The following is a 57,115-nucleotide window of genomic DNA, read 5'->3' on the forward strand; positions in this document are numbered from 1 at the left end:
GGTCGCCGAGGTGAACCGGGCGGTGGAGCTTGTCTTCGAACACGCACGGCTCCGGCCGCGGACGTCCCTGGCCGTGGTGACCGGGAGCCTCCGGCACGCAGCCCGGATCGGCGAGTCCATCCGGCTGCAGCTGCCCAACTATCCGCTGCTGGCGAGCTTCTTCACCGCCGGGGACGAATCCTTCCGGGTGGTGGACCTGGAACGAGCCCAGGGTTTGGTCCGCGATCATGTGATCTTCTCACCGGGCTACGGACGCACCCCGCACGGCCGTGCGCTGCACAATCTGGGTCCGCTGTCCGCCGATGGCGGACGGGCCAAGTTTGCCCTTGCCATGACGAGGGCGCGCCGGTCGCTGCACGTGCTGAGCTGCTTCCGTCCCGAGGACCTCGACGTGACCCGGCTGAGCCACGGCGCGGTGGACTTCTACGAGCTGCTGGACCGGGAAATCGCGGGCAACTCCGATCTCGGCAGCCCGGCTTCGCGGGCGGCCGCCAGCGAACAGGCGCTGGGAGCCGACCCGCTCGTCGCGGACCTCGGCGACCGGCTGCGGGCAAGGGGCGCCCGGGTCTGGCACCAGTACGACGGCGCCCTGAACATGGTGGCCGCGGCCGACCCGCTGAGCACCCTCGGGCAGGACGACGCCGAGATTCCCCGGCCGGTGGCGATTGAGTCCGACGGCACCGAGCAGTACCGCAGGCTGACCGTCCGTGAACGCAGCAGGCTCCGCCCGCAACTCCTGGAGCGACTGGGCTGGCGCTACATGCCACTATGGACCATAGAGGTCTTCACCGATCCTTCGGCCTGCGCCGACCGCATCGGGGGTTACCTTGGGCTGGAAAAGCCGGCCGTGACGCACCGGCAGCCGGTGTCGCCGGGATTCTTCGACGACGACGTTGAAAACCTGGCCGTCAACGAAGCGCAGGCCTTTGAGGGGCGGACCGTTTCCGGACAGCCGGACAGCGCGCAACAGGACAGAACAGATCAGGGCAGTAAGGAGGCCGGCGGCATGAATGCTGACGGTGATACCCGGAACGACGACGACGTGCAGAACGGCGCCGGAATCCAGAACAGCGGCGGGGTCCAGAACGACGGCTCCCGGGAGGACGCCAGGGGCGGCGCACCGGCGGTACCCGCCCCGGACCCGGCCGGAGTGCTGCCGAACAAGGCAGCTGAAGACGATCCGCGGCGCTGGGGCGATGAGCCGGGCGGCTACGACCATGACTCCTGGCTTGAGGAGCAGAAGCCCCCGCACTGGGGCTAAAGTCGGCCTGCCGCGGGCCAGGGTGATACGGCGCCGCTTCGGAGCGGGTTCCGGCGGTCACGCCGGGCAGCAGCCTAGCCAGGGGCGGCCCCCACCAGAACGAAGAACAGCTTTCCCTGGGTGGAAGCACCGGCGAGACGGTGCGCCTGCTCGGCATCGGCAGCCACGACCAGGAGGCCCTCGGTTTCCCCGGAGGCCAGCCATGGGCCGGCCCCGCCGCCGTGCCCGGACGTCCACAGCACCGGCACCGCGGCGGCGAGCACCTGGGATGCCGCCGGTTGGTCAAAACCGTTGCCGTTGGTCATCACCACGTTCACGAGCTGTCCGGGGGATAGCAGCTGGATTGAGGCGGGATCTGCCATCCGCAGCGGCACGGCGGCTGATCCCGGTGGGCTTCCCGCCAGCAGCCCGGGCCCCAGGAGCTGGGAGTCCGAAAGCAGCTGGCCCTTGCGGAGTGCCACGGCCAACTGCTGGCCCTGCAGGGAAACGGTGCCGCCATAGCTGCCCGCTGGTGCCAGGTCGCGGGGCACGCTCAGAACCGTCAGGTCATCCGGGACGAGTGTTTTCCCGGCTGGAAGGTCCCGGGCCGCAGCGTAGGCCGCCACCGTGTCGGCCGGGGCCGGGGTCAGCTGCTGCACCGTGAGACCGGCAGCGATGCACAGCAGCAGTGCCACCGCCAGCCGCCGGTGCCGGTTCAGCCACCGGACCAGTTGACGGGACGGCCGGCCAGCGGGTCCTGCTCCGTATGGAGGGCTTCCGGAGGCCGGCCCTCGTCGCGCGCGGCGCCTGGCGGAACGGCCGATTCTGAGGACCGTTGAAGGGCGCAAAGGGCCGCGAAAAAAGACAGGCCGGGATGCCGCGGGGATGGTGCCGACGGGCGGGGCGAACGGTGCGAGAGTGGCCATAGCCCGACGCTACGCACCGGCGCGGATACCGGGCAGGTGCGATTGCGGCTATGTGGAAAAATCTGCCCGGAGAGGCAGCAGCTTGCACAGGCAGCGGCAGGCGGCAGGGAGCAGGGCACGGGTCGGGGCGCGGACCCGCACGCAGTGGCACGCAGTTGATAGCGGCGCCGGGCGCGGACCCGCAGGCGGTTCCTAGCTTGCGGAAGCGGCGGCGGGAGCCGGAGTTGCTGCCGGCGCGGGAGCCGGGGCCGGGGAGACAGTGCTGCCCTTGGCGTCGCGGGAGTCAGTCCGGTAGAAGCCGGAACCCTTGAAGACAACACCGACGCTGTTGAACTTCTTGCGCAGGGTCCCCTGGCACTCCGGGCAGGACGTGAGGGAGCTGTCGGTGAACGACTGCACGATCTCGAAGGCGTGGCTGCAGTCCTTGCAGGCGTATGCATACGTGGGCACTGGAAATCCTCCTCTGGGACAAACGAGCAGGTCCCGTGCTGTGCGGTCAGGATCTCCGCCGATCTGGTGATCAGCGGAATCCGTCCCTTAGCAGTCGCAGGGCCTGAGTGCTAATTCTATCACCCCGGCCGGGCACCCCTTTAGCCCTATCGCTGCAGTGGGAGCAGACCGGCCGGTGTCAATGCGGCCGCCACCTTCCGGTCGAAGGACTCTGCCGGGATGCTCCCGGCCGGCAGCACCTCGGTGTCGTACACGACGGCGGCGCTCGGCAGTGACGGCAACGGCCCGCCGTCGGACGCTGGCGTCCCGGCCGGGACGACGGCGGCCAGGGCGGCCAGGAACTTGTCGTAGTAGCCGCCGCCCTGGCCGATCCGGTTGCCGGAAAAGTCGACGGCGGTGGCCGGCAGGATGATGCCGTCGGCGTGCCGCATGACGGCCGTGTCGTGGCGTTCCCCGGCGGGCTCCAGGATCGGCGCGTAGCGGCTCCGGACGAATTCGGAGTCCGGCGTCCAGTACACCCAGCTCAGCGCCAGCCCGGGTTCGCAGACCGGCAGCAGGAGCCGGTGCCCGGCCCCGCGCAGCGCCGCCAGCAGGTCCAGGGTGGGCGGCTCGGAACCCACGCCAAGATAGGCGGCGAACGTGCCGGGGGTGCCGCGGGTCAGCTCCGTTGCCCACGCGAGTCCGTGCCGTGCGATGCCCGCCCCGGCGATTCGCAGCGCGGCCGGCGTCAATGCGGCACGCCGCGCCCGATGGCTGGCCCGGATCTCTTCCTTCGATGCCATGATGCCCCGTCCCTCCGTATCATGCGGGCCCGGGAAGCAGCGGTTCCTGGCAGCCCGAATGATTACCCAATGCTTGGTCCCTCCGTTAGATTAGTCGAGTGACTACACCCAACGCTCCCGTCCGCAAGGCCGTCATTCCCGCAGCCGGCCTCGGAACCAGGTTCCTTCCCGCCACGAAGGCCATGCCCAAGGAAATGCTGCCCGTCGTTGACAAACCGGCCATCCAGTATGTCGTGGAGGAAGCCGTCAAAGTCGGACTGAACGACATCCTGATGATCACCGGACGCAGCAAGCGCGCGCTCGAGGACCACTTCGACCGCGTCCCCACCCTGGAAGCCACCCTTGCGGCCAAAGGCGACACTGCCAAACTCAAGTCCATCCAGGACGCCAGCAATCTGGGTGACATCCACTACGTGCGCCAGGGCGATCCGATGGGCCTGGGCCACGCCGTCCTCCGCGCCAAGCAGCACGTCGGCTACGAGCCGTTTGCAGTCCTGCTCGGCGATGACCTGATCGACGCACGCGATGAACTGCTCAGCACCATGATCGAGGTCCAGGCAAAGACCGGCGGATCGGTGATTGCCCTGATTGAGGTCGAACCCTCCGAGATCAGTGCCTACGGCTGCGCCGACATCGAAGCGATCGGCGGCGAAGAGTACGTCCGCATCAAGCACCTGGTCGAGAAGCCGGACGTCAAAGATGCCCCGTCCAACCTCGCCATTATTGGCCGTTACGTGCTGCACCCGGCGGTCTTCGAGGTGCTGGAACACACCGAGCCCGGCCGGGGCGGCGAAATCCAGCTCACTGACGCGCTGCAGGAACTCGCCTCCGGTGACGCTGAAGGCTACGGCGTGTACGGCGTGGTCTTCCGCGGCCGCCGCTACGATACCGGCGACAAGCTCAGCTATCTCAAGGCCTGTGTTCAGCTCGCCTGCGACAGTGACGACCTTGGCCCCGGCCTGCGGGAATGGCTGCCGGGCTTCGCCTCGAAACTCGCACCGAGCCTGACCAAGTAGTTCCGGTGGGGGGCAGCTTCACCTGGCCGGTCACGCTTGAAAGCGGCGACGTCGTGCTGCGCCCGATCCGGTACCGGGACCGCAAGGAATGGACCGAGGTCCGCTCCCGCAACCGGGAGTGGCTTGCCCCTTGGGAAGCGTCCAACCCCATCCCCGGCGGCGGCCTTCCCGACTACCGCCAGATGGTGCGTTCCCTCAAATCGCAGGCCGCACTGGCCACGGCACTCCCGTTCGTGATCACCGAGCGGACGCCGGGCTCCCGGGAACCTGTGATTGTGGGGCAACTGACGGTGTCCTCGATCGTGTGGGGATCAGCGATGATGGCCACTCTGGGCTACTGGGTGGACAAGGACCGGGCGGGCCGGGGAATTGTCCCGACTGCCGTGGCATTGGCGACGGACTATTGCTTCGACGTCCTCGGACTGCACCGGATGGAGATCAACATCCGTCCCGAGAACGCTCCCAGCCTCCGGGTGGTCGAGAAACTGGGCTTCCGCGACGAGGGCTACCGGCCGCGGTTCCTGCATATCAACGGTGAATGGGCCGATCACCGGAGCTTCGCCCTGACCTCGGAGGAAGTGCCGGAAGGGCTGCTGGCACGCTGGCAACAGAGCCGCCCCGCGTAGCCGGCCAACGCCTTCCTGACCAGCCCCTTCGTCGTAAATCCAGTCAATTGCCAGTTCCCCCGCGACACACCGGGGACAATGCGGCCCCGTACCGCTGATTGCTCATACGGTTTTGATGTGGACATCCCTCTAAGCAGCTCTGTGATCCTTGTCATTGCTGTTGCGCTCTGGATTGTGTGGGTTGCCCCCTACATCCTCCGGAACGGACACCACCACCTGCAGCCCGCGGGCGAGCTCGTGGCGGACGTCATCGATCGAGAAACAGCAGCCCCGCAAGCCGGGACCGTCATGAAGATGGCGGCCCAGCAGGAGAAACCCATGACCAGTACCCAGCGCACCGAGTCCTTCCCGGGAACCAGCGTGCCCGACGGCGGCCCCAAGCCTGGGGGCCCCGGCCCGGCTTTCAGGATCCGTTATGGCCGGTTGGCGCTCGCCCTGGCGGGCGCGCTCTCGCTGCTCACGGGTGTTGTATCGGCAGCCTTGCGGCTCTTCGGCCTCGGGTCAGTCTGGTTGCCCGTTGTCGCGTTGCTCGGCGCTGTGGCTGCCGTCTTTATGCTTCGCTGGCTCGCGGTCCGGGACCGACGCCGCAAAATGAACGCCGTGTTCCGCGAGGCCATGGGCGCACCCACACGTCCGGTCCGTCCCGCCCCGGAGCGCGCCCCGCAGCGTTATCCGGCGGAAGAGCCGCGCGAACGGCCCGAGAGCCCGCTCTTTGACGCCCAGGCCCACACCGCCGAACGCACGCCCGCACCCAAGCCGCTGACCGCCCAGGAACTCCGCCAGGCGGCCCTGGCGGAAGCCGTTGCCTCCGGCGACACCTCGTTCCGCGGCCCCCAGGCCTTCCGGGGAGCTGAAGAATCCAGCTGGGAGCCGGTGGACGTACCCAAGCCCACCTATGTGGAGGCAGCGAAGGCCGAGCGGGCCGCCCCGGAACCGCTTGACCTGCCGGAAGCCCCGAAGGCCGTCGGCAAGCCGTCGCTCAAGCAGGGCCTTCCGCAGGCGCCGGCCGGCAGCTCCGGCCTGGACTCCGAATCGAAGCCCCTGGGCAAGGCGCAGAGTGCCCTGAGCAACCTGGACGATGTCCTGCAGCGGCGCCGGGCCTGATAAACCAAGCATTTCAGAGCCCCGGGCAGCCAGGCATGGCAGCCCGGGGCTTTTTTGCGCCCTTCCTGACCCAATATCCGGCGGGTCCAAACGGCGCGGAATCAGGCGCGGGCCGGTAGCCTCAGGACATGACACGGATTTGCGTTGCCGGAGGAACCGGCCAGGTGGGCCGGGAAGTCGTGCGGCGGGCCATCGCGGCCGGGCACGGTGTCGCCGTGATCAGCCGGAACCCGCCTCCCGCCGGCTCCCCGGTCCGGACCGACGGCGCGGAGTACTTCGCCGCGGACGTCAGCACCGGCGAGGGGCTGGCAGCGGCACTCGTCGGGGCCGACGTCCTGATTGACTGCCTGGAGGGGAGGTCCGGAAAGGCCCTGAAAGATTTCGCCGACGGCGGCGCCCGGCTGCTTGCCGCCGCCCAGGATGCCGGCGTGGAGAGGGCCGCAGTCCTCTCCATCGTCAACTGCGACCGCAGCAGCTTCGGCTATTACGCCTCGAAGGCGGCCAAGGAACAGATCTACGCGCGGTCCGGACTGGAGACCGTCGCGCTGCGGGCAACGCAGTTCCACTCCCTCCTCGCGGCGATCTTCGCTGCCGGCTCGAAGCTGCGGATCATCCCCGTGATCAAGGGTGCCCGGTTCCAGCCGATCGCACCCGCCGAGGTCGCGGCGGCCCTGCTGGAGGCGGCGCTTGAACCGGCCGGCCCGCGGCACAGCGTCCGGACCATCGGCGGCCCGGAGATCGAGGACATGGGGGAGTTCGCCCGGCAATGGAAGGCCGCCACCGGCTCCCGCGGACGAATCGTCCGGTTTCCGCTGCCCGGCGCGATGGGCAAATACCTGCGCGCGGGGCTGAATCTGGTGCCGGAGGGACGCCACGCCGGTGATACTTTTCGCGGCTGGCTGGCAATGCACGCGGATAGTTTGTAGCCTAGGGACACCGGCAACGCCGTTCCTTCGGGACCGGCGTTGCTTCGGGGCTATAGCTCAGTTGGTAGAGCGCTTCGTTCGCATCGAAGAGGTCAGGAGTTCGAATCTCCTTAGCTCCACAATTTGCAGGGGTTTTTGAACCGCTGGCTGCATGGATAGGCACGTTGATAATGCAGATCTACCCGTTCCCGGACGGCCAACATCTCCTTTTCTACTCGGCCGGCTGAAGCGTCAAGACCAGGCCGGACCCGGCATTTAATCCGGAGGCGCAGAAGAACTCCTTCGACGCAGTCATTACGGATCAGTCCGGCCAGGAAGTGGCCCGCGTCCTCAGTGGCATGTACGGTGATGGCGCTGCCGGGCCGGCGAAGCGGACGGTCCCGGATAGCGCACCGGTGCCGCCAATCAACGACAAGCGGGGCAGGCCACGGAATTCGGCTTTGCCTATGACGAGCACCCCGGGCCCCGGGGCCCCACCCACAGCTAGGGAATGGGGTTTTGCTGGGGTCCGTGACGGCGACCGGCAGTCGGGATGTATCGTTGACTATCGTTGTATATCGTTCGCGGTCCACAGAGGAGAGCATGATGCGTAATTCACACCCGGCAGGCGGCTTTCGCGGCAACAATGTCGACGGCATGTGGCAGGCCGTTGAGGAGCTGCGTTCAAGGTTTGAGAAGCGTTCGGGCACCCGGGCCGGTCGAGGCGAGGTGCGGTCGGCGGTGCTGGCCCTGCTCGCGGAGCGGCCGATGCACGGCTATCAGATCATCCGTGAAATCGAGGAGCGCAGCGGTGGCAGCTGGAAGCCGAGCGCCGGTTCTGTCTACCCAACGCTGCAGCTCCTGGCCGATGAGGGGTTCATCAGCGCCGAAGAATCCAACGGCCGCAAGATCTACTCACTGACGGAAGCGGGCCGGGAGGATGTAGCCGGTGCCGGTGCCGGTGCGTCTGCGCCATGGGAGGCAACGGGCCCGGCGTCGGGCACCGGGTTCGCGGCGCTGCCCAAGGCGGGCGTCGAGCTCGCGCAGGCCGCATCGCAGGTGGGTCGCACCGGCTCGCGGGAGCAGGTGCAGGAGGCCGTGACGGTGCTCAACGACGCACGTCGTCGGCTGTACTCGATCCTCGCCCAGGACTGACGGGAGTGGCGTCGGTTCGTCGGGACCGGGCACTCCCGGTACCCGGCGCCGGGAACACCCGTGCCCGTTACCGCCGCATCCTGCGCTTCGCCGCCTGGCATCTCGCAGTGACCTGGTGGTTTGAGCTGTTCCTGCCCCGGATCGGGCTGGTCAGGGTCGCGGAGCGCACCCGGGCGAAGAGGATGCTTCGCTTCGCGCAGCGCTTTCATGCGCTCGCAGTGGACCTTGGCGGCCTGATGATCAAAGTCGGTCAGTTCCTGTCCTCCAGGCTCGACGTGCTTCCGCCCGAGATCACCAAGGAACTTGAGGGACTGCAGGACGAGGTGCCCCCGGTGGCGTTTTCCGCGATCCGCAGCCTTGCCGAGGCGGAGCTGGGTGCGCCGCTGGAGAAGTTGTTCGCCTCGGTCGAGGAGACGCCGATCGCAGCAGCGTCCCTCGGGCAGGCGCACCGGGCGAGGCTTCTCCCGGGCGATGCCGCCGACACCGGCCTCGACAACGTGGTGCTGAAGGTCCAGCGACCGGGCATCGACGCCATCGTCGACGTCGACCTGGCGGCCCTGCGCAAAGTGGGCGGCTGGCTCAGCCACGTGCGCCTGGTCTCCGACCGCGCCGACATGCCCGCACTGGTCGAGGAGTTTGCGCAGACCAGTCTTGAGGAGATCGACTACCTGCACGAGGCGGCGAACTCGGTGCGGTTCGCTGATGATTTCGCCAACGACGACCGGGTGGGTGTGCCCGACGTCGTCTGGGAGCGGACCACCCGGCGCGTGCTTACCCTCGAAGACGTCACGGCGATCAAGATCACGGACGCGGAGGCGCTTCGCGCGGCGGGCATCGATCCGGCCCAGGTTGCCCCGGTTTTCGCGTCTGTCATGTTCGACCAGATGTTCACGAACGGCTTTTTTCACGCCGACCCGCACCCGGGCAATATCTTTGTCACTCCGGCTTCTGGCGCGTCCACAGAGCGCCCCTGGAAGCTGACGTTCATCGACTTCGGCATGATGGGCGAAGTCCCGGCGAGCACGCGCAGCGGCCTGCGGAAACTGCTCATTGCGGCCGCCGCGCGGGACGGCAAGGGGCTGATGACCGCGATCAGCGACGTGGGTGTGCTGGTGCCCTCGGCCGACACGGTCGAGCTTGAGCGGGCAATGACGCACCTCTTCGCCCGGTTCGGCGGGATGGGCTTCGCCGATCTTCGCGAAGTGGACCCGCGGGAGTTCCGTGATTTTGCGGTGGAATTCGGTGACGTGGTCCGCTCGTTGCCGTTCCAGTTGCCGGAGAACTTCCTGCTCATCATCCGGGCGATGTCACTGACGTCGGGTGTCAGCAGCTCGCTGGACGCCCGGTTCAATCTGTGGGACTCGGTCGAACCCTATGCGGCGCAGCTGCTGCGCGACGAGCGTGGCAACATCGTGCAGGACCTCGCTCAGCAGGCGTTCGATGCCGCAGGGCTGGCCCTGGGCCTGCCGAAACGTCTGGAAGGGCTCCTCACCCGGATCGAGGACGGTTCATTGTCGGTTGCCAGTCCGCGCCTCGAGCGGCAGGTGGCACGGCTCGACCGCACGGCACAGCGATCGGCATCGGCGCTGGTTTTCGGCGCCCTGCTCATCGCAGGTTCCGTGGTCCGGGCCGACGACTTGGTGCTCGGCAGTGTGCTGATGATCGCGTCGCTGGTTCCCCTGCTGCACGGGCTGTGGGCGGGCCGCAGCGGCCTCTGAGTGGGCCGGTGCTGTCCCGGTGACGGTGCCGGCGAGGAGTGACGGGGCCCAGCCGATCAAACTGGCTGAGCCCCTGCGCGTTTAGCCCTGGGAGATGGGAAGCGCACCATTCCGGCTCCAGACGCTTCGTTCGTGCCCGCCCGGCCCGTCGCCGAGCCCTCGTTAGCGTTGCGGCGGATTCAGCGGGAGCGGAACTATGGGCTGGTCATTGGCGGCAAGGTCAATGCCGAGATCCTTGGCGAATACCAGCCGGGTGTCCTTGTAGATTCCGGGGTAATTCTCGTCCAGTTCGAAGACACGCGCACCGCGCAGACGGTTACGTTCAGGGCCGGGCAGTCCGTAGGCACCGAATCCGGTTCCCGGGGCGTAGCCGAGCTGAACACCGTAGTAGTTGCCTACATAAGTGTTGACGTGATCGTGCCCCACGAAGTAACCGGCCACATCCCCTCGTTCCAGGAAGGCATTGAACAGGCCCGAGTTGACGGGTCCAGGGCACTCGTCCTCGTTCCGCTCGCCCACTATGCTGTGTCTCTTGACCGCACGCGCGTGATCCGCATCTGTTCGCGAGTCGAGGCCGCCGAACCACATATTGCGGTGCTCATGAAGCGCGATATGGCCCCACATGAGGGAAGGGATCTTCTTTCCGTACTTTTTCTCTGCTGCGATTGACTGATTCCGGTACCACGAGACCTGGTCCATGCGCACCCAATCCCAGCCCGGGTAACCCTCGAAGTCCTGCCCGTCGATGCTGTCGGGGGCATACCGGCCGGTGTCGATGAGCCAAAGCGCAAAGGCCGGAGCTTTTGACCTGGAGGACTGGATGAGCAGTTGCGAGTTAGAGGTACCAGTGAGTCCCGGTACGGAGTCGGCGTTCAAATTGGAATCGTAAGTCTGCAGGAATTCCAGCATCTTGGCCTCGGTCATTCCAGTTCGCTGCACCGAGTCTTCGTCGTGATTTCCGAAGGTTACGGCCCATGGGATGTGCCGGCGTTCCATGGGCTGGACCACATGGTTAAGCGCTTGTTTGACCTCCAGTTCGGAGTCGCATCCTCCATTGATGACATCTCCGTTGATGATCACAAAGTCCGGCTTTTCCGTATCAAGGGTCCGGTCCATGAGTTCGATTGTGCGGCGGTCTGTCTGCTCGTCGTCTTGGGTGTCGTTGAACTGAACAATTCTGAATGCGCCTTCTGGGCGAAAGGCTAGCGTCGGCTTTGGTGCCTTGGCGCCTGGTGTTGCCATGCTCGCCGCTCCGGTAGACGCTGTAATTCCCAATGCCCCAAGCACTCCGGCAGCAGCCAAAGCCGCTCGCCTGCTGAGTTTGGGCTGGTGGATACCTGTCGTCATTGCGACCTCTCTTGATCATTGATACGGCCCCAACGCCGGCCGCTGGCCTCTCGAGACGGTACGAGACAAAGGCGTCCAGCGCTGAAACAGGCAGTGAACGCACAGCAATTGGGACCGCAACCCTGGCCGCCCGGCCGCTGGGGGACACCTTGGACGGCGGGAGCCGGGGCTTTCTTGGCGGACGAGGAGGCATAGGCGTTGCCATGGGATCCGACGTCCACCGCCGACGGAAGCAGACTGGCGTAGGATCCGGGTACGGACACATACAGCTACGGGAATCGGACGAGGCCGTGGCGGGACGTCACCCTGACGCCCCCCATGGCACTGACCGCCACGTTCCAGTTCACCAAAAAGACGCAGGAGCCTCATGAAAGGATCGTCCCTCGTGGCCCGGACGGCGTGGGCCGGCGCCGCAGCCGCGGGAATCGTCCTTATCTGCCTGGGGCTGGGCCAAACGCTCTACATCGGCACAGTCACCAACGCCTTTGAACGGGACCGGCTGGGCAGCACGCTCATCCTGGCCGGAGCCATTGTGGGCCTGAGCGCCGCCGGCTGGTCGCGGTACCGGGGCGATCCGTTGTGGGTCACCGGTATGGTCGCGGCTCCGGGCGCAGTCACCGGCGGGCTCAATCTCGTAGCCGGCGGAAGCCTGCTGCCGCACTTCGGGGCGCTGGCCGCCGTCCCGCTGGGACTGGCCGGGACCATCGCCGCCGTTACGGTCCGGGTGCGCCGCATCCGTTCCTGAGCACGCGCGAGATCGCACCCGGGCCGCATCCTTCTGTGGGCGAGTTCCCCTCGCCGCCATGCAACCTGGCGCAGCCCGATATCCTGTCCAGTGAGACGAGGAGAATCATGACCACCCTGAAAGAACGCCTGCACGCCGACGTCGTCGGCCACATGAAGGACCGCAACAAGGTTGCACTCACTACGGTTCGCAACGTCCTGGGCGAAATCGAGACCCGCGAGAAGTCCGGCAAGACCCCGATCGTGCTGGACGACGCCCAAGTGACGTCGCTGCTGCAGAAGGAAGCCGCCAAACGCCGCGACACCGCCCGCATCTACACCGAGGCGGGGGAGTCCGAGCGGGCCGCGGCGGAAATCGCCGAAGCCGAAATCATCGAGGCGTACCTGCCGAAGGCACTCACCGCAGCCGAGGTGGAGGCGATCGTCGATGAGGTGATCGGTGGCCTCACGGCCGATGGCACCGAGCTGACCATGCGCCAGCTGGGCGCGGTGATGAAGCCGGTGACCGCGAAGGTCGCCGGACGCTTCGACGGCAAGGCCGTCAGCGAGATCGTGCGCAGCCGCATCCCGCAGTGACACAGTCCGTCCCGCCCGGGAATCCGCAGCCCGGGCCGGACGGCTGATTCCTGCCGGCAGTCGCCTGTATCCTGAGAAGGTGCGTCGAATGGCAGTATCCGCCATTATCAAGCGCGGTTCGTGACCGGACGACTGTCCGAAACCCGGACCGTTTCCCCGGCGTCGCGGAATCCCGCCGCAAACGTCAGTCTCCGATCCGCCCCTCGGACTCTGGGATTGGAACCCTTATCGCAACCGCAGTTCCGGACAGCCCCCCGGCAGGCCCGACGGCCGCCCCCGCGTCCCCGCAGGCCCCCGCAACGGATGAGCCTGCCGTCGTGACATGGGCCGAGGCCGGCCACAGCCGGACGGCCCAATGGCGGTCCGCGAACGGAAGGCCCGCACCCGCCCGCGTTGAAGTGGTCACCGACTCCCTCACCGCTGATGAGGCGAACCGGATGGCGTCCCAGGGCATCGCAATGCTCTGGCAGGGCGACTTCCACAACGCCCGGCAGATCCTCAATGCCCTGGACCGGCGGGTGGGCACCGGGAAGAAAAAAGCCGCCGACACCCCGGCCGACGAGTTCTACCGGCACCGCCAGTCCCGCTCGCACCGCGCACGCGTTCTCGGCCTGCTGCTGATCCCGCTTGATCCGGGCCCGGTGGTGCCGCTGCGGCGCTCCCCGGATATCCGGGCGGCCGCCATGGAAGCGTACGGCGACATCAGCGAGCCTTCCGTGGTGTCCCTCCACGAACTGGTCGGGGCAATCGGCGCACACGAGTGGCGGCGCAATGGCGTCTACGTCGATGCCCTGCAGGACCGCATCCGTCCGCACTACGGCACGTTCTTCCCGACCCGCAGCGAGTATGTCGATCTGCTGGCCGCCGCTCCGCTGCCCTCTGACATGCTGGCGTTCGACGTCGGCACCGGCACCGGGGTGCTCGCCGCCGTCCTCGCCCGCCGCGGCGTGCACCGCGTGGTGGCGACGGACAATGAACCCCGCGCGGTTGCCTGCGCCGCCGAGAACTTCCTTAATCTAGGTATCCAGGACCGTGCGGAGGCAGTCCTGACCGACATGTTCCCGGCCGGCCGTGCACCGCTCATCGTGTGCAACCCGCCGTGGATCCCGGCCACGCCGCATTCCTCCCTGGACAATGCCGTCTACGACCCCGGCAGCCGGATGCTGTTCCGTTTCCTGAACGAGCTTTCCGACCATCTGGCGCCTGGCGGTGAGGGCTGGCTCATCCTCTCGGACCTGGCCGAACACCTGGGCCTGCGCTCCCGTGACCAGCTGGTGGGCGCCATCGAGGCGGCCGGGCTGAAGGTGCTGGACCGGTTGGACACCAGGCCAACCCACCCCAAGGCATCCGACCGCAACGATCCTCTGTTCGCGGCCCGGGCGGCCGAGGTCACCTCGCTGTGGCGGCTCGCGACCCGTTAGTCCCACGCCCCGCCACCCATGCCGTTCTGACCCTTAATCGAAAGTGAAATACCCATGAGCTTGATCCGGCTGCAAGACGTCAGCGTGCGCTTCGACAACACCCAGATTCTCCGGGAGGCATTCTTCCGCCTCGAGACCGGCGACCGGGTGGGCCTGATCGGCAAGAACGGCTCGGGCAAGACGACCATCCTCAAACTGGTCCTCGACCAGGTGACCCCCGACACCGGCACCGTCACGCTGGAACTGGGCACCAAGGTGGGCTACTTCTCCCAGTTCTCTGAACTCAACGGGGAAGCCACAATTCTTGAAGTGCTCGACGCCCTGTTCACCGAGATCAAGGCGATTGAAGCCGAACTGGCCGACATTGACGGCGCCATCGCCGCAGACCCCGCGGCAGCCGAACTCGACCGACTCATCGGCCGCCAGGCCGAATTGTTCGAGGACATGGACCGGCTCGACGGCTGGGACTACCCCCGGCGCATCGACACCGTCCTCACCACGCTCGGCTTCGACGAGGCCCACCGCAACTGCGCCATCGACGAGCTGTCCGGCGGCTGGCGCAACCGTGCGGCCCTGGCCAAGATCCTGCTCGAAGGCCCCGACGTGCTGCTGCTGGACGAGCCCACGAACTTCCTGGACGTGGCCGGCGTCGAATGGCTCGAAAGCTGGTTCCGGGACTTCAAGGGCGCCGCGATCATTGTCTCGCACGACCGGAAATTCCTCGACGCCGTCGTCACCCGGATCATCGAGGTGGAAAACTTCCACCTGCACGAATACCCGGGCAACTTCGGCGAATACGTCGTGCAGAAACAGTTCCGCCTCAAGAACCTCGAGCAGCAGTTCGTGCACGAATCCGAGCTCCTGGCCTTTGAAGCCGAAGGGATAGCCGACCGCCGCGAGGCTGCCAAGGCGGCCGGCCGCGGGCTGGGGAACCAGCTGGCCAAGATCAAGAAGTCGCGCACACCGCGGCCCGTGGACCAGATCGTCACCGAGATCTATGGCGGCCTGCATGTCAAGGATGTCCTCTGCCGGGTGGAGGGACTGGGCAAGTCCTACGGCGAGAAGCTGCTCTTCGACGACCTGTCCTTCGAGATCCGCCGGGGCAACCGGATTGTGGTCCTCGGCTCCAACGGCAGCGGCAAGTCCACTCTCCTGAAAGTGCTGACCGGCGAAGAGCGGGCCGACTCCGGTGAGGTGGCCTGGGCCAAGGGGCCCGGCTTCGTCTCCTACAACCAGATGCTGGAGGACCTCGACGACGCCGACACGGTGTCCCACGCGGTCAACGCGCTGCCGGACAGCCTGGCGTTCAGCGCCACGAAGAAGTCCGTCAACCGGTTCCTCGCGATGTTCCAGTTCTCCGAGGCGGACCTCAAACAGAAAATCGGGAACCTCTCCGGCGGGCAAAAGGCCCGGGTGGCCATGGCGCAGTGCCTGCTGTCCGGCGCCTCGGTGCTGCTGCTGGACGAACCGACCAACCATCTGGACATGTCCAGCACCCAGGTCATGGAACGGGCACTGGTGCATTTCCCCGGGGCCGTCGTGGTGGTCAGCCACGACCGGTTCTTCAGCGAGAAAATCGCCAACCGCCATCTGGTGTTCGGCGCTGACGGTGCGGCACCGGGCGAGATCGACGTCCGCGCGGCCTAATGTCCGCAGCCGCAGGATAATGGAAGCATGACCAAAAAGGATCAGGACCGCGACCCCTGGGACGAGTTCGACAGCCTCAAGCCGGCCGGGCCCGACCGCGTGGGCGGATACCCCGGGGGTGAACCCGTAGGCTTCGGCTTCCGCACGGGCGTCCGCAGCGCGAAGGTGGCCATCGGCTTCGCCGTCTACGCCCTGACCCTGGGAACCATCCTGGTGGTGATCGGTGCGGTGGTCTTCATCGGCCAAAGCCAGTGGCTGCTGTTCGGGCTCATGGTGCTGATCGAGGCCGTCTTCGTCCTGGCGTTCAGCCGGCTGCTCGCGCAGGCACGGCAGCGCCGCTGACAATCCCTGTGCAGAGAGTCCCGGCGCGGCCGGCGGCTACTTCCGGTTCCGGGAGGTCAGGGCCAGGTAGGCCCCGAGGGCGCCGACCCCGCCGATGCCCGCGGCGAAAAGAGTCTTCGGCCAGTTCCGCCAGCGGTCGGGCTGGACCGACACCAGGTCCCCGACGGCATTGATCAGGGCGGCGGTGATGAGTCCGGCGACGATCCGGTTCCCGGTCTTGTCCGCCTTGTCCATCAGCCGGTCCAGCTCATCGACCCGGAAATGGATGTCGATGCCACCGCGCTCCAGGACATCCACCATCCGGCGGATGATCTCCGGCGCGTCCGTCCCGAGGCGCAGGGCTTCCCGGCCGAGCTTCTTGAGCCGGTCCGCGAGGGCCTCGGGGGAGAGCGAGCCGAGCAGGATCTTCTGCGTGAAGGGGCCCAGCTGGGTGGTCAGCTCGAATCCGGGATCCAGCTGTTTGCCCAGGCCGTCCGCCATCACCAGCATCTTCAGCATGAGGGCTATGTCCCGCGGCAGCCGCAGCCTGTGGGCGCGCAGCAGGGCCGCCAGTTCGGTCAGCACCGCCACAATCGGAACCTCCGCGAGCGGCCGGCCGGCGTAGCGGTCCACGAGCCGGCCCAGGGCCGTTTGCAGCTCGCCGAATCCGCCGTCCGGCTGTGCCCCGCACAGGCGGACCAGTGCCGTGGTCAGCCGTGCGGAGTCCTGCTCCACCACAGCCAGGAGCATCCGGACGAGCTGGTCGCGGGTGGAGTCGCTGACGTGGCCGACCATGCCGAAGTCGATAATGCCGAGGCGCCCGTCGTCCTCCACGAAGAAGTTTCCCGGATGCGGGTCGGCGTGGAAGAAGCCGTCCTCGAACACCATCTTGAGCAGGACGCTGCAGGCCGTCCGGGCCAGCTCCCGGGCATCGATCCCGGCTTCCCGCAGCGCGGCGGCGTCGTTGACTTTGATGCCACGGATGCGTTCCAGCGTGAGGACCCGTGAGGTGGTCGTGGCCCAGAAGACCCGGGGGATGTGGACGCGGAGGTCGCCCGCGAAGTTCGCGGCGAACTGCTCCGCGTTCCGGGCTTCCTGCACGTAGTCCAGCTCGGCGCGCAGGGTCTGGGAGAACTCGTCCACGAGGGCTGCCAGGTGCAGGCCGGCGGCCCGGGTGGAGGCCCGTTCCGCCCGTTTCGCCAGTTCGGCCATGATCTCCAGATCCTCATTGATCTGGGACACGACGCCGGGCCGGCGGACTTTGACCACGACGTCGACGGGCTGGCCGCCGCCGGCGGCGCCACCGGAGTAGCCCGGTTCAGCGTCCTGCGCTTCCACGCTGATCCGGCCGCAGTGGACCTGGCCGATGGATCCGGTGGCCAGGGGCGAGTCCTCCAGTGACTCGAGCAGCTGTTCCGCCGCGGTGCCGAGCTCCTCGGCGATCACAGCGCGGACTGCTGCGGCAGCAATGGGAGGGGAATCGTCCTGGAGCTTTGCGAGCTCGGTGGCGTATTCCGGCGGCAGCACGTCGGTGCGGGTGGACACGATCTGGCCGAACTTGATGTACACCGCGCCAAGGTCCTCCAGCGCGAGCCGGACGCGTACCGGCATGCTGACGCCCCGGGGCGGAAGGCGGTGCTGCCGCAGGGTCCCGTCGGCAGGGCGGAGCCGGTCCAGCCCGAGGTTTCCCAGTGCGAAGCCCAGTCCATGCCTCGTCAGGGTCTCCACGATGTCCCGGAACCGGTCCCGCCGCGCGCTCATGACGCCAGACTACACGGCGGTGTTGCGGCCCGGCCTGCCGCCGGGCCGGGGGCCGGAGCCGCCCGCTAGAGCCAGCCCTTCTTCTTGAAGATGGTGTACATCAGCGTGGCGGTGGCGGCCATCAGCCCGATTGCCATCGGATAGCCGTAGGTCCACTGCAGTTCGGGCATCCGCTCAAAGTTCATCCCGTAAATGCCGGCGACGAAGGACGGTGCGAAGAAAATGGCCGCCCAGGACGAGATTTTCTTGACCTGCTCGTTCTGCTCGGCACTGGCCTCGTTCTGGCGGTTGGCCGTCAGCGTCCCGTCGAGGGTCAGGGCGTTCTGCAGGAGGTCCCGGAAGGAATCAGCGCGGGAGATCAGCCGCTCCACATGGTCCTCGACGTCGCGGAGGCTGTGCTGCAGTTCGGTGTCCACGTGGTACTTTTCGAAGCCGCGCCGGAGCTGTTGCATCATCGCCGGGAGCGGATGAATGGCGCGCTGGAAATGGATGACCTCGCGGGCGAGTTCGTAGATGCGCCGGGACACGAGGGGGTCGCCGCTGAAGAGCTGGTCCTCGATCTCGTCGATATCATTTTCCAGCCCGGCCACCACGGGACCATAGTCATCCACCACCTGGTCCATGAGCGCGTACAGGACGGCTTCGGGGCCGTGGCACAGCAGGTCCGGGCGCCGTTCCAGCCGGTGCCGGACCTGGCGCACCACTCCCGTCTCGGCGTGCCGGACGGTGACTACGAAGTTCCGGCCGGTGAAGACGTGCAGTTCGCCGAACTCCACCGTCTCGGTTTCATCCAGGTACCGGGCGGGCCGGAGCACGGTGAACAGGTTGTCGTCGTAGCGTTCGAGTTTGGGGCGCTGGTGCGCGGAAATCGCATCCTCCACCGCCAGCCCGTGCAGGTTGAATTCGGCTGCGACGGCAGCCATCTCGTCCGACGTCGGCCGGTACAGGCCAATCCAGGCCATGCCCCCGTGCTCGGTGAGGGTCTCAAAGGTCTGCTCGAGGTTCCGCGGCTCGACGCTGCGGATGCCGTCAACGTAGACGGCGTTGTCGATGATAGTCACCGGGACATTATCCAGTGTTTACCTTGGGTTCGTCGGAACCGCTCCGGCGCGACGCGGCCCGGCCGGGAACGAGGGAGCTGCCTTGGGCCAGCCGGCTGATCAGCGGTTCGGTGCGGTACGGGATGTGCGTGTGCAGGGCGAGGACCGTCTCGGTCCGGATGACACCCTTGATCCGGAGGATCGAGCGCAAGGCGGCCTGCAGGTTGTGCGTGTCGGTGGCCACCACGCGGCACCACACATCGCCGCGTCCGGAGATCTCGTGGACTTCCAGGACCTGTGCAAGCAGGCGCAGGGCGCCCACCACGCCGTCGAGTTCCCGGTGGTTGACCTCGATCGTGACGAAGGCGACGACGTCGTAACCCACCGCTTCCAGATCGATTTCGCGGCCGCCGTCGTGCAGCAGGCCCGAACGCTGCATGCGGCGCACGCGGGACTGCGCGGTGTTGCGGGCGATGCCGAGTGTTTCGCTGAGTTCGCCGATCTGGATCCGTGGATCCCGGATCAGTTCCAGCAGGATCTTCAGGTCGGTGGGGTCCAGGCTGTTCAAATCATCACTCCGGTTCATTCAGTCAACAGCTGATTGACTGTTTTGATCAATTTTCGCATGGAATTGAGCTCTTGGAGTCAGTAATGCCGCATTCTTTAGGTATCCAATCTTTCGCGGGCTGGCGGTTCCCCCACCACAGGGAACACGCGGCCCGCTTCCACGCAAGGGCACGGACATGACTGTCTTCAGCGAACTCCGCATGCGCCCGGCCACGGCTGACCGCTGGGGCTGGGATGCTTCGACCACCGCACGGCTGGTGATGGCCGGCGTCGTGATCTTCACGCTGCTGGTCGGCGCGAATCTCGCCACGCCGCTCTACCCGCTGCTGCAGGCCAAGCTGGGCATTACCGCCCTTGACGTGACCGTGGCCTTTTCCGCCTACGTCCTGGCGCTGGTGGCCACCCTGATCCTGGCCGGCCACTGGTCGGACCACATCGGCCGCCGGGCCGCCCTGGTCCTCGCGGTGCTCGTGGGCCTGGCCGGCGGCTCCGTCTTTGCCATGGCGGACAGCCTGTTCGCGCTGTGTGCCGGCCGGGCCCTGCAGGGCATTGCGGTGGCCCTGGCCACGGGCGCCAGTTCAGCGGCCCTGCGGGAGCTGCTGCCGAGCCGCCCCGAATGGGCCTCGCGGTTTACCCTGCTGGCATCCGCCGGCGGAGTGGCGGCCGGTCCGGCGATCGGGGGAGTGCTCTCGCTGCTGCCGGGGCCCACGTCCACGCCGTACTACCTGCACTCCCTGGTCCTCGCCGCGCTGCTGGTCCCGCTGTACCTGCTCAAGGCCCGGCCGGCCATCACGTCGATTTCGGGTCCGCAGCCGCTCAGTGTGCTGGCTCCCCGCCGGCCATCAGTTTCCCGTGAGGCACGCGGCGCCTTCTGGCTGGCGTCCTCGGTGGGGTTCCTCAGCTTCACCGTGTTCGGCTTCTGCCTGTCCCTGGCCCCCGGCTATTTCGCCCAGATCGTCCACGCCGATTCACGGCCGCTGATCGGCCTGCTGGCGGGACTGACACTCGGGGCCTCCGCGCTCAGCCAACTGACCGCCGTCCGGGGGCGCTTCGTCGTGCCGATCGGGCTTGGCATGCTGGCCGTGTCAGTGCTGCTGATCGCGGCGGCTGCCGCCTGGAGCAGCCCCTGGCTGCTGATCCTTGCGAGCATCACCGCTGGATTCGGACAGGGGGTGTCCTTCCGGACGGTCTTCAACGATGTGGCCGGAAAGGTCGAGGCATCGCGCCACGCCCAGATCATCAGCACCGTCTACGTCATCACGTATCTCGGCAGCGCCTTGCCCGTCATCGGGCTGGGGCTCGCGGCCGGTGTTGTTGGCCTGCAGACTGCGGTTGCCGGCTTCGTCGTGCTGTGTTCCATCGCGGCGGTCACCCTCGCCACCATTACGCTGCGCGGGGCGTTGCGCCGCGCCTGACGGCCCTGGCCCCCGGTCCCCGGCCCCGCGCCGGGAGGGGCCGCAATCACCCTGTGCCTACGCGGCGACCCAGTGCCTAATCGGGCAGCGGGCCCTGGTTGCCCTGGATGTGGTCGAAAACGAGCGTTGTCTCGGTATGGCCCACGACCGGATCAGTCGCCAGGTTGTCCAGCACCCAGTCGCGAAGGTCCTCGGTGGTGGCCACCGCGATGTGCAGCAGGTAGTCCACTGAGCCTGAGGTATGGAACGTCGAAAGCACCGCGGGGAGCTTGGGGACCCGCGCCGTGAAGCGGTCGATCTGCTCGCGGTCGTGGGCGCGGAGCCTGACGGCGATGAGGGCCTGCACGGACCGGCCGATCGCGGACAGGCTCAGCTTCGCCTCGAAGCCCTGGATGATCCCGCGTTCCGAAAGCGCCCGGGTGCGCATCAGTGCGGTGGACGGCGCGATGCCGACCAGCTCGGCCAACTGTTTGTTGGAGATCCGGGCATCGGCGACGAGTGCGGCGAGCAGGCGCTCGTCGATGGCGTCCAGCGGCTCGCCGGCACCGGCTCCCGGCCGAAGATTCTTCGCACTGCTGCTCACGGGTCCTCCTAGAAGTGTTGTCCATTCATCATAAACAGCGCATTCCGGCATTTCCATTCGCAGGCCCTACAAAACCCCGAATTATTGCCAGATACTTGCGGAATTCAACGGTGAATATTCATAAGGAGCAACGTGCTTTCTCAAGACTCGCTGGCTGTCCACGCCGGCCGGAACGGCCTCACGGAACTGGGTGTGCACGCAGTACCGATCGATCTCTCCACCACCGCACCGCTTCCTTCCGTGCACGACGGCGGCCTGGCCTACGAGCACATGGCCACCGGCGGTACCCACGTGGAGGGCCAGAGCACCGTGTACCAGCGGCTCTGGAATCCCACCGTGGCGCGGTTCGAGGAGGGCGTCGCCGTCCTCGAGGACACCCCGGAGGCCGTGGCGTTCGCCACCGGCATGGCGGCGCTCAGTGCGGTGCTGCTCGCCGTCGTCGCCACCGGCAAAAAGCACGTGGTCGCCGTGCGGCCGTTGTACGGCGGAAGTGACTACCTGCTTGCCTCGGGGGTGCTCGGCAACGACGTCACGTTCACCACCCCGGAGGGTGTGCACGCCGCGCTCCGGCCCGAGACCGGCCTGGTGATCCTCGAGACGCCGGCCAATCCGAGCCTGGAGCTCGTCGATATCGCCCGCGTGGCTGCAGCAGCCGACGGTGTCCCGCTTCTGGTCGACAACACCTTCGCCACCCCGATCCTCCAGCGCCCCTTCCTGCACGGTGCCGCGATGGTGCTGCACAGCGCCACCAAGTTCCTCGGCGGACACGGCGATGCCATGGGCGGCGTCGTAGCCGCGGCGCCGGAGTGGACCACGAGGCTGCGCCAGATCCGCGCTGTCACCGGCGGCATCCTCACCCCCTGGCCCGCGTACCTGCTGCACCGCGGCGTGGCCACGCTGCCGGTCCGGGTGCGCGCCCAGCAGGCCAGCGCGCAGAAGGTCGCGACCGCCCTGGCCGGGCACGGGCTGGTTCGCCGTGTGTTCTATCCGGGGCTGCCGGAGTGCGATCCGCAGGGGCTGATCGGGACGCAAATGGCCGGTCCCGGTTCGCTGATCGCCTTTGAGGTGGCTACCGCCGAGCACGCCGAACGGATTCCCTCCGCCGTCAGCATGATCACGCATGCGGTCTCGCTCGGCGGCATCGACACCCTGATCCAGCACCCGGCCGGGCTGACTCACCGGCCGGTGGCCGCCGACGCCAAGCCGCAGGCCAGCCTGCTGCGGGTGTCGGTGGGCCTGGAGGATCCGTCCGACGTCGTGGCGGACCTCGTGCAGGCCATCGAAGCTACCCGCTAGCGGCCGGCCGGGCGGGATGCACGGCGGCGGTGATCACCGCCGTCGTGCAGGCAAGCCCCATCACGGTCAGGGCCAGGGCCGTCCAGCCCAGTGACTGGAAGACCAGGCCGCCGGCCCAGCCGATGACGCTGGAGCCGAGGTAATAGGCGAGGTTGTAGAGCGAGGCCGCCTGGGCCCGGCCGGTTGTGGCGATCACGCCGGTCCAGCCGGCGCCGACGCTGTGCGCCGCGAAAAAGCCCGCGGTGAACAGCAGCAGGCCCGCCATGATGAGCGCCAGCAATTGCGTCAGCGTCAGGGCCAGGCCCGCCACCATCAGCACCGTCCCTGCGATCAGCACCGTGCGCCGCCCGAAGCGCTCCGTCAGTCCGCCGGCCCAGCGCGAGGACACCGTGCCGGAGAGGTAGGCGAGGAAGATCAGGCTGATGATGGTGGCCGGCAGGCTGAACGGTTCACCGGAGAGCCGGAAGCCCAGGTAGTTGTAGACGGCCACGAAGCCGCCCATCAGCAGGAACGCCTGGACGTAGAGCGCCAGCAGCCGGGGATTCCGCCCGTGGCCCGCCAGTGTCCGGAGCGCCCCGCGGAAGCCGCTGGCAGCCGCGGCCGTGAAGCCCCGGGCCTGCGGCACCAGGGCAACGAACAGGGCCGCTGTCACAGCGGCGAGGACCGAGACGGCCAGGGCTGCGGCCCGCCATCCCCACAGCTCGCCGACAAAGCCGGCGAGCAGCCGGCCGGCGAGGCCGCCCAGGGTGGTGCCGGCGACGTAGGTTCCGGCCGCCATCGCGGCATGGGCCTTGTTGACCTCCTCATTGAGGTAGGCGATGGCAATGGCGGGGATGCCGCCCAGTGCCGCGCCTTCGAGCATCCGCAGGCCCAGCAGCATCGGGAAGCTGGAGGCGAGCGGGACCAGCAGGCCCAGGACCGTGGCGGCGGAAATGCCCCACATCATGGCCCGGACCCGGCCGATCCGGTCGGCCAGGAAGGACCAGGGAAGCACCGTCACGGCCAGCCCCACGGTGGCCAGCGAGATGGTGAGTGCCGCCTCGGCCGCCGTCACCTGCAGCTCCGCTGCCATCATCGGCAGCACCGCCTGGGTGGAGTACAGCTGGGCAAAGGTGGCGACGCCGGCGAAGGCCAGCCCCGCGAGGATCTTCCGGTAGGCCGCGGATCCCTTCGGATGCCCCGGCCAGACGGCAGGTCCGGCTGCGGCGTCCGGGCCCCGCGCGGGCGCAGGTGCGGCGCCGGGCTCGGCAGCGGGACGGCGGAGCAGAGGCAGTCGTGGCATCTCCCCAGACTAGGCTCAGCAAAGGAATGCTTCCAATGCATGATTCACATAGAATCTATGGCAAATACGGAACGATGAGAGGGGCTGGCCGTGGACGTAGAGCACAGGCAGCTGGTGCAACTGCTTCCGCTGCTGCCGCTGCTGGCCGAGCTCGGGCGCACCCAGCACATCACGGAGACCGCCGAAGTCCTGGGGCTGCCGCAGTCGACGGTGAGCCGCGGAATCGCACGGGCCAGCCGCATCATCGGGACCGAACTGCTGATCCGCGACGGCCGCGGCGTGCGGCTGACTCCCGCGGCCAAGGCGCTGCTGCCCCATATCGAGGCCGCGCTGGAGGAGTTCCAGACCGGACTGGACCTGGTCCGGCACGAATCGGAAGTGGTGCGCGGCCGGATCGCGGTGTCCTTCCAGCACACCTTCGGCGAGGCGATGCTGCCGCTGCTGATCAGCGCCTTCCGCAGTCGGCATCCCCAGCCTGCCTTCGACCTCAGCCAGGGCGCACGGGACGGCTGCCTGGCTGAACTTGCCGCTGGCGACGCCGACCTGGCGCTGACCGCGCCGATCGCGGCGCCGAGCCGGCTGATCTCCTCGGCTGCCCTGTACCGGGAACCGCTGCGGCTCGTCGTCCACCACCGGCACCCGCTCGCCCAGCGCCGCCGCGCCCGCCTGGCGGAGATCCGGCATGACCCATTCGTGGCGATGGGTGCAGGCTACGGCATGCGCTCCCTGACGGACGCGCTGTTCCGGGAGGCCGGCTTCCGGCCCCGCATCGCTTTCGAAAGCCAGGACTCGCACACTGCCAGGGGGCTCGTCTCGGCGGGACTCGGGGTAAGCATCCTCCCGCCCGGGGAGCTGGCCCCGGGCCACCACACCCCGGCGCAGTCCGGGGACCTCGGCTGGGTGGAGCTCGCCCTGGACTCAAGCCTTGCCTTCCGGGAGATCGGCCTGGCGTGGCGGGAACGGCGCGGGGGACCGGACGCCGAGCCGGACCCGGTGCGGCTGTTCCGTGAGCTGGTGCTCAGCGAGGGCCCGGCCCTCCTGGCAGGCTTCGTCCGCGGCCGCTCTGGCACCTGAGCCGGCCCTCTTCCGGCGCGAATTCGCCGCAGCGGAACGAAATCGCCGGAAGTTTCCCGCGATCCCGGGCCGTTCCGGCGATTTCGAGGGCGGGTCGGCGGAGGAGCGGGTGGGGTGCCGTGACGAGCAGGTGGCGGTCGTGGGCGGGCGCGCGCGGTGCGGCGGGCCGGTCAGCCCGGCAGTCCGTCAGGCCAGCAGCCCCGCCATGACCTCCGCCACGGAACCGGTCCGCGCCTGCTGCCAGCCCGTTCCGGCCCAGAGGTTCAACCGTTCCGCATCCCCGGCGGCGGCCGCTGCCGCGCGCAGGGGGGCTGTGAGGTGGTGCACGGCGGGATAGGACTCCGGGGCGTCCGGGTGGTCCCGGACGAACTCATTGACCAGCGCCCGGGCCGGCCGCCCGGTGAAAGCCTTCGTCAGCCGGGTCTGCGTGAAGCGCGGGCTGGCGAGGGCGTCCTTGTGCAGCTGCCGGGCGCCGCTCTCGTCCGTGCGGAGGAATGCCGTGCCCAGCTGGGCTGCCTGGGCCCCGGCGGCCAGCACCCTGTCCAGCCCGGCCCGGTCCATCACCGCGCCGGCAGCAAGAAGCGGGAGCCGGACGGCGGACCGCACCCGGGTGAGCAGCTCCGCCGTCGTGCCCTGCAGGCTGTCACTGTGCCCGGCAGCCGGGGAGGCGTCGGACGCTGCGGGGCGCGGCTGGAAGGCCGCGCTGTGGCCGCCGGCGCTCGCATGCTGCACCACCAGCGCGTCCACGCCCTGCCCGGCCGCCTCGAGCGCCTCGGCAACGGTGGTGACGGTGGCCAGCACCGCGGAACCAGCCCCCTGGAGCGCACGCACAACATCGGCACCCGGCAGCCCGAACGCGAAACTCACCAGTTCCACCGGATCAGCCAGAAGCGCCTCGATTTTGCCCAGCCACTGGTCGTCGTCGTCGAGCCGCAGCGGCGGGATCCCCACGCCGTACCGCCGGGCATCCGCCCGCAGCTGCCCGCGGTATTCCTCGAGCTGCGCCTGCACGGCCTCCGACGGCGGGAGCTGGGCGGGATCGGGGACGAAGACATTCATCCCGAACCGCGCCCCCAGGGCCCGGGCGCGGCCGATCTCTGCCTGCATGGCCTCGACGCTTTTGTATCCTGCGGCGAGGAAGCCCAGGCCGCCGGCGTCATGCACGGCTTTCACGAAGCCGGGCGTCGACGTCCCGCCGGCCATGGGGGCCGCGATGATGCGGGTGCCGAAGAGGGTATGCGGCATGGGTCACTCCTGGAGACGATTCAGTAGGCTGGTCTGGTGACCCATTCTGACATCCCGCCGGCGGCGGCCTCCGACCTTTCCTCCACCACCGCGGCCCGTGCTGTGATCGGCCTCGACATCGGCGGGACCAAAACCCGCGGAGTCCGCTTCGAGAACGGCCGGGCCGCGGCCGATGAATCTGTCGGCAGCTCGAACGTGCAGAACGTCAGCCGCGAGGAAGCGGCCCGCCATCTCGCGGAACTCTTTGCCCTGATCGGCGGCGGAACCGTGGCCCAGGTCTACGCGGGAGCCGGCGGTATCGATACCGACGCCGACGCCGCGGCGCTCGCCGCGCTGATCGCCCCGCATGTGCCGGGCGCCCGGATCACAGTGGTCCACGATTCGAGGCTGCTGCTGGCGGCCGGCGGAGCGAGCACCGGCGTTGCCGTTATCGGCGGAACGGGCTCGGCCGCCTGGGGCAGGAACAGCAGCGGCGGCGAAGCGCGTGCCGGCGGCTGGGGTTACCTGCTGGGCGACGAGGGCAGCGGGTACTGGCTGGGCCGCGAGGCGGTCCGCCACAGCCTCCGCCGGATGAACCAGGGCCTGGCGCCGGACGAACTGACCACGGCCCTGCTGGCCTCGTGCGGTGTGGACGACCCCAACAAACTGATCGCGCTCTTCCATTCGGCGGACACCGGGCGCCGGTACTGGGCCGAGCGGGCCCGGCTGGTGGTCGAGGCTGCCGCCGCCGGCCACGCCGCCAGCCAGGAACTCGTGGACCAGGCCGGACGGGATCTGGCAGCCCTGGCGCTGCAGGCCGTCCGCCAGCTCGGCATCGACGGCCCGGTGATCCTGGGCGGCGGGCTGGGCATGAACGTCCCCCGCCTGCAGGGGTCCTTCCGGTCCGCCCTGGCCGCGGCAGGGGTCACCGACGTCCGCGTCCTGGAACAGGACCCCGTGTTTGGTGTGCTGCAGCTCGTGGCTGAACAGGGCTGACCCGGCTGACCGGCCACTAAGCTGTCTGGCTACTACGCTGGAGGGATGAGCCTGAACTTCGACACACGTCCCGCTGCCTACGCGGTCATCATCCGCGACGGCGCCATCCTGCTGGCGTACTGGAAGCAGGGCGGCAAGGAAGGCTGGACCCTGCCGGGCGGCGGCCTGGACCTGGGCGAGCACCCCGTCGACGGCTGCCGCCGGGAGATTTATGAGGAAACCGGCTACCACGCTGAGGTCGGCGCCATGCTCGGGATCGACGTCGGGCACTGGCCTGCGGAGATCCGGATCGACGGCGGCGAACGCGATTTCCAGTCCCTCCGGCTCATCTACGAAGCGACCGTCACCAGCGGTGAGCTGCGGCACGAGGTGGACGGCAGCACCACGCACGCCGCCTGGATCCCGCTCGGGGACGTTGCAGGACTGAACAAGGTCTCGCTCGTCGACGCGGCGCTCCGGCTTTACCGCGAGCGCCCGCTGGACGGCAAACTCTCCTGACGGCAAGCTCTCCTGACGGCAAAGATTCACGACAGCGAACTCCTCCCGACAGCAAACTTTGCGGACGGATTCCTAGCCAGGGCCGCCGGGTCCGGTTTATTCTGAAGACGCCGCCGGGACGTCCCGGCGGGACCGGCACCCGGCGACAGCGGGTACAGCAACCGGCAGGGCAGACGAGGACGGGGAGGTGGGGACAATGACTGCGGAATTCCTGTGCGCACAGCGCCCGATTATCAGCCAGGTCCTTATTCCTGCCCCGGCCACCCGCACCCACTAGCCTTTTCACTGCCGGCCTTCCGCCGGCAGCGCGGAACGTGCTTCGGGGCCCCATCAAAGGGTTTCCAGTGACTGCTTCTTTTGCACGTCCGGGCGCGTCCGGCGCCCCACACACCATCACCACCAACATTCCCGCGGGTCCGGCGGACTACGGCTTCACCGCCGCCGTGGCCGAGCGCTTCGCGGGCCACCCTGCGCCGGGCGGCACCGGCGCGGGCCGGGTCATCCGCGTGGACCGCAATCTGGTTCTTGTCGCCACGCACGGCACGACCCTTCATCTGCCTTACCCCGCCACCGGGGAGCTGCCCGCCACAGGGGACTGGGTCTGGCTGGGATCCAGTGCCGCGGGGGAGCCCGCCATCTCCGGGATTCTGCCGCGGCACTCGGAACTGAGCCGCAAACGCGCCTTTGAAGCCTCATCGGAGTCTCAGGTGCTCGGCGCCAACATGGACATTGTCGGCATCGTTGTACCCGTGGACCGGCCGCTCACCCACAACCGGCTCGAACGCACCCTCGTCGCGGCCTGGGACTCGGGAGCCACCCCGCTCGTCATCATCACCAAGGCGGACCTTGCCGACCTGGCGGACGACGTCGTCGGCTCGGTGATCCGCCAGGCTGCCGGCGTCGCGGTGGTCACCACCTCCGCGGAACACGGCGACGGCCTCGACGAGCTGCTGGGCCACCTGCCGCCCGGCGGTACCCTCGTGCTGCTGGGTCCCTCGGGCGCCGGCAAGTCAACCCTCATCAATGCCCTCGTCGGCGCCGAAGTCCAGGATACCGGGGCCGTCCGCGCCGGTGACGGCAAGGGCAAACACACCACCACCTCCCGCGAACTCGTGCCGCTGCCCGGCGGAGCCGTCCTGATGGATACGCCCGGGGTCCGCGGCTTCGGGCTGTTCGACGCCGGGGGCGGAATGGCGGCGATGTTCGGCGATCTTGAGGAGCTCTTCGGACAGTGCAGGTTCTCTGACTGCGCCCACGGCCGGGAGCCCGGCTGCGCGGTGCAGTCAGCACTCGCCGACGGGTCCCTCGATGGCCGGCGCTGGTCGAGCTACCTGAAACTCCAGCGCGAGCTCGCTGCCGTGGCCAGGCGGCACGACGCTGCCGCCAGCCGCGCCTTCGCGAGGCAGTGGCAGCAGACGATCTCGGCTGCCGGCAAGAGCCAGCGCGCGGCAGAACGGGACAGCCACGAGAAGGCGGAACGGAAGGGGTCAAAGGGTGGCGGCAACGGCCGGGGCGGCCACGCCGGGGGCGCCCGGCGGACACGCTGACCGGCCCACCCCCAGAAGCAACGCGGAGTCACTTCGCGCCCGTCCGGGGGCCCCGGACGGGCGCGAAGTGACCCCGCGTTGCCTGGGTGGTGGCGGTGGTGGCGGCGGGGCAGGGAGGCCGGAGAGGCCGCGGCGGAAAACTTTTCCGGTCCGGCACCCATCCAAAGCCGCCCTGCCTACGAACTGCTACGTCAGTCACAGTGCCCTTGACGATATCCCTGACTTTGTCAGTCGCGCTGGCTAGGCTGGGTCCTACCTTCTTTACAGCCAAAAATCAGCGTGTCTATGATCAGTTGGCTGGACCGTCCGATGTTGCCGCCAACAGTTAGGTAAGCCCGGAAATGGCTGAAGCCATGATCGAGTTCCAGAGCGTCACCAAGCAGTACCAGAGCGGGCAGGCTGCTGTGGACGACCTGACCATGTCCATCGACAAGGGCGCCATCACGGTTTTCGTCGGTCCCTCCGGCTGCGGCAAGACCACCTCGCTGCGGATGATCAACCGCATGGTCGAGCCGACCTCCGGAACCATAACCGTGGGCGGCGAGGACGTCACCTCCGTGCCGGCCGCGAAGCTGCGCCGTTCCATGGGCTACGTAATGCAGTCCTCCGGGCTGATGCCGCACCGTTCCGTGCTGGACAACATTGCCACCGTGCCGCGGCTCAACGGTGTGTCCAAGGCCGACGCGCGGAAGCGCGCGCAGGAGCTGCTCGACGTCGTCGGGCTGGCCTCAGCGCTGGGCAAGCGGTACCCCTCACAGCTGTCCGGCGGCCAGCAGCAGCGCGTCGGGGTGGCGCGGGCGCTCGCCGCCGACCCTCCCGTGCTGCTCATGGATGAGCCCTTCAGCGCCGTGGACCCCGTGGTCCGCGACGAACTCCAGCAGGAACTCCTCCGGCTCCAGCGCGACCTGGCCAAGACCATCGTCTTCGTCACCCACGACATTGACGAGGCCACCGTCCTCGGGGACAAGGTGGCGGTGTTCGGCCTCGGCGGCAAACTGGCGCAGTACGCCACCCCGGAGGAAATACTGCGCGCCCCGGCCAGTGACTTTGTGGCGTCCTTCGTGGGCCGGGACCGCGGCTTCCGGCACCTGGGCTTCAGCCCGTCCGACGGCGTCACCGTGCACCCCGCCCGGACCATCACCACCGCGGAACTCACGCTGGACGGCAGCGCCTCGGGCGAGTGGCAACTGGTGGTCGATGATGACCTGCGCCCGCTCGGCTGGTCGGGCCCGGGCAGGGGCGCGGCGACGGTTCCCGGCGGATCCCTCTTCCGGAAGGGCGACACGCTCCGCCGCGCCCTCGATGCTGCCCTGTCCTCGCCCTCCGGTCTTGGCGTCGCCGTGGACGCCGACGGCCGGGTCGCCGGCGTGATCACCGCCGAAGAGGTCCTCGCCGTGATCGAAGCGGACCGGCACGTCCGCCAGGGCGCGCTCTGATGGACTGGTTCCTGGCCAACAGCGCGCAGGTCTTCAGCCTCGCCGGCCAGCACCTCGTCCTCGCCATCCTGCCGATGATCTTCGGGGTGCTGATCGCAGTCCCGCTGGCCCAGCTCGCCCGGCAGAACCGCGGGCTCCGGTCCGTGGTCCTGACCGGTTCCTCGCTGCTCTACACGATCCCTTCCCTGGCCCTCTTCATCATCCTGCCCACCATCCTGGGCACCCGGATCCTGGATCCCGTCAACGTCGTTGTGGCGCTGACGATCTACGCCATCGCCCTCCTGGTGCGGGCCACCCTGGACGCCTTTGACTCGGTCGACGAGGATCTCCGCCAGGCCGCCGTCGCGATGGGGTTCAAGCCGTTTGCCCGCTTCCTGCAGATCGATCTGCCGCTGTCCCTCCCGGTGCTCTTCGCCGGACTGCGCGTCGTCTCAGTCAGCAACATCTCGCTGGTCAGCGTCGCGGCCCTGCTTGGCATCGGCAACCTCGGGATGCTGTTCACCTCCGGCCTGCAGCGCGATTTCGTCACCGAAGTGGCGGTGGGCATCATCGCCATCCTCATCCTGGCCCTGCTCATGGACGCCGTCCTCGTCGTGCTCGAGCGGCTGCTGACCCCCTGGACCCGCGCCGCGGCCACCAGCGGCGCGGGTGCCGACGCCAGCCAGGACAAGACGGGCCCCGCTGCCGCTGCGCTGCGGCTTTCCGACGCGCAGACTGCCGGCGGTGCCTCATGAGCAACGTCGTCACGGACACCTTCGACTGGCTCGGCGATCCGGAGAACTGGGCCGGCAGCGCCGGAATCCCGGCACGGCTGGCCGAGCACCTGCTCTACACCGGCCTGGTCATGCTGATCGCCACCGCCATCGCCGTCCCCATCGGCCTGTACGTGGGGCACACCGGCCGCGGGCGGGTTGCCGCCGTGGCCGTCGCCGGCGCCCTCCGTGCCCTGCCGACCCTCGGCCTGCTCACACTCTTTGTCCTGCTCGCCGGCATCGGGCTGATGCCGCCGATCTGGGCCCTCGTGATCCTGACCGTCCCGCCGCTGCTCGCCGGCACCTACGCCGGCATCGCCAGCGTGGACCGGAACGTCGTCGACGCCGCACGGGCCATGGGCATGACGGAGCAACAGGTGCTCTTCCGCGCCGAGTTCCCGAACGCGCTGCCCGTGATGTTCGGCGGGTTCCGGACCGGGGTGCTGCAGGCCATCGCCACGGTCTCGGTGGTGGCCTACATCAATCTCGGCGGCCTGGGACGGTACCTGTTCGACGGGCTCGTGCTCTCCGACTTCCCCCAGATGCTGGGTGGGTCCCTGCTGATCGCCGGACTGGCCATCGCCGTCGACCTCGTCCTCGCACTCATCCAGAGGCTGTTCCTGTCCCGGGGAGCCTCTTCCCAGCCAAACCGGAGCCATCAGGCTGCGGTTGATCTCACAGACCCTGTAACCGCGGGGACTGTTGTTCAAGGAGGTACGTCATGAAGGAAATCCGCCAACGAGCACTCGGCAGGCGCGCATTCGGCGGCCTGGCCGCCGGCGTCGGCCTGGCCATGGCACTGTCAGCCTGCGCAGGCTCTTCCAATCCGCTGTCCTCAGCCCCCGCCACGGGCGGGGCCGCGTCCGGTTCGGGCTCGGCCCTCGTCATCGGATCCGCCGATTTCCCCGAGAGCCAGATCATCGCGGAGATCTACGCCGGGGCACTGAACGGGGCCGGCGTCACGGCGAGCACCCGGCCGAACATCGGTTCCCGCGAGGTCTACTTCAAGGCCGTCCAGGACGGATCGGTGGACGTCGTCCCGGACTACAGCGGCAACCTGCTGCTGCACGTCAGCAAGGACGCCACCGAGGTCTCGGCCGAGGACATCTACAAGGCCCTGCCGGGCAAACTGCCCGAGGGCCTGGCCGTGCTGGAGCCCTCCAAGGCCGAGGACAAGGACGCGATGGTCGTCACGAAAGCCACCGCGGAGAAGTACCAGCTGAAGTCGATCGAGGACCTCGCCAAGGTCTGCAGCGAAATCGTGGTGGGCGCCCCGGCGACCTTCGCGGAACGCGCCTACGGGCTCCCCGGCCTGGCGAAGAACTACAACTGCGTGCCCAAGAAGCTGGAGCCATTCAGCGACGGCGGCGGGGCAGTCACGCTCAAGGCCCTGCTCTCTGATCAGGTCCAGGTGGCCGACATCTACACCACCACCCCGTCCATCGCGGACAACGACCTTGTGGTGCTGGAGGATCCGAAGAACAACTTCATCGCCCAGCAGGTCCTCCCGCTGTACAGCAAGGCCAAGATGACCGACAAGGCGAAGGAAACCCTGAACGCCGTGTCCAAGGTCCTGACCACCGAGGACCTGATCAACCTCAACCGCGCAGTCAGCGGCAGCCAGAAGCAGAATCCCAAGGACGCTGCGGCCGCATGGCTCAAGGACAAGGGACTGGTCAAGTAAAAGGCGCTCCGAGACCTCTTTGACGAACGACGGCGGCTGCCGGACCTCTCCCCGGTTACGGGGGAGGACCGGCCGCCGTCGCCGTTTTTGTGCCTGTGACGGCGGGACACCCCTGTGAGACGGATCTCGCCGGAAGTACATCCGCCATATGGCATATTTGATGAATGGCAGAATTCAAGCAGTCCACCAAGCTTCATAATGTCCTTTACGACATCCGTGGACCGATCCTTCAGGCCGCCCAGCAGATGGAGGCAGAGGGTCACCGCATCCTCAAACTGAACATCGGAAACCCGGCCCCGTTCGGATTCGAAGCGCCGGACGCGATCCTGGTGGACATGATCCGCCACCTGCCGCATGCCCAGGGCTACAGCGATTCCCGCGGCATCTTCTCCGCCCGCACCGCTGTCTCGCAGTACTACCAGACCCGCGGCATCCAGAACATCCACGTCGATGACATCTATCTGGGCAACGGCGTCAGCGAACTCATCACGATGTCCCTGATGGCGCTGCTCGACGACGGCGACGAGGTCCTGATCCCCACCCCGGACTACCCCCTCTGGACCGCCTCCGTCGCCCTGGCCAGCGGCCGGCCCGTGCACTACCTCTGCGACGAGGAGTCCGGCTGGCAGCCGGACCTGGCGGACCTGGAAGCCAAGATCACCCCGCGCACCAAGGGGATCGTGGTGATCAACCCCAACAACCCCACCGGTGCCGTCTATCCCGAGGACACCCTCAAGAAGATCGTCGCGCTGGCCGAGAAGCACGGCCTGGTCCTGTTCGCCGACGAGATCTACGAAAAGATCCTCTACGAGGACGCCGTCCACGTGAACATGGCCAGCCTCACCGGCGACGACGTCCTGTGCCTGACGTTCAGCGGCCTGTCCAAGGCCTACCGCGTCTGCGGCTACCGCGCCGGGTGGATGGCCATTTCCGGGCCGAAGAAGGACGCCGCGGACTATCTCGAGGGCATCAACCTGCTCGCGAACATGCGCCTGTGCGCGAACGTCCCGGCCCAGCACGCGATCCAGACGGCGCTGGGCGGGTACCAGAGCATCAACGACCTGATCCTGCCGGGCGGGCGCCTGCTCGAGCAGCGCAACAAGGCCTATGACATGCTCAACGCCATTCCCGGCGTCAGCACGCAGCAGGCCCGCGGCGCCATGTACCTGTTCCCGAAGCTCGATCCCGAGGTTTACCGCATCCGCGACGACGAGAAGTTCGTCCTGGACCTGCTGCGCGAACAGAAAATCCTTGTCTCCCATGGACGGGCCTTCAACTGGGTCCGCCCGGACCACTTCCGGATGGTCACCCTGCCGCTGGTGAAGGACCTCGAAGAGGCCATCAACCGCATGGCGGACTTCCTGAGCCGGTACAAGGGGAACTAGCCTAGGCTCAGCAGCGCGGCGCGGGCGGTTGTCCGGCGCTCCGAACGGAGGCTGCCCGAACCGGAAAGAGGCTTGTGATGGCGGACGTCGTGAGATTCAAGGACCACCCTTCTGACACCCTGAAGGTGGGCAAAGGCTTCAGCCTGAAAGCCGCGGATCCGGATTCCACCCCGGGCTATCCGGGGGATAAGAACGACGGCGAGGTGCTGCTCGCTGACCTGGATGACAACCTCGCCATGCTCCAGGAGCAGCTCTTCGCCGAGTCCCGCTTCGGCGGCACCAAACGCATCCTGCTGATCCTGCAGGCCATGGACACGGCCGGCAAAGGCGGGATCGTCACCCATGTCATGGGAGCCATGAACCCGCACGGCGTCCAGATGAAGTCGTTCAAGGCCCCCACCCCGGAGGAGAAGTCCTATGACTTCCTGTGGCGGATCGAGAAGGAAGTGCCGGCCGCCGGAATGGTGGGCGTCTTTGACCGGTCCCACTACGAGGACGTCCTGATCCACCGCGTCCACCGCTGGGCAGATCCGAAGGAACTCGAACGCCGCTACAACGCGATCAACGAATTCGAGGCCAGGCAGACGGCCGCCGGCACCAAGATCGTCAAGGTCATGCTCCACATCAGCCGGGACGAACAGAAGCAGCGGCTCCTCGCACGGCTGGATGAGCCGGCAAAGCTCTGGAAATACAGCAGCAACGACCTGAAGGAACGCGCGTTCTGGAGCGACTACATGGACGCCTACCAGAAGGCGTTCGAGAAGACGGGCACCGAGCTCGCCCCGTGGCACGTCGTGCCCGCCAACAAGAAGTGGTATGCCCGCATCGCCGTCCAGCAGCTGCTGCTCGACGCACTGGAAGGCCTCAAGCTGCAGTGGCCGGTTCCGGACCTGGACGTCGCGATGGAACGGGAACTGGTGGAGCGCTCCTGACCGGCGGCCTGCGGCTAGCTGTCCTGTGAGGGCTGGTCGCGGGCCGCGGCCAGCCGCTTGCGGGCCCCCTCCAGCCACTGTTCGCAGCGCTTGGCCAGCGCCTCGCCGCGTTCCCAGAGCGCGAGGGACTCCTCGAGGCTTGCTCCGCCGGCTTCGAGCCGGCTGACGACGCCGACGAGCTGCTCGCGGGCCTCCTCGTAGCTCAGGGACTCGATGTCGGCGTTGGGCTTTGTTTCTGCTGCCATGGCGTGCTGCTCCTTGCTGTGTCCCGCAGGACGGGTCGATCGGGTGGGCTGGTCCATCAGTCTTCGGCGGGTTCCTGGCCGCCGGTCGACTCCGCGGTGAACCGGCCCCCGGCGACGCGGACCGTCAGCGGCGTCCCCGAGGGTGCCTGGGCAGGGTGCCGCACCACGTCGCGGCGGGTGCCGGGTTCCTGGCCGCCATCGGCGAGCTGCACCACGGCGTACCCCCGGTCGAGGGTCTTCTGCGGCGAGAGGGCGCGGACCTGGGCCTTGAGGTGGACCAGCTGGTCCGCGGCCCGGACGACGGCGGTGGTGACGGCCGACTGGGAGCGGCCCTTGAGCCGTTCAATATCGTCGTGCCGGATGCTGACCATAACCTCGGGGGAGGCCAGCACCGGGCGGGAGCGCAGCGAGGCCAGCCGGTCCGTTTCACGTTCCACCAGCCGGGTGGCGCCGCGCCGGAGCTGGTCGCGGGCCTGACGCACGCGGGCGAGTTCCTCCACGACGTCCGGGACGATCCGCTTCGCAGCGTCGGTGGGCGTGGAGGCGCGCAGGTCCGCGACATCGTCCAGGATCGGCCGGTCCGCCTCGTGGCCGATCGCACTCACCACCGGGGTTGACGCCCCGGATACCGCCCGGATAAGTTCCTCATTGCTGAAGGGCAGCAGATCCTCCAGGGCGCCGCCGCCGCGGGCGATGACGATGACGTCCACCTCGGGGTGCGCGTCCAGTTCGCGCAGCGCGGCAATGATCTGCGCGACGGCGGTGTTGCCTTGGACGGCCACCTCACGGACTTCGAATTCGACGGCGGGCCAGCGCAGGGCGGCGTTGCGCAGCACGTCCTTCTTGGCGTCCGAGTCGCGGCCGGTGATCAGGCCGATCCGGTGGGGGAGCAGGGGCAGGGGCTTCTTGCGGGCGTCGGAGAACAGCCCTTCCGCGGCCAGGGCGTGGCGCAGCCGCTCGATTCTGGCGAGCAGATCCCCTAGCCCCACCGGCCGGATGTCCTTCACGGACATGCTCAGCCGGCCCGTCTTGAGCCAGAACTCCGCCTTGAGCAGCGCCACGACCCGGGAGCCGCGTTCCAGCGGGATGTCCTGCCGGTCCAGCACCTTGGTCCAGACGGAGGCGGGCAGGGAAATCTCAGCGTCGACGTCCCGCAGCGTCAGGTAGGCGTTGGTCCCGCGCCGGTTCAGTTCGATGACCTGTCCCTCGACCCACGCGGACGGGGCACGGTCGATGTGCATCTTGAGTTTCTGGGACAGCAGCTGCAGCGGCCAGGGGTTTTCCGGGCTGGTTTCCGCAGCCGTGCCCGGAACCGTCGTGGCCGCCGCGACGTCTTCAGACATGCCGGTGCCCCTGGGCGGAGATGGCCTTGTACATACGGGTGGGTGTCCTTTGCCGGGGCGGTGCTGTCCGCAGGCAAACCCCCGGCGATTGCGCGTCAGGAGGGGCCACCGGCAGACAGCTCGAACTTGTCGGTTTCAACTCTATCCATAGCTCTATCACCGGGGACCGACTTTATCGTTCCGCACGCCGCCCCCGTAGGATGGCACTACCCACCAACCAACTAGGAATTCTTGTGCGCACTTTTGTCTCGGCCGTAGCAGTACTCATTGGGCTTGTCCTTGCGGCGGTCGCCGTTCCGGCCATGTGGGTGGACCGGAACATCGTCCAGGAGGACGGCTTCGTGGCGTTCACCGCCCCGCTGGGCAAAGACCCTGTGTTCCAGCAGCGGCTTGCTTCGGCCGCCGTCGGCAGCCTCGGCGCGGAGCGGATCCCCGAAGGGCTGAGTGGGCTGGTCACGCCAATCCTGAAGAGCGCGGCCCAGTCCCTGACCAGCATGCCCGGCTACCCCGATGCCTGGACTGAAACCCTGCGCAGGAGCCACCGGCTGAATTTCGCGGACCCCGCGACCCTGCCGGCCGGTGCCGGCGCTGCCACCTCGCTGACCCTGGACCTTGCGCCCCTCGTCGGCCTGGTGGCGAAACAGGTGGCGGACGCGACCACCCTGCCGCTGGAGGCGCCCGACCAGCTGCTGATCACCATCGGTCAGCCCGAGCACCGGCAGATCCTTGAGCGGATATCCGCCTACGCACCGATGGGCTACGCCGCGGCCGTCGGCGCGCTCATCGCCTTCGCCCTCGCCTTCGTCGCCGCCCGGCGGCGCTGGACTGTCCTGGCCGGTATCGGAATCGGAGCCCTTGTGCTGGCCGGCGCCTGGACACTGGCCGCCGGCACCGTCGGCGCTGCGGTGGCGCGAACCAGCAGCGGGAACGAAGTTGCGGAGATCTTCAAGAGCGAGTTCGTCTCGGCCGCCAGCTCAAGTTTCGCCCAGTGGACAATGGTGACCGCCGTGGCCGGCGGCGTCCTGCTTGCCGCCGGAATCGTCCTGCGCTTCGTCGGCGGGCGGCCCAACACCGGTAGCATTGGGGGATGACCTCCACCGCTGTATCCATTCCGATGCCAACCGTTCCGCGCCGGCGGCGTACGCCGGAGGACGTGCTGGCGGCTGCCGCCGTCTCCGGCCCGAAGAAGGTCCTGCTCGCCGCCCCGCGCGGCTACTGCGCCGGCGTCGACCGTGCGGTCATCGCGGTGGAAAAAGCCTTGGAGCATTACGGCCCGCCGGTCTACGTGCGCAAGCAGATCGTCCACAACGTGCATGTCGTCAGCTCGCTCGAGGAAAAGGGCGCGATTTTCGTTGACGAGACCGATGAGGTCCCCGAGGGCGCCTTGGTGATCTTCTCCGCCCACGGTGTCTCACCTGCCGTGGTGCAGTCTGCCGAGGACCGGGGGCTGCGGACCATCGACGCCACCTGCCCCCTCGTGACCAAGGTGCACAAGGAGGCGGTGCGTTTCGCGAAGGACGACTTCGACATCCTGTTGATTGGCCACGACGGCCACGAGGAAGTCGAAGGAACCGCCGGCGAAGCCCCCGAACACATCCAGATCATCAACGGACCGCATGAGGTCGACAAGGTCACGGTCCGGGACCCGGAGAAGGTCATCTGGCTTTCCCAGACCACCCTCAGCGTCGACGAAACCATGGAAACGGTCCGGCTCCTCAAGGAGCGGTTTCCGACCCTGCAGGATCCGCCCAGCGACGACATCTGCTATGCGACCACCAACCGGCAGGTCGCCATCAAGAAGATCTCGCCGCAGGCTGACCTGGTGATTGTGGTCGGATCGGCCAACTCGTCGAACTCGGTCCGGCTCGTGGAGGTGGCCCTGGAGTACGGCGCGAAGGCCTCCTACCGCGTGGACTTCGCCAATGAGGTGGACGAGTCCTGGTTTGAGGGTGTGGCCACCGTCGGCGTGACCTCGGGCGCCTCCGTCCCGGAGGTCCTGGTCAAGGACGTCCTGCGGCTGCTCGCCGACTACGGCTACGGCTCGGTCGAGGAAGTCGTCACGGCGGAGGAGGACCTGCTCTTCTCGCTGCCGAAGGAACTCCGCGCCACGCTGAAGCAGGCCGGCGACGTGACCCGCGCCCTCGGCGGCCGCGGCTCACGCCCCGCCCAGACCTCCTAGGCCGCGGACTCGCGGTCCTCGTCGGCGGCATCGCCCGCGGTTCCGTTCGCCGACCGGCTGCCGGACCCGATTGCCGGACCGTTCCCGGGCTGGAGTTCCGGGGCAGCCACGGAACGCGGTGTCACCTCCACAGCTGCGGGCGTGGTCAGCCCCGCCGCATCCAGGGCGTTGAGCTTCCGTGCCGTCGGGAGCACCCGGGCCTCCAGCGTTCCCACCATGGAGTTGTAGCGGTCAACTGACGTTTTGAGCGAGGCGCCGAGCTTGGTGACATTCTCGCCGAGGGTTCCCATCCGCTCATAGAGCTGGTGGGCGAGTTCGAAAAGCTCCCGCGCGCTGTCCGTCAGCACGTCCTGGCGCCAGGTGAAGGCGACGGACTTCAGGACCGCCAGCAGGGTCGACGGGCTGGCCAGCACCACGTTCCTGGACAGGGCGTAATCAAGCAGCGCCGGGTCCGCGGACAGCGCGGCCGCCAGAATCGACTCGGCCGGCAGGAAGCAGACCACAAGTTCCGGGGAGTTGCCCGGAATGTCCCAGTATTTCTTGTTGCTTAGCGCGTCCACGTGAGCCTTCAGGGCCTTGGCGTGGGCCAGCAGGTGGGCCTGCTGGCCACCCAGCGACTGCGCGTGCAGCTGCCCGCTGGCGGACGCGCCCAGCTCCTGTGCCGCCAGGTACGAGGAGAGCGGCACCTTGGCGTCGACGACGAGCTGCTTCTGGCCCGGAAGCTGGACGACGAGGTCGGGCCGGACGCTGGTGTCCGCTGCGGCGCCCTGCGTCTGCCCGCTGTGCACCTGCTCGTGGAAATCAACGTGGCGCAGCATCCCTGCCGCCTCGACCACGCGGCGCAACTGCACCTCGCCCCACTGGCCGCGGGCGCTGTTGGACCGCAGTGCGGACTCCAGCGCATGCGTTGAGCGCAGCAGCTGTTCGTCGGACAGCCGGGCCTCCTGGAGCTGCTGCGCCAGCTGGCCATACTGCTCCAGGCGGTCGCGCTCCAGGAGCGACACCTGCTGCTGGACCGCGGTGAGCTTTTCGGCCACCGGCGCCAGGGCACGCAGCACGCTGCCGTCCTGGTTCCGGGACTCGCCGAGTTCCCGGTTCTGGGCAGCCAGCAGCCGCCTTTCGGCGTCGGCCGCGGCGAACTGCGCGCTGACCTCCGAGAGCCGGCCCGACACGGCGTCGAAGTCCTGCTCCACCGCCTGGGTGCGGCGGCGGACCAGCAGGTAGACCACGGCGGCGCCGGCGACCGCGCCGACCAGAAGCATCAGAAGGGAAAGAATCAGTGCAAAAGCGTCCATGCCTTCACTTTGGCACGCCCCTGTGACAGTTTCGGGCCGACTCCCTGTTGGCGGTGAACCAGGCGCCGGACGGGCCGTCGTGGAGGACCCCGGCGGCAGCAGGTAGAATTAGTACTCGTGGCTCTTACTATTGGCATCGTCGGACTGCCCAACGTCGGCAAATCAACTCTTTTCAACGCACTGACCCGCAACCAGGTGCTCGCAGCGAACTACCCGTTCGCCACGATCGAGCCGAACGTCGGCGTCGTCAGCCTTCCGGATCCGCGGCTTGCCAAGCTGGCCGCCGTCTTCGGATCCCAGCGCCTCCTGCCCGCACCGGTGTCGTTCGTGGACATCGCCGGGATCGTCAAGGGCGCGTCGGAGGGCGAAGGCCTGGGAAACAAGTTCCTCGCCAACATCCGTGAGGCCGAGGCCATCGTCCAGGTTGTCCGCGTGTTCGATGACCCCGACGTCATCCACGTCGACGGCAAGGTGGACCCCCGGTCCGACATGGAGACGATCAACACTGAGCTGATCCTGGCTGACCTTCAGACCATCGAAAACGCCATTCCCCGGATCGAAAAAGAAGTCAAGATCAAGAAGCGGGAAGCCGGCGAACTGGCCGCCATCAAGGCGGCCCAGACGGTGCTGGAACGCGGCGACACCATCTTCGCCTCGGTCAAGAGCGACAAACTGGAGATGGAGCACCTCAGGGAGCTCAGCCTCCTGACCGCCAAGCCCTTCATTTACGTCTTCAACGCGGACGAGGGCATCCTGGGCAGCCCGGAGAAGCAGGAAGAACTCCGGACCCTGGTTGCCCCGGCGGACGCCATCTTCCTCGACGCCAAGCTGGAGTCAGACCTCGTTGAGCTGGATGAGGAAGAGGCCCGCGAAATGCTCGAAATGAACGGGCAGGACGAATCCGGACTCGACCAGCTGGCCCGCGTCGGCTTCCACACCCTCGGGCTGCAGACCTACCTGACGGCAGGACCGAAGGAAACCCGGGCCTGGACCATCCACCAGGGCGACACGGCCCCGCAGGCCGCCGGTGTGATCCACTCGGATTTCCAGCGCGGTTTCATCAAGGCCGAAGTCGTCTCCTTCGATGACCTCATCGAAGCCGGGTCCATGGCCGAGGCGAAGTCCCGCGGCAAGGTCCGCATTGAAGGCAAGGAATACGTCATGGCCGACGGCGACGTCGTGGAGTTCCGCTTCAACGTCTAGCCCACACCACTAAAATCGCGTCCCGGCACGGCCGGGGCGCGATTTTTTTGTGAACACTTTTAGTCCCCGCTGATTTATCGTCAGCACGGTGTGTTCCCCGCTTGCTCAACCCCCGCCTGGGTCCATCCCAGGGCAGGACCCAGCTTGGTGGCCATGTCGGTGAGGATTTGGACGTAGTCCTCATGGTCAAAGCTGAAAGGCAGCGCGAACGCCACCTCATCGACCTCCAGGAACCCCGCGTGGGCGTACAACTGTTCGGCAATCTGGTCGCTGGTGCCGATGAGATCGGGGGCGAACAGCATACCTTTTGGCCCCTGGGGTGCCCGGGTACGGGGAGTGCGTTCATCAACGTATCGTTGGTACTTTTCCCGCTGTGTCGCTGAAGCCGAATCGGTCGGAATCACCACCAGACCCTGCGAGACCCGGGCTGGTCCGTGCGGTTGCGCTGATGTCGCGGCGGCTTCACGGTAGGCACGGATTTGTGATTGCTGGATATGGGCAAACGGCGGTTCCTGACCAGTCTCGGGGAAGATCACACTGCTGGAGAGCAGATTGAATCCGTTGGCCCCTGCCCAGATGGCGGACCTCTTGCTTGCCGCCCCATACCAAAGTCGTCCGCGCAGCCCCGAAGAGTGCGGCTCCACGCGGTTGGAGAATTCCTCGACGACACCCTGCTTGCCGGAAAATTCCCGGAGCGGTTCCCCTGCAATCAGACGGGCAAGCCGGTCCAGGCGTGCGTAGCCGAAGTCCTCCAGCTCGGCGGAATCCGGGTACAACTCATGCTTCACCGTGTCGTAGTGCATCGGTTCACCCACGCTCAGCCCGGGATTGATTCGGCCGCCGGCGAGCAGATCCACCGTGGCCAGGTCCTCGGCCAGGCGCAACGGGTTTTCCCAGCCCATCGGCGTCACAGCGGTTCCAAGCTCGATCCGCGAGGTCCGCTGGCTGGCCGCGGCCATGACTGCAACGGGCGAGGAGATTCCAAACTGCAGATGGCGGTGGCGCAGCCAGGCGCTGTCGAATCCAAGCCGCTCGCCCAGTTCGATGATCTGCAACGTCGATTCGTGCCCCGCGGCTGGATCCGCCGGATCGAACAGGCCGATCGTGAGGAATCCAAGCTTGCGCAGCGGTCGTGAGGAGTCGGGCATGAGCCTCCTTCAGGGATCGGTGTACGGCTGATGCCCATGATAGGTGGGGGACCAAGGGGCGATACCGACAACGGTGGGAAGTTACCCTCCAAGACATTACCTCCGGAACTGGGCCGTTCGTCAGGAGCAGCCCGCCATCCCAGGCCAAGTTTGGGCAGCGACGGGGATATCTCGGCGGGGTGCCGGGTGGGCCATGTGAGATTGACCTGCCACCGACTGTTGTCGGGTTCGGCTTCAACGTGTTACGGCATGATGATTTCATCAAGTAATTAAGGATTAACTCGAAAAGCCCCGATTCCAGAATCGGGGCTTTTCCTGTGCCCGGGGACATTAGCGCGGAGCGACCAGCGCGTCAATACTCAGTATGGAATTCGGCCGGTGAAAATCCGTCGAATGTTGCAGCTCGGTAACGAACTTTACAGCTGGTCAACTTTCCGCGCCCATCGATCATTTTGGGGTTTACGCTACATCCCATGTGAGACGGGCCACACTGCCGCTGGGGGAGTGTGAACGTCTGCCGGTGCCTACGGGACCCGGTCTCAACCACACCACAGAAACAAGGAGGCGGAATGCGATTCGGTCGTATTTCCAAAGCAGTGGGCGTGGCAGCAGCAGCTGCTCTCGCCCTCAGCGCTTGCGCCGGCAACAGCGGCGGGACAACCCCGACGACTGCTGCGGCAGCAGGCAAGACAGGCGGATCGGCAACCGTAGTAGAGGTGAACGCTTTCAACACGTTCAACCCCAACACGGCCGACGGCAACACGGACATCAACTCGAAGATCAGCTACGCCACGCACTCGGGCTTCTTCTACATCGACAACAAGCTGAACGTCGTGCGGAACGAGAAGTTCGGCAAGATGGAGAAGTCCTCGGACGATCCGCTGACCGTTAAGTACACCATCAATGACGGTGTGAAGTGGTCAGACGGCACGCCGGTCACCACTGCCGACCTCCTGCTGCAGTGGGCCGCCTTCTCCGGCTACTACAACGACGCCGACGCCAAGGCAAAGACCGGAACGTCCTACTTCTCGTACGCCGGGGACCCCACCGGCATCGCCCTGACGGATTTCCCGGAGCTCAGTGACGACGGCAAGTCCATGACGATCAAGTACTCCAAGCCTTTCGCCGACTGGGAAATCGCGCTCGGCGGACCCGGCATCGACATCCCGGCCCACGTTCTCGCCAAGAAGGCCGGCCTGACGGACGCCAAGGCATTCGTTGCCCTCCTCAAAGGCATGCCGCGCGGCGACAAAGCGGCTCCCAAGCCGGCCAACGCGCAGCTCCAGGCCATGTCCGAGCTGTGGAACACCGGTTTCGACACCAAGACCCTGCCGGCGGACCCGAGCCTGTACCTCTCCAACGGCCCTTACATCGTCAAGGGTGTCAACCAGGACCAGTCCCTGACCATGGTCAAGAACAAGGACTACGCCTGGGGCCCGGAAGCGAAGCTCGACGAAATCACCGTCCGCTACATCGGCGATTCCGCCGCCCAGGTCCAGGCGCTCAAGAACGGCGAGGCAGACATCATCGCCCCGCAGGCTTCCGCTGACACGGTGGAGCAGCTCAAGACCCTGGAAAGCCAGGGCGTCACGGTCGAGGTGGGCAACCAGCTCTCCTACGACCACATCGACCTGAACTACAGCGGACCCTTCGCCGACAAGAATGTCCGTGAGGCGTTCATGAAGTCCGTTCCGCGCAAGGACATCGTCGACAAGATCGTCAAGAAGCTTGACCCGAAGGCTGCGCCGCTGGACTCCCAGCTGTTCGTGCCGGACCAGGCCTCATACGCCGATTCGGTCAAGAACAACGGATCCTCGGCCTACCAGGCCGTTGACATCGAAGGCGCCAAGAAGCTCCTCAACGGTGCCACCCCGGAAGTCCGCGTCATGTACAACAAGGACAACCCCAACCGTGTTGACGCCTACTCGCTGATCCGCGAATCCGCCACCAAGGCCGGCTTCAAGATTGTCGACGGCGGCCTCGGAAAGTCTGACTGGGGCAAGGCCCTCGGCGACGGCTCCTACGATGCCACCATCTTCGGCTGGATCAACTCGGGCGTCGGCGTTTCCGGCGTCCCGCAGATCTTCAAGACCGGCAACGACTCCAACTTCAACATGTTCAGCGATCCCGACGCCGACAAGCTGATGGACGAACTGATTGTCACCACGGACAAGACCAAGCAGAATGAACTCATCACCCAGATCGACAAGAAGATCTGGGACTCCGCCTACGGACTCCCGCTCTTCCAGGCAGTCGGCGTGGACGCGTACAGCGACCGCATCACCGGCGTGAAGTACATGCCGAACCAGACCGGTGTCTGGTGGAACTTCTGGGAGTGGGCTCAGAAGTAGCCGACGACCGCACGTAGCATTTGCCGGAAAGGCGTCGGGACCAGGGCACGAACGGTCCCGACGCCTTTCTGGCGACACCCCCGATGCCTTGGCCCGCGCCGCGTTGTCTGCGGGAAAAGGCCAGAGTCTGCGACTGGTCCGGGCAATCCCTGGGCCCGAATACCGAGGTTCGATTCCAATGGTGACCTACATAGTCCGGCGGCTCATCACGGCCGCCCTCATCCTTCTCGGCGCTTCCTTCCTGGTGTATCTCCTGACAGCGGCCTCGGGGGATCCGCTCGAGGAGTACCGCGCCAGCAGCGCGCCCAACAAACAGCAGCTGATCGACGCGCGGACCGAACTCCTGCAGCTGGACACTCCCGCCCCGCTGCGGTACTTCAAATGGCTCGGCGGTGCGGCGCAATGTCTCATCCCCTTCGCCAACTCCTGCGATCTCGGCAAGAACATCGCCGGCCAGCCCATCACCGACGCCCTGGGGCACGCACTGATCCAGACCCTGACCCTGGTCACCGGCGCCACCATTCTGGCCATCCTGATCGGCATCACCCTGGGCATCGTCACCGCCCTGCGCCAGTACAGCACGCTGGACTACGGCGTGACGTTCATGGCGTTCCTGTTCTTCTCCCTGCCGATCTTCTGGGTCGCCGTCCTGCTCAAGGAATTCGGGGCGATCGGCTTCAATGACTTTCTCAGGAACCCCGATGTGCCCATGGCCACTGCGCTGGCCATCGGCGCCGTGGCCGGCGTCATAACGGCGGTGGCCGCCGGCGGCGCCATGAAGCGCAGGCTGCTCACCGGCGGCGTGGCCTTCCTGTTCGTGAGCGCCGTGCTGATCTACTTCTCCGCCACTGAATGGTTCAAGAACCCCGGACTCGGCCCCGTCGTCATCGCCATCGCGGGCGTCGGCATCGCGTTCGCCGTCACGCTGCTCTCGGCCGGCCTGAAAAACCGCAAGGCGCTGCAGTCCGCGCTGATCGCCGTCGGCGTCGGGCTCGTGGTCTACTTCCTGATCCAGCCGCTGCTCGACGAGGCCACGTTCCTGATGATGGTGCTGCTTGCCGTGGCGGCCGTGCTGGTCGGACTGGCCATCGGATTCCTGATGGGCGGCTACGACCGCGGCCAGTCCATGCGCGCGGCGGCCCTGACTTCCTTCCTGGTGGGATTCCTCATCATGCTGGACCGCTACATGCAGGCATGGCCCAGCTACTTCAACAACAGCCGGGTCCGCGGGCGCCCCATCGCCACCATCGGCGCCAGCACCCCGAACATCGAAGGTGATTTCTGGATCCTGAGCCTGGACTCCTTTACGCACCTGATCCTCCCGACCCTGGCACTGATCCTCATTTCACTCGCCGGCTACACCCGTTTCACCCGCGCCTCGATGCTGGAAATCATGAACATGGACTACATCCGGACCGCCCGGGCCAAGGGCCTCTCGGAACGCACCGTCGTCATGCGCCATGCCTTCCGGAATGCGCTGATTCCCATCGCCACCATTGTGGCGTTCGACATCGGCGGCCTGATCGGCGGCGCCGTTATCACCGAGTCGGTCTTCTCCGTCCGGGGGATGGGCTTCCTGTTCCTTGACGGCATCCAGCACATCGACCCCAACCCCGTCATGGGTGTCTTCATCTGCGTGGCCATTACGGCCATGGTCTTCAACCTCATTGCGGACCTAGCGTACTCCGCACTTGATCCACGGGTAAGGGTAAAAGCATGAGCCAGCCAAGCCAGCAGGACGAAATCATGGCCGAAAGCGCGGGGGTGGACGGCCCGGACGTGGTCGGCATCGAACCCATTCTTGAGGCTAAAGGCCTCAGCCAGGGCCAGATCGTACGCAAGCGGTTCCTCGGCCACTCCGGCGCGATCATCGGACTCGTGGTTTTCGCCATCATCTTCATCATGGCCTTCACCTCCGTCGGCTATGCGGGCATTCCCGGCTGGTGGAAGTACAGCCATGAGGACGTCTCCCCGCTGATCAACGACGGCGCCCCGACAGCCTCGATCATCCCGCCGGCCTGGGGGGAACACCCGTTCGGCCAGGACCGGATCGGCCGCGACCTCTTCGCCATGACCATGCGCGGGGCCCAGCAGTCGATCACCATCATGATCGTGATCGGCCTCATTGCCGGCCTGATCGGGGTCATCGTCGGCGCCCTGTCCGGCTACTTCCGCGGCTGGACCGAGGCCGTCCTGATGCGCCTCACCGACGTCATCATTATCATCCCCGCCCTGCTGCTGGCGGCCGTGATGGCGCAGCTGGCCGGACGGCGGGACTCGGGTAGCTGGTTCGCCTCCTTCGCCAGCAACAACGGCGTCCTCGCCATCGGGATCTTTCTGGGCCTGATTAGCTGGGTGGGCCTGGCCCGCCTGATGCGCGGTGAATTCCTGTCGCTGCGTGAACGTGAGTTCGTCGACGCGGCAAGGATCTCCGGTGCCAGCAACGCACGCATCATCTTCAAACACATCCTGCCCAACGCCGTTGGCGTGCTCATCGTCAACGTCACCCTGACCATGTCGGCCGCGATTTTGACCGAGACGGCCCTGAGCTACCTCGGCGTCGGCGTCAAGGCGCCGGACACCTCGCTGGGGCTGCTCATCTCGCAGAACCAGGCGGCCTTTGCGACCCGGCCGTGGCTCTTCTGGTTCCCGGGTCTGTTCATCGTGCTGATCTGCCTGAGCATCAACTTCATCGGCGATGGCCTGCGGGACGCGTTCGACCCGCGTCAGAAAAAGTTCAACGCCAAGAAGGCCGCGGAAATCGAAGTGGATCCGGCTCCGGTCACGGCGTTCGACGAACTCAAGGGCAAGTAGATGACGGTCCGGTTTCGAGCCGGGCGGCCGGGCTGCCGGCTACTGGCCGGCCACGGCCCAGTAGCTGGCCGCCAGCAGCAGCACGTCAATGATCATTGCCTTCCAGCGGTAAGTCACCGTCGCAGGGGTGACGGCGGCGTCGCCGGCCGCCAGCTGGCCGCTTTCGGCGAGGTCATCCCAGCGCTCCCGCACCAGCCGGGCCGCCTGGCCGGAGTCCGTGGACTTGAGATCCCCGGGCCGCACGGACCGGGCCGGCCCGTAGGTTGTGGCCGGAAGCCCCTGGAGGTCCTCCGGCCGGGCGTTCCGGCCGCCCCAGATCCCGGGCGCCGGGGCGGCCCACGACGTGTAGCTCTTCCCCGCTGTGACCAGGGTCAGGGCGAAACGCGTATCGACGTGCACCAGGGCCGCCCACGGAACCGTGATGGAGCGGAACGGGTTCTCCAGGCTGATCCCGGCGTCAGACACCACGACGGCGGGGAGCCAGAAGAGCTGCCAGCCCAGGAACGCGATCAGCACCAGCGGAGCGATGCCGGCCAGGGCACCGGGGCCGGGGGAGACCGCCATGGCCACGATGCCGACACCGGCCACCGCCCAGGACAGCCATGCGAACCATTTGTTCGTTCGGGCTTTGAAGATTTCAACTTTACCGGCGTGCGGCGCGGAGCTCATGCCCCCAATAATTCAGTATTCCGAGCCGCAGCACTAATCCCCGGTGCGCCTGCGGCCCGGACGGAAGGAAGACCCCATCATGACTGACTTCATCGCCCTCGACCCGGCCGTTACCCCGGCGCCTGAGCGGGGGGGACCCGTCCTCGAAGTGCGCAACCTCAGCGTGGACTTCGGTGTGGATAAGAAATGGGTCCCCGCAGCGATCGGCCTGAACTATGAGGTGCGCGCCGGTGAAGTGCTCGCGATCGTGGGGGAGTCCGGTTCGGGCAAAAGTGCCAGCTCGATGGCCCTGCTCGGCCTGCTGCCCAGCAACAGCCGCGTGACGGGAAGTGTCAAACTCGCCGGCCAGGAGCTGCTCGGCACGAACGAGGCCAACATCCGGGCGGTCCGTGGCAAGGAAGTGGCCGTGATCTTCCAAGAGCCCATGACGGCCCTGAACCCGGTCTACACCGTGGGCGCCCAGATCGTGGAGACCGTCCGGCTGCACAGCGAGGTTTCTCCGGACGAAGCCCGGCTGCGTGCCCTGCGGATGCTCGAGCTCGTGGAGCTGCCGGATCCGGAGAAGGCCTTCCGGTCCTACCCCCACCAGCTCTCCGGCGGCCAGCGGCAGCGCGCCATGATCGCCCAGTCCCTGTCCTGCGACCCGAAGCTGCTGATCGCCGACGAACCCACCACCGCCCTGGATGTGACGGTCCAGGCGGAAATCCTGGACCTCATGCGCAACCTGCGGAACAAGCTGGACAGCGCCATCGTCCTGATCACCCACGACATGGGCGTCGTGGCTGACCTGGCTGACCGGATTGCCGTGATGCGCCGCGGTGTGATCGTGGAAACCGGCACGGCGGCCGAGATCTTCCACAACCCGCAGCATGAGTACACCAAGGCCCTGCTCGCTGCCGTCCCGCACCTTGGCCAGGGCGGCGCGGACTCCGCCGGGGAAGTGGACGTGACCGCCGCCCTCGCCGCGGCAACCAAGGCCGAGCTCTCCTCGATCCCGGAAGATCAGCTCCTCCGGCGCGAACGTGAGAACGCCGAGGCCCTGGCCGCCGCCGAGGCCGCGAGGCCGCAGGGCGAGCCGGTGCTGGAACTGACGGACGTGGCGATCGAGTATCCCAAACAGGGCCGTGTTCCCGCATTCCGCGCCGTGGAGGGCGCCAACCTGGTCATCTATCCGGGACAGGTCGTCGGGCTGGTGGGGGAGTCAGGTTCGGGCAAGACCACGATCGGCCGTGCCGCCGTCGGTCTGCTGCCGGTCGCGGCCGGCACCATGAAGGTCGTCGGCCAGGACATCTCGGCCGCCAAACGGAACGGCCGGCAGCTTCATGAGATGCGCCGGCACGTCGGCATGGTGTTCCAGGACCCGTCGTCGTCGCTGAACCCGAGGCTTCCGATCGGCGAGAGCATCGGGGAGCCGATGTTCCTCGCAGGGGTGGCGAAAGGTGTCGAGCTGCAGAAGCGGATCGAGGAGCTGCTGGACCAGGTGGAGCTCCCGCGGAACTACCGCAACCGCTACCCGCACGAGCTCTCCGGCGGCCAGAAGCAGCGCGTCGGCATCGCGCGGGCACTCTCGCTCAAGCCGAAACTGATGGTCGCCGACGAGCCCACCTCGGCCCTGGATGTCTCCGTGCAGGCCAAGGTGCTCGATCTTTTCCAGAACCTGCAGAAGGAACTCGGGTTCGCCTGCCTGTTCGTCACCCACGACCTCGCCGTCGTGGACGTGCTTGCGGACCGGATCTGCGTGATGCAGCGCGGACGCATCGTCGAGCAGGGCACCCGGGACCAGATCCTGCGCAACCCGCAGGAACCCTACACCCAGCGCCTCCTGGCCGCAGTGCCGCTCCCCGATCCGGAAAAACAGCGGGAGCGCCGCGAGTTGCGCGCCCAATTGCTGGAGGCCGGAACGAGTTAACCGCCCCTAACCAGGCTGCCCCGGCGGCGAATTTTACCAGCCGGTAGCGTGTGACGTGAAATACATCGCGATTGACTCCATCGGTCACGCTTTTGTCGGGTCACGGTTTGGCAACAGAGTTCCAGCATCTGGACATCCTCGGGATAGGCTACTCGCATATGTAGGCCACGTCACAGGGGATATCCCTGTGCCTGCCTGCGGGGAAGCATAAGTCTTTCCCTCACGAACTCCCACAACTCATAGGAGGCGGAATGCGTTTTTCGCGCACTTCCACAGCACTGGGCCTGGCGGCTATCGCCGCTCTCGCCCTGTCCGGATGCGGCGCCGGTGGCACTGCCGCCGGTAGCGGCACCACCGGTGGCAACACCAGCAAAGTCATCCTCGCCGACGGCTCCGAGCCCCAGCGTCCGCTGATGCCGGCCGACACCAACGAGGTTGGCGGCGGCAAGGTCATCGACATGATCTTCGCGGGCCTGGTCAGCTACGACCCCAGCGGAAAGCCCGTCAACGAACTGGCTGAGTCCATTGAAGGCAAGGACGGCCAGCACTTCACCATCAAGGTCAAGAAGGACCAGAAGTTCACCAACGGCGAGGCCATCACGGCCAAGTCCTTCGTTGATTCCTGGAACTTCGGCGCGGCAGCCAAGAACGCGCAGCTCAGCGGCGGATTCTTCGAAAGCATCTTGGGCTACGACGAGGCCAGCGCAGAAGGCTCCACCGTCACCACCATGTCCGGCCTGAAGGTCGTTGACGACCAGACGTTCACCATCGAACTGAAGCAGCCTGAGTCTGACTGGCCGCTGCGCCTCGGCTACACCGCCTTCGTGCCGGTCCCCTCCGGCGCACTCGCGGACCCGAAGGGCTTCGGCGAAAAGCCGGTCGGCAACGGCCCCTACAAGCTTGCTGACGGCGGCTGGCAGCACAACGTGCAGATCCAGCTTGTCCCGAACCCGGACTACACCGGTCCCCGCAAGGCCAAGAACGCCGGCGTGACGTTCAAGATCTTCCAGAACGACGACGCCGCGTACCAGGACCTGCTGTCCAACAACCTGGACATCCTGCAGACCATCCCCACGAGCGCGCTGAAGAACTTCAAGTCCGACCTCGGCGACCGCACCATCAACAAGCCGTACGCCGGCAACCAGACCATCGCCATCCCGGAGTACCTGCCGGAATGGAGCGGTGAGGCCGGCAAGCTGCGCCGCCAGGCAATCTCGATGGCAATCAACCGCGACGAGATCACCAAGGTCATCTTCAGCGGCGCCCGCCAGCCCGCCAAGGACTTCACGGCCCCCGTGCTGGACGGCTACAGCGACTCGGTCCCCGGATCCGAGAACCTGAAGTTCGACGCCACCAAGGCCAAGGAGGCCTGGGCCAAGGCCGACGCCATCCAGAAGTGGGACTCCAACGAGACGTTCACCATTGCCTACAACGCCGACAAGGGCGGACACAAGGCATGGGTCGAAGCTGTCGTCAACCAGCTCAAGAACACCCTCGGCATCAAGGTTGAAGGCAAGCCCTACGCAACCTTCAAGGAAGCCCGCAACGACGCCACCGCCAAGACGCTGACCGGTTCCATCCGCGCCGGCTGGCAGGCAGACTACCCGTCGCTGTACAACTTCCTCGGCCCGATCTACAAGACCGGTGCCGGCTCCAACGACGCCAAGTACGCGAACCCGGAGTTCGACAAGGCTGTCTCCGACGGCCTGAACGCCTCGACCGTGGCTGATGGCAACAAGGCCATGAACAAGGCCCAGGAGATTCTTCTCCAGGACCTTCCGGCCATCCCCCTGTGGTACCAGGTTGCCCAGGGCGGCTGGAGCGACAAGGTCAGCAACGTTGACTACGGCTGGGACGGCGTCCCGCTGTACTACAACGTAACCGGCAAGTAACCACATAACGACGGCGGGGGCTGCCCAGACTGGGGCCTCCGCCGTCGTCGTGTTTTCCTGCATTTTTTGACGGCCCGGCTCTTCGGGCGAACTTTTAGTCGGCCGCCCGCCGTGAGTGAACCGGCGTCGGCCCGCATCCATAGTGAAAAGGTTCTTTGATGAACAACTCCACCGCATCCCTGGACAGGATGGCCGCTTCCGGGGGTGTCGTCCGCTCATGACGACCTACATCCTCAAGCGATTCCTCCAGCTGATTCCCGTATTCCTGGGCGCAACCCTGCTCGTCTACTTCCTGGTCTTCAGCCTCCCGGGCGACCCCATCGTGGCACTCTTCGGCGACAAGCCGGTCAACGAGGCCGTGGCGTCCCAGCTCCGGGCCCAGTACCACCTGGACCAGCCGTTCTGGGTCCAGTACCTGCTCTACCTGAAGAGCATCTTCACCTTTGACCTCGGCCAGGACTTCTCCGGCCGCCCGATCGCCGCAGTGCTCGGCGAGGTCTTCCCGGTCACGGCCCGGCTCGCGATCATGGCCCTGATCTTTGAAGCCTTCTTCGGCATCCTCTTCGGCCTCATCGCCGGTCTGCGCAAGGGCAAGCTGTTCGACGCGACGGTCCTTGTGGCATCGCTCATTGTCATCGGCATCCCGATCTTCGTGCTCGGCTTCCTGCTGCAGTACTTCATCGGCGTCCAGCTCGGCTGGGCCAAACCCACGGTCAGCCCGGCCGCGACCGTGCAGGACCTGATCCTGCCGGCAATCGTCCTGGGCCTGGGCTCCTTTGCCTATGTCCTCCGGCTGACCCGGACCAGCGTGCTGGAGAACATGAGCGCCGACTATGTGCGCACCGCCTCGGCCAAGGGCCTGTCCCGTTTCAAGGTTGTCCGCGTGCACATTCTGCGCAACTCCCTGATCCCCGTCATCACGTTCCTCGGCGCGGACCTGGGCGCCCTGATGGGCGGCGCGATCGTCACCGAAGGCATCTTCAACATCCCTGGGGTCGGCAACCGGCTCTACCGGGCCGTCCTGTCAGGGGAAGGCCCGACGGTGGTCTCGATCGTCACCGTCCTGGTGCTGATCTACTGCCTTTCCAACCTGCTCGTTGACCTGCTGTACGCCTGGCTTGACCCGAGGATCCGCTATGACTCCTGATGAGAACACTTCAAAGCACAGCGCCGCCGCTCTCGTGGAGCGCCACAATGAGCATTTTGTTGCAGACCTCGCCGAGACGCCCCTCCAGGCGACTGACCGCGTCAAGGAGGACAAGGCACCCCTGAGCCTCAGGGGGGAGGCCTGGCGGAATCTGCGCAAGCAGCCGCTGTTCCTGATATCGGCTGTCCTGATCCTCTTTGTGGCGGCAGTGTCGCTGTTCCCGGGGCTGTTCTCCGGGATCGATCCCACATCCGAGGCTTGCCAGCTGGCGAACTCGGACGCGGGACCTGCCGACGGCCATCCGCTGGGCTTCACCCAGCAGGGCTGCGACGTCTATGCGCGCGTTATCTTCGGGACACGTTCCTCGGTGACGGTGGGCCTGTTCACCACCCTCGGCGTACTCCTCATCGGCGGCGTCATGGGTGCCGTGGCCGGCTACTACGGCGGCTGGGTGGACGCCGTCCTGGCGCGCATCAACGACATCTTCTTTGCACTGCCGCTGATTCTTGGCGCCATTGTGCTGATGCAGCTGCCGATGTTCCGCGCCAACCGGACGGTCTGGACCCTGGTGGTGATCCTGGTGACCTTCGGCTGGCCGCAGATCGCCCGCATTACCCGCGGTGCTGTGATCGAGGTCCGCAATGCTGACTTCGTCACCGCCGCCCGGTCGCTGGGTGTCTCCAAGTTCGGCGCCCTCATGCGCCACGTCATGCCGAACTCGCTGGCCCCGATCATCGTCGTCGCCACGATTTCGCTTGGCACGTTCATCGTGGCCGAGTCCACGCTGTCCTTCCTCGGCATCGGCCTGCCGCCCAGCGTGATGTCGTGGGGCAATGACATCCAGGCAGCGCAGGCCTCGCTCCGGTCCAACCCGATGCCGCTGCTCTACCCTGCCATCGCGCTGTCCATCACCGTCCTGAGCTTCATCATGCTGGGCGACGCCCTGCGTGATGCCCTCGATCCCAAAGCGCGCAAGCGATGAAAGGGGACACCTTGAACATCTCTGTTGAAATCCAGGAAGCTGACGTCCAGGAAGCGGGCTTTGCCGCTGTGCGCCCGCTGCTTGAAATCAAGGATCTGGCGATCACCTTCGCCACCAGCAATGGCGACGTCCAGGCCGTGCGGAACGCGCACCTGACCATCATGCCGGGCGAGACGGTGGCCATCGTGGGCGAGTCCGGTTCGGGCAAGTCGACGACGGCGCTGGCCGCCATCGGGCTGCTTCCGGGCAACGGCCGCGTCTCGGCCGGTCAGATCCTGTTTGATGGCGAAGACATCGCCAATGCCGGGGAGAAGCGGATGATCGAACTCCGCGGCAACAGCATCGGCATGGTCCCGCAGGACCCGATGTCCAACCTGAACCCGGTATGGAAAATCGGCGACCAGGTCAAGGAGACGCTGAAGGCCAACGGGCTTCCCAGCGGCCGGGACGACGTCGCCACGGTCTTGTCCCAGGCAGGGCTGCCTGACGCCGCCCGGCGGGCCAAGCAGTACCCGCATGAGTTCTCCGGCGGCATGCGCCAGCGGGCGCTGATCGCCATCGGGCTGTCCTGCCAGCCGCGCCTGCTGATCGCCGATGAGCCGACATCGGCCCTGGACGTCACCGTTCAGCGGCAGATCCTCGACCACCTCGACAAGATGACCACCGAGCTCGGCACAGCCGTGCTGCTGATCACCCACGACCTCGGCCTGGCCGCCGAGCGCGCGGACAAGGTCGTCGTCATGTACCGCGGGCAGGTGGTGGAGTCGGGGCCGTCCCTGGAGCTGCTGCAGAACCCGCAGCACCCCTACACCCAGCGCCTGGTGGCCTCGGCGCCGTCGCTGGCATCCCGACGCATCCAGGTTGCCAAGGAACTGGGCGTCGAATCGGACGAGCTGCTGGCCCCCGGCGAGGCTACAGCCGCCGGACCGGCGGTGGCTGAAGACGTACTGCAGATCCAGAACCTGAGCAAGGTCTTCAAGCTGCGCTCCGGGTTCGGCAAGTCGACGGACTTCAGCGCCGTCGACGACGTCTCCTTCAGCGTCAAGCGGGGGACCACGACGGCGATCGTGGGGGAGTCGGGTTCCGGCAAGTCCACCGTGGCGCAGATGGTCCTTAACCTCCTGACGCCCACCTCCGGCAAGATCATCTTCGACGGCGTTGACACCTCGACGCTGAACAGCAAGGAGATCTTCGCTTTCCGACGCCGGGTGCAGCCGATCTTCCAGGACCCCTACGGCTCCCTGGACCCGATGTACAACATCTTCCGGACCATCGAGGAGCCGCTGCGGACCCACAAGATCGGGGACAAAGCCAGCCGCGAGAAGAAGGTCCGCGAACTGCTGGACCAGGTGTCGCTGCCGCAGTCCACCATGCAGCGGTACCCGAACGAGCTCTCGGGCGGCCAGCGCCAGCGCGTCGCGATCGCGCGGGCCCTCGCACTGGATCCCGAGGTGATCATCTGCGATGAGGCCGTGTCCGCCCTGGATGTCCTGGTGCAGGCGCAGGTGCTGAACCTGCTCGCGGAACTGCAGTCCCGGTTGGGCCTGACCTATCTGTTCATCACCCACGACCTCGCGGTGGTCCGGCAAATCGCCGACCACGTGTGCGTCATGGAGCAGGGCAAGCTGGTGGAAACGGGTTCCACCGACGACGTCTTCGACGCGCCGCAGCAGGAGTACACCAAGGCGCTGCTCAACGCCATCCCGGGTGCGCGCCTGATGCTGCCCCCGGAAGTTGCCTGAGCCGTCTGGACTGAACTGAAAGACACATGAGCCGGTGTCCGCCCCTCCGGGCGGGCGCCGGCTCCTGTCGATTAAGGAACTTGGGCGGCCAGCCTCTTAGCGAACTTGGGCGGTCAGGGAACGAGGCCGGCGCTCAGGGGGTTGCCGCGGACTCCGCCGGCACGGGCACCGGAGTCCGGAGGCCGAGTTCGTCCAGCTTCCGGGCCAGCAGGGCGGCCAGGGCGGCGTGGCCCCCGGGACTCATGTGGACGCCGTCGGCCATGGATTGCGACAGGTCGTAGCGCGTGAGCCAGTCGCCGACGCTGACAAAGGAAATGGAATTCCTGGCCGCCACCGTGCCCAGCAGGGCGTCGACCTCGGAACGGCGCCCGCCCCCGTTGCCGGCGCCGCGGGCGAGGGTCCCGACCATGGCCAACCGCGCCGCGGGGTAGCGCTGCCGGACGCTGGCGATCAGCCGCTCGGCGTTCCCTGAGATCTGCTGGTCGGTTGCGCCGCGGGCGGCGTCGTTGCCGCCGCCCTCGATCACAACCAGGGGCGGCGAACCGTAGGGGAGCAGCCAGTCGCCGCGCTGCAGGGCGTCCGGATAATTGCCGGTGGTGCCGTTGGAAGCCACGAAGCCGGTGCCGCCCCGGCCGCAGAAGTGGACCTTGTAGCCCAGGCTTGCCAGGGCTGTGCGGGGCCAGGAACCAGCGGGCTCGGACTGGGAATCGCCGATCAGCACAGCCGTCCCCGCGATATCCGCCACG

Annotated in this window: 51 protein-coding genes and 1 tRNA gene (2 of these 52 cut by a window edge); 36 read left to right on the forward strand and 16 right to left on the reverse strand. The window is 67.1% G+C overall.

Annotated elements, in window-relative coordinates:
- Nucleotides 1-1,261 carry the end of an AAA family ATPase gene (locus AC1MFL_RS14650; protein ID WP_479810601.1) on the forward strand. 2,861 nt of this gene lie to the left of the window's left edge, so 1,261 of the gene's 4,122 nt are visible here — the last part of the coding sequence; its start codon lies beyond the left edge, outside the window; it ends in the stop codon at nt 1,259-1,261.
- Between the two features lie 74 nt (nt 1,262-1,335).
- On the opposite strand, the gene AC1MFL_RS14655 is transcribed toward AC1MFL_RS14650, so the two are convergent.
- From AC1MFL_RS14655 to AC1MFL_RS14665, 3 genes are all read right to left on the reverse strand, one after another.
- Entirely contained in the window at nt 1,336-1,935 is a 600-nt protein-coding gene (locus tag AC1MFL_RS14655; protein ID WP_479810603.1) for an RcpC/CpaB family pilus assembly protein, read from the reverse strand.
- Between the two features lie 423 nt (nt 1,936-2,358).
- Nucleotides 2,359-2,616 (reverse strand): FmdB family zinc ribbon protein, encoded by a 258-nt coding sequence (locus AC1MFL_RS14660; RefSeq protein WP_144671157.1) that lies wholly within the window; start codon nt 2,614-2,616, stop codon nt 2,359-2,361.
- A 146-nt stretch (nt 2,617-2,762) separates the two neighbouring features.
- On the reverse strand, nt 2,763-3,398 hold the full coding sequence (locus AC1MFL_RS14665) for a 5-formyltetrahydrofolate cyclo-ligase (RefSeq protein ID WP_479810605.1): 636 nt from the start codon (nt 3,396-3,398) through the stop codon (nt 2,763-2,765).
- Between the two features lie 98 nt (nt 3,399-3,496).
- On the opposite strand from AC1MFL_RS14665, the gene galU reads away from it, so the two are divergent.
- From galU to AC1MFL_RS14700, 7 genes are all read left to right on the forward strand, one after another.
- Complete coding sequence (gene galU / locus AC1MFL_RS14670; RefSeq protein ID WP_479810607.1) at nt 3,497-4,414, forward strand: UTP--glucose-1-phosphate uridylyltransferase GalU; 918 nt, start codon at nt 3,497-3,499, stop codon at nt 4,412-4,414.
- Nucleotides 4,415-4,419: 5 nt separating this feature from the next.
- Nucleotides 4,420-5,040, forward strand: coding sequence for a GNAT family N-acetyltransferase (locus AC1MFL_RS14675; protein WP_479810609.1), 621 nt, complete (start codon nt 4,420-4,422; stop codon nt 5,038-5,040).
- A 117-nt stretch (nt 5,041-5,157) separates the two neighbouring features.
- Nucleotides 5,158-6,144 (forward strand): hypothetical protein, encoded by a 987-nt coding sequence (locus tag AC1MFL_RS14680; RefSeq protein ID WP_479810611.1) that lies wholly within the window; start codon nt 5,158-5,160, stop codon nt 6,142-6,144.
- Between the two features lie 128 nt (nt 6,145-6,272).
- Nucleotides 6,273-7,070: an SDR family oxidoreductase gene (locus tag AC1MFL_RS14685; protein WP_479810613.1), complete on the forward strand. Its 798-nt coding sequence runs from the start codon at nt 6,273-6,275 to the stop codon at nt 7,068-7,070.
- 46 nt (nt 7,071-7,116) lie between these two features.
- A tRNA-Ala gene (locus AC1MFL_RS14690) sits at nt 7,117-7,189 on the forward strand.
- A 466-nt stretch (nt 7,190-7,655) separates the two neighbouring features.
- A complete protein-coding gene (locus tag AC1MFL_RS14695) occupies nt 7,656-8,204 on the forward strand; it encodes a PadR family transcriptional regulator (protein WP_479815479.1) in 549 nt (182 codons plus the stop codon).
- Nucleotides 8,205-8,209: 5 nt separating this feature from the next.
- A complete protein-coding gene (locus AC1MFL_RS14700) occupies nt 8,210-9,922 on the forward strand; it encodes an ABC1 kinase family protein (RefSeq protein WP_479810615.1) in 1,713 nt (570 codons plus the stop codon).
- Nucleotides 9,923-10,084: 162 nt separating this feature from the next.
- On the opposite strand, the gene AC1MFL_RS14705 is transcribed toward AC1MFL_RS14700, so the two are convergent.
- Nucleotides 10,085-11,269 (reverse strand): metallophosphoesterase family protein, encoded by a 1,185-nt coding sequence (locus tag AC1MFL_RS14705; protein ID WP_479810617.1) that lies wholly within the window; start codon nt 11,267-11,269, stop codon nt 10,085-10,087.
- Between the two features lie 367 nt (nt 11,270-11,636).
- Here AC1MFL_RS14705 and AC1MFL_RS14710 point away from each other — a divergent pair, with 367 nt between their 5' ends.
- From AC1MFL_RS14710 to AC1MFL_RS14730, 5 genes are all read left to right on the forward strand, one after another.
- The gene (locus AC1MFL_RS14710) at nt 11,637-12,014 is read left to right on the forward strand and encodes a hypothetical protein (RefSeq protein ID WP_479810619.1); all 378 of its coding nucleotides are present in this window, start codon (nt 11,637-11,639) and stop codon (nt 12,012-12,014) included.
- 107 nt (nt 12,015-12,121) lie between these two features.
- Nucleotides 12,122-12,589 (forward strand): GatB/YqeY domain-containing protein, encoded by a 468-nt coding sequence (locus tag AC1MFL_RS14715; RefSeq protein WP_301224928.1) that lies wholly within the window; start codon nt 12,122-12,124, stop codon nt 12,587-12,589.
- Nucleotides 12,590-12,906: 317 nt separating this feature from the next.
- Nucleotides 12,907-14,010 (forward strand): methyltransferase, encoded by a 1,104-nt coding sequence (locus tag AC1MFL_RS14720; RefSeq protein WP_479810621.1) that lies wholly within the window; start codon nt 12,907-12,909, stop codon nt 14,008-14,010.
- Nucleotides 14,011-14,064: 54 nt separating this feature from the next.
- On the forward strand, nt 14,065-15,657 hold the full coding sequence (locus tag AC1MFL_RS14725) for an ABC-F family ATP-binding cassette domain-containing protein (protein ID WP_479810623.1): 1,593 nt from the start codon (nt 14,065-14,067) through the stop codon (nt 15,655-15,657).
- Nucleotides 15,658-15,684: 27 nt separating this feature from the next.
- A complete protein-coding gene (locus tag AC1MFL_RS14730; protein ID WP_479810625.1) occupies nt 15,685-15,999 on the forward strand; it encodes a hypothetical protein in 315 nt (104 codons plus the stop codon).
- 36 nt (nt 16,000-16,035) lie between these two features.
- Here the strand turns inward: AC1MFL_RS14730 and AC1MFL_RS14735 are convergent, their stop codons facing one another.
- The 3 genes from AC1MFL_RS14735 to AC1MFL_RS14745 all read right to left on the reverse strand — a co-directional run bounded on the left by AC1MFL_RS14735 (nt 16,036) and on the right by AC1MFL_RS14745 (nt 19,347).
- Nucleotides 16,036-17,739 carry an ABC1 kinase family protein gene (locus AC1MFL_RS14735; protein WP_479810627.1) on the reverse strand — a complete coding sequence of 568 codons (1,704 nt, stop codon included), beginning with the start codon at nt 17,737-17,739 and terminating at the stop codon, nt 16,036-16,038.
- A 65-nt stretch (nt 17,740-17,804) separates the two neighbouring features.
- Complete coding sequence (gene corA / locus AC1MFL_RS14740; protein WP_479810629.1) at nt 17,805-18,800, reverse strand: magnesium/cobalt transporter CorA; 996 nt, start codon at nt 18,798-18,800, stop codon at nt 17,805-17,807.
- Nucleotides 18,801-18,807: 7 nt separating this feature from the next.
- Complete coding sequence (locus tag AC1MFL_RS14745; RefSeq protein WP_479810631.1) at nt 18,808-19,347, reverse strand: Lrp/AsnC family transcriptional regulator; 540 nt, start codon at nt 19,345-19,347, stop codon at nt 18,808-18,810.
- Between the two features lie 175 nt (nt 19,348-19,522).
- Here AC1MFL_RS14745 and AC1MFL_RS14750 point away from each other — a divergent pair, with 175 nt between their 5' ends.
- The gene (locus AC1MFL_RS14750; protein WP_479810633.1) at nt 19,523-20,761 is read left to right on the forward strand and encodes an MFS transporter; all 1,239 of its coding nucleotides are present in this window, start codon (nt 19,523-19,525) and stop codon (nt 20,759-20,761) included.
- Nucleotides 20,762-20,837: 76 nt separating this feature from the next.
- On the opposite strand, the gene AC1MFL_RS14755 is transcribed toward AC1MFL_RS14750, so the two are convergent.
- Nucleotides 20,838-21,344 carry an Lrp/AsnC family transcriptional regulator gene (locus AC1MFL_RS14755; RefSeq protein WP_307460300.1) on the reverse strand — a complete coding sequence of 169 codons (507 nt, stop codon included), beginning with the start codon at nt 21,342-21,344 and terminating at the stop codon, nt 20,838-20,840.
- Nucleotides 21,345-21,476: 132 nt separating this feature from the next.
- Between AC1MFL_RS14755 and AC1MFL_RS14760 the strand changes: the two genes are divergently transcribed.
- Entirely contained in the window at nt 21,477-22,640 is a 1,164-nt protein-coding gene (locus AC1MFL_RS14760) for a trans-sulfuration enzyme family protein (RefSeq protein WP_479810635.1), read from the forward strand.
- Here the strand turns inward: AC1MFL_RS14760 and AC1MFL_RS14765 are convergent.
- The gene (locus AC1MFL_RS14765; RefSeq protein WP_479810637.1) at nt 22,630-23,922 is read right to left on the reverse strand and encodes an MFS transporter; all 1,293 of its coding nucleotides are present in this window, start codon (nt 23,920-23,922) and stop codon (nt 22,630-22,632) included. The two genes, AC1MFL_RS14760 and AC1MFL_RS14765, sit on opposite strands and share 11 nt — an antisense overlap.
- 90 nt (nt 23,923-24,012) lie before the next feature.
- Between AC1MFL_RS14765 and AC1MFL_RS14770 the strand changes: the two genes are divergently transcribed.
- Nucleotides 24,013-24,996, forward strand: coding sequence for a LysR family transcriptional regulator (locus tag AC1MFL_RS14770; protein ID WP_479810639.1), 984 nt, complete (start codon nt 24,013-24,015; stop codon nt 24,994-24,996).
- A 186-nt stretch (nt 24,997-25,182) separates the two neighbouring features.
- Here the strand turns inward: AC1MFL_RS14770 and AC1MFL_RS14775 are convergent, their stop codons facing one another.
- A complete protein-coding gene (locus tag AC1MFL_RS14775) occupies nt 25,183-26,241 on the reverse strand; it encodes a nitronate monooxygenase (protein WP_479810642.1) in 1,059 nt (352 codons plus the stop codon).
- Between the two features lie 51 nt (nt 26,242-26,292).
- On the opposite strand from AC1MFL_RS14775, the gene AC1MFL_RS14780 reads away from it, so the two are divergent.
- From AC1MFL_RS14780 to AC1MFL_RS14820, 9 genes are all read left to right on the forward strand, one after another.
- On the forward strand, nt 26,293-27,216 hold the full coding sequence (locus AC1MFL_RS14780; protein ID WP_479815480.1) for an N-acetylglucosamine kinase: 924 nt from the start codon (nt 26,293-26,295) through the stop codon (nt 27,214-27,216).
- 45 nt (nt 27,217-27,261) lie between these two features.
- Nucleotides 27,262-27,714 (forward strand): NUDIX hydrolase, encoded by a 453-nt coding sequence (locus tag AC1MFL_RS14785; RefSeq protein ID WP_479810644.1) that lies wholly within the window; start codon nt 27,262-27,264, stop codon nt 27,712-27,714.
- Nucleotides 27,715-28,106: 392 nt separating this feature from the next.
- Nucleotides 28,107-29,261 (forward strand): ribosome small subunit-dependent GTPase A, encoded by a 1,155-nt coding sequence (gene rsgA, locus AC1MFL_RS14790; RefSeq protein WP_479815482.1) that lies wholly within the window; start codon nt 28,107-28,109, stop codon nt 29,259-29,261.
- A 341-nt stretch (nt 29,262-29,602) separates the two neighbouring features.
- Nucleotides 29,603-30,697, forward strand: coding sequence for an ABC transporter ATP-binding protein (locus tag AC1MFL_RS14795; protein ID WP_479810646.1), 1,095 nt, complete (start codon nt 29,603-29,605; stop codon nt 30,695-30,697).
- Nucleotides 30,697-31,431: an ABC transporter permease gene (locus AC1MFL_RS14800; RefSeq protein WP_479810648.1), complete on the forward strand. Its 735-nt coding sequence runs from the start codon at nt 30,697-30,699 to the stop codon at nt 31,429-31,431. Before AC1MFL_RS14795 ends, AC1MFL_RS14800 begins: the two co-directional genes overlap by 1 nt.
- Nucleotides 31,428-32,174 carry an ABC transporter permease gene (locus AC1MFL_RS14805; protein ID WP_479810650.1) on the forward strand — a complete coding sequence of 249 codons (747 nt, stop codon included), beginning with the start codon at nt 31,428-31,430 and terminating at the stop codon, nt 32,172-32,174. The genes AC1MFL_RS14800 and AC1MFL_RS14805 overlap by 4 nt, the downstream gene beginning before the upstream one ends.
- Complete coding sequence (locus AC1MFL_RS14810; RefSeq protein ID WP_479810652.1) at nt 32,171-33,133, forward strand: ABC transporter substrate-binding protein; 963 nt, start codon at nt 32,171-32,173, stop codon at nt 33,131-33,133. The genes AC1MFL_RS14805 and AC1MFL_RS14810 overlap by 4 nt, the downstream gene beginning before the upstream one ends.
- Nucleotides 33,134-33,297: 164 nt before the next feature.
- On the forward strand, nt 33,298-34,518 hold the full coding sequence (locus AC1MFL_RS14815; protein ID WP_479810654.1) for a pyridoxal phosphate-dependent aminotransferase: 1,221 nt from the start codon (nt 33,298-33,300) through the stop codon (nt 34,516-34,518).
- 77 nt (nt 34,519-34,595) lie between these two features.
- Nucleotides 34,596-35,450: a polyphosphate kinase 2 family protein gene (locus AC1MFL_RS14820; RefSeq protein WP_479810656.1), complete on the forward strand. Its 855-nt coding sequence runs from the start codon at nt 34,596-34,598 to the stop codon at nt 35,448-35,450.
- A 14-nt stretch (nt 35,451-35,464) separates the two neighbouring features.
- On the opposite strand, the gene AC1MFL_RS14825 is transcribed toward AC1MFL_RS14820, so the two are convergent.
- Nucleotides 35,465-35,695, reverse strand: a complete 231-nt coding sequence (locus AC1MFL_RS14825) for an exodeoxyribonuclease VII small subunit (protein WP_301224891.1) — start codon at nt 35,693-35,695, stop codon at nt 35,465-35,467.
- A gap of 56 nt (nt 35,696-35,751) precedes the next feature.
- Nucleotides 35,752-37,038, reverse strand: coding sequence for an exodeoxyribonuclease VII large subunit (gene xseA, locus AC1MFL_RS14830; RefSeq protein ID WP_479810658.1), 1,287 nt, complete (start codon nt 37,036-37,038; stop codon nt 35,752-35,754).
- A 233-nt stretch (nt 37,039-37,271) separates the two neighbouring features.
- Here xseA and AC1MFL_RS14835 point away from each other — a divergent pair, with 233 nt between their 5' ends.
- Nucleotides 37,272-38,129 carry a hypothetical protein gene (locus AC1MFL_RS14835; RefSeq protein ID WP_479810660.1) on the forward strand — a complete coding sequence of 286 codons (858 nt, stop codon included), beginning with the start codon at nt 37,272-37,274 and terminating at the stop codon, nt 38,127-38,129.
- Nucleotides 38,126-39,217 carry a 4-hydroxy-3-methylbut-2-enyl diphosphate reductase gene (locus AC1MFL_RS14840; protein ID WP_226762026.1) on the forward strand — a complete coding sequence of 364 codons (1,092 nt, stop codon included), beginning with the start codon at nt 38,126-38,128 and terminating at the stop codon, nt 39,215-39,217. The genes AC1MFL_RS14835 and AC1MFL_RS14840 overlap by 4 nt, the downstream gene beginning before the upstream one ends.
- Here AC1MFL_RS14840 and AC1MFL_RS14845 read toward each other — a convergent pair.
- Nucleotides 39,214-40,512: a DNA recombination protein RmuC gene (locus tag AC1MFL_RS14845; RefSeq protein WP_479810662.1), complete on the reverse strand. Its 1,299-nt coding sequence runs from the start codon at nt 40,510-40,512 to the stop codon at nt 39,214-39,216. The two genes, AC1MFL_RS14840 and AC1MFL_RS14845, sit on opposite strands and share 4 nt — an antisense overlap.
- Before the next feature lie 117 nt (nt 40,513-40,629).
- Here AC1MFL_RS14845 and ychF point away from each other — a divergent pair, with 117 nt between their 5' ends.
- On the forward strand, nt 40,630-41,715 hold the full coding sequence (gene ychF, locus AC1MFL_RS14850; protein ID WP_226762024.1) for a redox-regulated ATPase YchF: 1,086 nt from the start codon (nt 40,630-40,632) through the stop codon (nt 41,713-41,715).
- Between the two features lie 80 nt (nt 41,716-41,795).
- Here ychF and AC1MFL_RS14855 read toward each other — a convergent pair whose 3' ends face one another.
- A complete protein-coding gene (locus AC1MFL_RS14855) occupies nt 41,796-42,863 on the reverse strand; it encodes an LLM class flavin-dependent oxidoreductase (RefSeq protein ID WP_479810664.1) in 1,068 nt (355 codons plus the stop codon).
- Between the two features lie 569 nt (nt 42,864-43,432).
- Here AC1MFL_RS14855 and AC1MFL_RS14860 point away from each other — a divergent pair.
- From AC1MFL_RS14860 to AC1MFL_RS14870, 3 genes are all read left to right on the forward strand, one after another.
- Complete coding sequence (locus AC1MFL_RS14860; protein ID WP_479810666.1) at nt 43,433-45,214, forward strand: ABC transporter family substrate-binding protein; 1,782 nt, start codon at nt 43,433-43,435, stop codon at nt 45,212-45,214.
- 178 nt (nt 45,215-45,392) lie between these two features.
- Nucleotides 45,393-46,934: an ABC transporter permease gene (locus AC1MFL_RS14865; protein WP_479810668.1), complete on the forward strand. Its 1,542-nt coding sequence runs from the start codon at nt 45,393-45,395 to the stop codon at nt 46,932-46,934.
- Between the two features lie 26 nt (nt 46,935-46,960).
- Entirely contained in the window at nt 46,961-48,028 is a 1,068-nt protein-coding gene (locus AC1MFL_RS14870) for an ABC transporter permease (protein ID WP_479815484.1), read from the forward strand.
- Between the two features lie 39 nt (nt 48,029-48,067).
- On the opposite strand, the gene AC1MFL_RS14875 is transcribed toward AC1MFL_RS14870, so the two are convergent.
- Nucleotides 48,068-48,697 (reverse strand): PH domain-containing protein, encoded by a 630-nt coding sequence (locus AC1MFL_RS14875; RefSeq protein ID WP_479810670.1) that lies wholly within the window; start codon nt 48,695-48,697, stop codon nt 48,068-48,070.
- A gap of 79 nt (nt 48,698-48,776) precedes the next feature.
- Between AC1MFL_RS14875 and AC1MFL_RS14880 the strand changes: the two genes are divergently transcribed.
- The 5 genes from AC1MFL_RS14880 (at nt 48,777) to AC1MFL_RS14900 (ending at nt 56,369) form a co-directional block, all read left to right on the forward strand.
- Complete coding sequence (locus AC1MFL_RS14880; RefSeq protein ID WP_479810672.1) at nt 48,777-50,606, forward strand: ABC transporter ATP-binding protein; 1,830 nt, start codon at nt 48,777-48,779, stop codon at nt 50,604-50,606.
- Nucleotides 50,607-50,857: 251 nt separating this feature from the next.
- Nucleotides 50,858-52,498, forward strand: a complete 1,641-nt coding sequence (locus tag AC1MFL_RS14885; protein WP_479810674.1) for a peptide ABC transporter substrate-binding protein — start codon at nt 50,858-50,860, stop codon at nt 52,496-52,498.
- Nucleotides 52,499-52,715: 217 nt separating this feature from the next.
- Nucleotides 52,716-53,645 (forward strand): ABC transporter permease, encoded by a 930-nt coding sequence (locus tag AC1MFL_RS14890; protein ID WP_479810676.1) that lies wholly within the window; start codon nt 52,716-52,718, stop codon nt 53,643-53,645.
- Nucleotides 53,635-54,627, forward strand: coding sequence for an ABC transporter permease (locus tag AC1MFL_RS14895; protein WP_479810678.1), 993 nt, complete (start codon nt 53,635-53,637; stop codon nt 54,625-54,627). The genes AC1MFL_RS14890 and AC1MFL_RS14895 overlap by 11 nt, the downstream gene beginning before the upstream one ends.
- Nucleotides 54,624-56,369: an ABC transporter ATP-binding protein gene (locus AC1MFL_RS14900; protein WP_479810680.1), complete on the forward strand. Its 1,746-nt coding sequence runs from the start codon at nt 54,624-54,626 to the stop codon at nt 56,367-56,369. The genes AC1MFL_RS14895 and AC1MFL_RS14900 overlap by 4 nt, the downstream gene beginning before the upstream one ends.
- Nucleotides 56,370-56,502: 133 nt before the next feature.
- Here the strand turns inward: AC1MFL_RS14900 and AC1MFL_RS14905 are convergent, their stop codons facing one another.
- Nucleotides 56,503-57,115: the 3' portion of an SGNH/GDSL hydrolase family protein gene (locus AC1MFL_RS14905; protein ID WP_479810682.1), read on the reverse strand. The gene runs 284 nt beyond the window's last position; the window shows 613 of its 897 coding nt (coding positions 285-897); its start codon lies off the right edge, out of view; the stop codon is at nt 56,503-56,505.

Source organism: Arthrobacter sp. BG3 (assembly GCF_056680185.1).

Coding starts and splice junctions, on each gene's coding strand:
- AC1MFL_RS14665 (WP_479810605.1), bottom strand. CDS start 3,398: ATGGCATCGAAGGAAGAGATCCGGGCCAGCCATCGGGCGCGGCGTGCC.
- AC1MFL_RS14685 (WP_479810613.1), top strand. CDS start 6,273: ATGACACGGATTTGCGTTGCCGGAGGAACCGGCCAGGTGGGCCGGGAA.
- AC1MFL_RS14695 (WP_479815479.1), top strand. CDS start 7,656: ATGCGTAATTCACACCCGGCAGGCGGCTTTCGCGGCAACAATGTCGAC.
- AC1MFL_RS14705 (WP_479810617.1), bottom strand. CDS start 11,269: ATGACGACAGGTATCCACCAGCCCAAACTCAGCAGGCGAGCGGCTTTG.
- AC1MFL_RS14710 (WP_479810619.1), top strand. CDS start 11,637: ATGAAAGGATCGTCCCTCGTGGCCCGGACGGCGTGGGCCGGCGCCGCA.
- AC1MFL_RS14715 (WP_301224928.1), top strand. CDS start 12,122: ATGACCACCCTGAAAGAACGCCTGCACGCCGACGTCGTCGGCCACATG.
- AC1MFL_RS14725 (WP_479810623.1), top strand. CDS start 14,065: ATGAGCTTGATCCGGCTGCAAGACGTCAGCGTGCGCTTCGACAACACC.
- AC1MFL_RS14730 (WP_479810625.1), top strand. CDS start 15,685: ATGACCAAAAAGGATCAGGACCGCGACCCCTGGGACGAGTTCGACAGC.
- AC1MFL_RS14735 (WP_479810627.1), bottom strand. CDS start 17,739: ATGAGCGCGCGGCGGGACCGGTTCCGGGACATCGTGGAGACCCTGACG.
- AC1MFL_RS14750 (WP_479810633.1), top strand. CDS start 19,523: ATGACTGTCTTCAGCGAACTCCGCATGCGCCCGGCCACGGCTGACCGC.
- AC1MFL_RS14765 (WP_479810637.1), bottom strand. CDS start 23,922: ATGCCACGACTGCCTCTGCTCCGCCGTCCCGCTGCCGAGCCCGGCGCC.
- AC1MFL_RS14775 (WP_479810642.1), bottom strand. CDS start 26,241: ATGCCGCATACCCTCTTCGGCACCCGCATCATCGCGGCCCCCATGGCC.
- AC1MFL_RS14785 (WP_479810644.1), top strand. CDS start 27,262: ATGAGCCTGAACTTCGACACACGTCCCGCTGCCTACGCGGTCATCATC.
- AC1MFL_RS14795 (WP_479810646.1), top strand. CDS start 29,603: ATGGCTGAAGCCATGATCGAGTTCCAGAGCGTCACCAAGCAGTACCAG.
- AC1MFL_RS14800 (WP_479810648.1), top strand. CDS start 30,697: ATGGACTGGTTCCTGGCCAACAGCGCGCAGGTCTTCAGCCTCGCCGGC.
- AC1MFL_RS14805 (WP_479810650.1), top strand. CDS start 31,428: ATGAGCAACGTCGTCACGGACACCTTCGACTGGCTCGGCGATCCGGAG.
- AC1MFL_RS14810 (WP_479810652.1), top strand. CDS start 32,171: ATGAAGGAAATCCGCCAACGAGCACTCGGCAGGCGCGCATTCGGCGGC.
- AC1MFL_RS14815 (WP_479810654.1), top strand. CDS start 33,298: ATGGCAGAATTCAAGCAGTCCACCAAGCTTCATAATGTCCTTTACGAC.
- AC1MFL_RS14820 (WP_479810656.1), top strand. CDS start 34,596: ATGGCGGACGTCGTGAGATTCAAGGACCACCCTTCTGACACCCTGAAG.
- AC1MFL_RS14825 (WP_301224891.1), bottom strand. CDS start 35,695: ATGGCAGCAGAAACAAAGCCCAACGCCGACATCGAGTCCCTGAGCTAC.
- xseA (WP_479810658.1), bottom strand. CDS start 37,038: ATGTCTGAAGACGTCGCGGCGGCCACGACGGTTCCGGGCACGGCTGCG.
- AC1MFL_RS14840 (WP_226762026.1), top strand. CDS start 38,126: ATGACCTCCACCGCTGTATCCATTCCGATGCCAACCGTTCCGCGCCGG.
- AC1MFL_RS14845 (WP_479810662.1), bottom strand. CDS start 40,512: ATGGACGCTTTTGCACTGATTCTTTCCCTTCTGATGCTTCTGGTCGGC.
- AC1MFL_RS14855 (WP_479810664.1), bottom strand. CDS start 42,863: ATGCCCGACTCCTCACGACCGCTGCGCAAGCTTGGATTCCTCACGATC.
- AC1MFL_RS14860 (WP_479810666.1), top strand. CDS start 43,433: ATGCGATTCGGTCGTATTTCCAAAGCAGTGGGCGTGGCAGCAGCAGCT.
- AC1MFL_RS14865 (WP_479810668.1), top strand. CDS start 45,393: ATGGTGACCTACATAGTCCGGCGGCTCATCACGGCCGCCCTCATCCTT.
- AC1MFL_RS14870 (WP_479815484.1), top strand. CDS start 46,961: ATGGCCGAAAGCGCGGGGGTGGACGGCCCGGACGTGGTCGGCATCGAA.
- AC1MFL_RS14875 (WP_479810670.1), bottom strand. CDS start 48,697: ATGAGCTCCGCGCCGCACGCCGGTAAAGTTGAAATCTTCAAAGCCCGA.
- AC1MFL_RS14880 (WP_479810672.1), top strand. CDS start 48,777: ATGACTGACTTCATCGCCCTCGACCCGGCCGTTACCCCGGCGCCTGAG.
- AC1MFL_RS14885 (WP_479810674.1), top strand. CDS start 50,858: ATGCGTTTTTCGCGCACTTCCACAGCACTGGGCCTGGCGGCTATCGCC.
- AC1MFL_RS14890 (WP_479810676.1), top strand. CDS start 52,716: ATGACGACCTACATCCTCAAGCGATTCCTCCAGCTGATTCCCGTATTC.
- AC1MFL_RS14895 (WP_479810678.1), top strand. CDS start 53,635: ATGACTCCTGATGAGAACACTTCAAAGCACAGCGCCGCCGCTCTCGTG.
- AC1MFL_RS14900 (WP_479810680.1), top strand. CDS start 54,624: ATGAAAGGGGACACCTTGAACATCTCTGTTGAAATCCAGGAAGCTGAC.